The following is a 57124-nucleotide window of genomic DNA, read 5'->3' as shown; positions in this document are numbered from 1 at the left end:
GATGGGTACGGCTATTTTTATGGTGCTGATGGTATGCGGCTACTGGTACACCAGCCGCGACCTCTCCACCCGCTTTAAAATCAAACGCTCCTTCGGCTGGGATGTCTATTTCCTTGTTGCGCTTTACGGCTGCATTTTCGTCTTACAGGGGGTGATCGCGACCGGTATCCTCTGGTTAATCTTGCTCACCTGCTCGGCCATCATGAACGCGCTGCCGGAGTTTGCCCACGCGGGGCATTACAACTGGCAGGTCGATTTTATGACCTGGAGCTTTCTCGGCATTCAGGCCCCGGTAGTGGTGATGCTCGCTTTTGCCGTCGCCTTCTGCATCTATCGCTCCAGCTGGTCTGGCAGCGCCCGGCTGGACAGCAGCGGGCGAAAAAAACTTTACCAGAAACTCTCACGCGCTAACGGCGTCGAAGGCTTGTTATACCAGTGCATGGAGGAAGGCGACCTCGCCTGGATCACGCTCAAATCACGCCGCATCTATATCGGCATGGTGCACACAGCAGCCTATGAAACAACGTCCACCTCTAACCTGGTGCTGATCCCTATGCTGAGCGGCTACCGGGATGGGAAAACGTTTAAACTGAACATTGAGCATAACTACAGCAAGTGGTATTACGATCACGGCATCACGCTCGATTCCGAACCGAAATCGGCGATGGCGTTTCGTAAAGTCATCATGCTCGATCAGATTGAGACGCTCTCGCTGTTTGATGCGGCCAGCGCCAGCGCGATTGAGCTGATGGAAGAGAATGAGATGGAGTGATCCCTGCCCGGCCATTACGCCCCGGCTGACCCTGACGTCGTTACAAAATCAACGACATCAGCCAGAAGCCGGCGAAAGCCATCAGCACAGATCCGATAACGTGGATCAGTACGGAAGCCATGGCCCAGAGGTAGTCACCCGACTGGAGCAGCGACATTATCTCCAGTGAAAAGGTGGAAAAGGTCGTCATACCGCCACACAGGCCGGTCATAATCAGCAGCTTCCAGGCGGGGTCAAGCTGAGGATGGCGCAGAAAAAAGACCATCGCCCCGCCGATAATAAAACCGCCGAGCAGATTGACCACCAGCGTACCGGGCGGCAGGCTGGGGAATACGGCGTTAAGACGCACGCCCAGCAGCCAGCGGATCACACAGCCGACAGCGCCGCCAATCATAATAGCAATCACAGACTTAATCATAAGTTCCTCATGGGAAAAACGGCGGGGCGTGCATGAACGGCGCTCTCCTGACAGCCTGAGTGTACCTTTGCATTACTAAGCGGCAATGTCAGGCGTTATCAACGCGTTACAGCCGGCATGGTTGGATTAGTAAAGCACCGCCCTTTGCTGCGCAAGCCTAATCAGAATGGCCGTTTATTTCAAGCCTGGAGAAGCGGGTCGAAAGGCCGGGGGCAATACGCAGGCAGGGTAGAGTCACCCTGTCTGTCAGTAAGATGCGCTGAAATACACAGTGAAAAAGGGCTGTTTTTTTCGTTCCGGAACGCATGAGTGACCTGCCACGCCGCCTTTCAGCAAAGCATCCTGCACGATCGGATAACTGCGGGCTCACGCAGACGTCATGAAAAATCCAGAATCAGGGAAAACCTCCCAAAAAAAGCCATCATAAATAGCTAAAAGTGGGCGTAAGAATCTTCGGAAGATGGAGAGGCGTTTGCGCAAATCTGGTGTGAATAATGCCAGCGTATGCGGATAAATTAACAAGCATGCCTGAATGAAAATCAGGCTTTCTTAACATTTACTGGCTGAAAAGCGCCGGTAGTGGGGGTGGGCGGCGTGGCCGACAGCGATTAAAGGGAGCAGGCGTTCCCTGTTATGACTTCCCACTTCGCCCTTACCACAACATCACCAGCAGGATCAGCCCCCAGACCAGCGCACAGCCCACTATAATTCCGGTCCAGACTTTACCCCTGGTAGATAACCGATCCTTCATAAGCCGCCCTAACCTGTTTACAGAATTAGGGCTAGTATAAACGCTCGCAACAATCGGTCAACTTTTCAGAATTTCCTGAATGCAAAAACTCATTTTTACTGAACTTAAAGGAAATTTCAGGAATAAATTAGCCATTCAATATCTGAAAACATCAGGAAACGCAGCTTCGCTTGCTGCGCCCTGGCGACCGGTTGGTGAAATCGTCTGCGTAATGATGCCGACATCTCAATGATTTACTCCCGCTTCGGCCTGCTTTCGGCCGCTTCTGTACCGGTTATTTCGGGTTTGGTCAGATCGACAGGCGCTGTACTGGCCGTTTCGGTTTCAGCCAGCTCGTCCGAGGCTGCGCTGTCTGCGTCGGCATCAGCCAGAAAGTCTGACTCCCCGTCGCTCTTTTCAACGTCCACCTGATCGTCGGTATTGATCATCGCGGCCTGAATATCCTCTTCGGTGTTGGTAGGGTTCAGCGCGGCAGCCAGCGGAGAGCTGGCCATCGTATCCGGCATAGGGACATGCGGCACCGGCGGTTCACTGCTCTGCTGATGCGTCGTACTGCGATACCAGCTCATGCCGGCGATAATCAGCCCGCACAGCGAGAAGAAGAGATAGAGCATATTCCCGCCCAGCGGCTGCATAATCGCCCCGATGGCCAGAGGGCCGATACAGGCCCCGACGCCAAATGCCATCAGCAGACAGGCGGTCAGCGATACGCGACGCTCCGGTACCACACTGTCATTTGCCATCGCTACCACCAGCGGGTAGAGCGAAAACTGCATCATGCTGGCAATGAACGCTGCGCCAAACACCCAGGCTGGATTAACCTGGAGCGGCAAGGTCAGCGGCAGCGCCGCCAGCGCGTAGAGCAGCGCGGTGATAAACAGCAGGCGGTGGCGATCCATCCGGTCAGAAAGCCAGCTGAGCGGAAACTGTGAAATCAGCCCGGCGAAAATTGTGATGCCCATAAACAGGCCAGTTTGCTGCGTGCTGAACCCCAGCTGACTGGTATAAACCGGCGCCATACCGTAAAAAGAGCCGACAGCCATACCGATGACCAGCGTCATAAACAGCACTTTGGGGATGGTGGTAAAAAAGTAGCCCAGTTCCATCGGCGCCGGCGACATCGGCTGCACCTTGGTCCGTGTGGTGAGGGCAATCGGCACCAGGCAAAGGGCAAAGCAGAGCGCCACGATCAGTAAGCTGCTGGGGCCCGAGCCAATCTGGGACATCAAAATAATCTGGCCTGCTGACAGCCCGAGGTAGGTCGCCACCATATAGAAGCCGAAGATCAGGCCGCGCTGTCCCGGCTCCGCCTGGTCATTAAGCCAGCTCTCCAGCACCATGTACTGGCACATCATGCAGAGCCCGATAATCATCCGCAGGAAAATCCAGAGCGGCAGGAAATCCGTCAGGCCATGCCCCAGGACCGAAGCGGTGATAATCCCGGCGCAGGCAACGTAAGCACGAATATGCCCGACGCGGGCGATCAGGTTGTGTCCAACCTTACCGCCAATCACCAGGCCAATATAGTTAGCGGCAATGATGGCCCCGATAATCCCACCGCTGACCTGTTCATTAGCAAGCCGTAAGGAGACATAGGTGGTCAGCAGACCAGAACCAAGCAGCATCAGCAGCGTGGTGGTATAGAGCGGTAAAAACGTGCCTAAAACTTTTTTCATGACGGTTCCCTGTCGCGATGGTAGCGGGAAAAACTCACTTTAAGCCTAAACAGTAGCCGTATCCCTGACGATCAGGCAACCCACGCCTGCGCCTTTCTCCGGCAAACGGCGCGGGCAGCAGGCCGGGAAGCGAATAAATGCCGCGCTGCCGTTTTTTCCGGCAAACGCCCTTCAGAAAGTTTCTTAACCCCGGCAGACACTTGCGCTTCCCGCTGGGTTTGCCAGGTTTATAGAGTGACTCTGCAACCTATTAATCCCGAACAGGAGGACAACATGGCACGTTTTACGGAGAAAGTGGTGGTGGTGACAGGCGCAGGTTCAGGTATTGGCGCAGCAACCGCGCAGCGTTTCGCCAGCGAGGGCGCCTCTGTCGTGCTGGTGGGCCGCACCCGGCAGAAGCTTGAAAAAACGCTGGCGACCCTTTCCGCGGGCGATCATTTGATCGCGACCTGCGACGTGGGCGAAGCGGATCAGGTTAAGGCGCTGTCGGAAAAAGTGCTGGAGAAATATGGCCGCGCTGACGTGCTGGTCAATAATGCCGGCGTCATTGTCCAGGGCCGCATCCATGAGATTGAGCTGGATGACTGGCGAAAAATGATGAAGATCGATCTGGACGGCGTATTCCACTGCGTCCATTACTTTATGCCAGCGCTGCTGAAAACGAAGGGGAACGTTGTCAATATCTCCTCCGTTTCCGGCATGGGCGGCGACTGGGGCATGAGCGTCTACAATGCCGCTAAAGGTGCCGTGACCAACTTCACCCGCTCTCTGGCGATGGACTACGGTCAGGATGGCGTTCGCGTCAATGCGATTTGCCCCGGCTTCACCCTGACCGAGCTGACCAAAGATATGGAAGAGAATCAGGCACTGCTGGATAAATTTTATGAGCGGATCCCGCTTAACCGTGCCGGACAACCCGAAGATATCGCTGACGCGATTGCCTTTATCGCCAGCGATGAGGCCCGCTATATTACAGGCGTAAACCTGCCCGTCGACGGCGGTATTACCGCTTCAAACGGCCAGCCCAAACAAGCCTGATCGCACAGGGACTTTAACGGCGGCACCTTGTGCCGCCTTCCGGAGAACGCCATGTCCGCCCGCCTTACTGCCTTTATGCTCACCTGTATGCTGATCGCCACTGCTTCCGCACATACTTTTGTTACCGGCCAGCCCGTGCCGCCAGTTGGCGTTGCGGTCAATGGCGAACTGACTTATCAGCAGGAAGAGTTCAGCTATCAGCCGTGGAACAGCGCACATCTGCCGGGTAAAGTTCGGGTGATATTGCATCTCGCCGGACGCATGGCGGCTAAAGAGCAGAATGAACCGCTGACGCAGGCGCTGGCGGCTTTACGCCTCCCGGCGGATCGCTACCAGACCACGCTGATTGTGAATACTGACGACGCGATTCCCGGCAGCGCCGTGTTTGTGCGCGCCAGTCTCAAATCCAGCAAAAAGGAGTCCCCCTGGTCGCAGTTTATTATCGATGGGCAGGGATCGGCCCGCCAGGCCTGGCAGCTGAAAGCGGAAGGTTCCGCCGTTATCGTGCTGGATAAAGAAGGGAAAGTGCGTTTTGCCCGGGACGGTGCGCTGTCACCCGCAGAAGTTCACCAGGTAGTGACGCTGCTGAAATCTTTACTGACATGATAAGCCGCCTGGCGAAGGTGACGCAGCCCGTTCTTACCAGATAATCCGCCCATCATTTTCTCACCGGGCGTGGGCGCAATTTCTTGATAATCATCTAGTCTTATCCATAGCGGCCTTACGCAACAGGTAACGTGGCTACTAATCGACCTTTAACCGGAAGCCCTCATTCTGGCTGCACACCCGGTTGCTGAACGGCAAGCAGGTCCGGACACTGAGCCGTCTCCGGTTATGAACATTTAAACAGCAACAGCGTAACCAGTAAGAGTGACCATGACCGTCAATGCAGAAAAATCCCTGAATCAGGAAACTGAACTGCTGGCCTTGCGCGAAGCGCTGAACAGCCGCCTGGACCGCCTTCTGCCATCGGGTGATGAGCGTGACCGGGTCAGCGCCGCCATGCGTGAAGGCACGCTGGCTCCCGGCAAGCGTATCCGTCCCCTGCTGCTGCTGCTGGCGGCCCACGACCTGGGCTGTGATAAGCATCATCCCGGCCTGATCGATCTGGCCTGTGCCGTTGAGATGGTCCATTCCGCCTCGCTGATCCTGGATGACATTCCCTGTATGGATAACGCCACGCTGCGCCGTGGCCGGCCAACAATCCACCGCCAGTTTGGTCAGGATGTGGCGATTCTGGCGGCCGTGGCCTTACTCAGCAACGCTTTCGGAATAATCGCTTCTGCGGAGGGGCTGCCCGCCGACTGCCGGGCGCAGGCGGTAACGGCGCTCTCCTCGGCGGTCGGCTTACAGGGGCTTGTCCGGGGACAGTATCAGGATCTGAGCGAAGGTGGCGAGCAGCGCAGCCCGACGGCTATCGCCAGAACCAACGATCTCAAGACCAGCATGCTGTTTGACGCCACGCTGCAGATGGCAGCCCTTGCTGCCAGCGCCTCACCGCTGGTGCGCCAGAAGCTGCGCTGCTTCGCCCAGGACCTGGGACAGGCTTTTCAGCTGCTGGACGACCTGGCCGACAGCCACGATGGCACCGGCAAAGATCCGCATCAGGATGCGGGCAAATCAACGCTGGTCGCCCTGCTGGGCGCAGACGTTGTGCATCAGCGTCTGCGCGATCATCTGCACAGCGCTGACCAACACTTCGCCTACGTTAGCAATCAGGGAGTGGCGACCCGGCATTTTATGCATAGCTGGTTTGAGCAGCAGCTTGCCGCGTTCGGCTGAGGCTTTTTTTATTAAAATGAGTTACCCCGTGGAGAGTCAATGAAGGACGCGGACCTGATTCAGCGAAAAAACGATCATCTTGATATTGTGCTAAACCCTGCGCGGGCAGTCAGTCATATTCGCACGGGTTTTGCAGCGTGGCGCTTTGACCACTGTGCCTTACCCGAGCTGGATTATGACGCTGTTGACCTGAGCACTACCCTGTTTGGCCGCCCGATGAGTGCGCCGCTGTTGATCAGCTCGATGACGGGCGGGGCGCAGCGCGCGGAGGAAATTAACCGCCATCTGGCCGCCGCCGCGCAGGCGCTTGGCCTGGCAATGGGCGTCGGCTCGCAGCGGGTGGCGCTGGAAAGCGACGTGGACTTTGGCCTGAACCGCCAGCTGCGCGATATCGCCCCTGACATTCCGCTGCTGGCGAACCTGGGCGCGGCGCAGATTGCCCAGCCGCACGGGCTGGACTATGCACGCCGTGCCGTCGATATGATCGGCGCCGACGCCCTGATTGTGCATCTTAATCCGCTACAGGAAGTGCTCCAGAGTGGCGGCGACCGCAACTGGCTGGGCATCACCGACGCCCTTAACCGCCTGGTTAACGCGCTGGACGTGCCCGTGGTGGTGAAAGAAGTGGGCGCGGGCCTTTCGCCAGAGGTGGCACAGCGCCTGGCCGACGCCGGCGTCGCCATGCTGGATGTGGCGGGCGCGGGCGGCACCAGCTGGGCGGCGGTGGAAGGTGAACGCGCGGCCACGCCTCACGCCCGCGCCGTGGCAATGGCCTTTGCCGACTGGGGGATCCCCACCTCGGTCGCGCTGCGGGATATCCGCCAGCGCCTGCCGGACATTCCCCTGATCGCTTCCGGCGGCATCGCTGACGGCATCGACGTGGCGAAGGCGATTGCGCTGGGGGCCGATCTGGCCGGACTGGCTGCGGCCATCCTGCCCAGCGCCAGCGTCTCGGGCGAGGCGGTAATGGAGCGTTTTCAGATCGTTATCGATCAGCTGAGAACGGCCTGCTTCTGCACCGGCAGCGCCAGCTTTCGCGCGCTGCGGCAGGCTCCGCTGCGCTATGCCGGAAGTGAACCATGAGCCATTACGCCGCGATCGCGCCTCCGCTATTCAGCCATCAGCGGGCGCTCCAGGCGCTGGCCCAGACGCTGATGGCGCGCGGACACCGCATCACCTTTATTCAGCAGCCCGAGGCCCGGACGCTACTGAACGATCCGCATATCGGTTTTCTGCCCGTTGGCGAGGCGTCGCACCCGCCCGGCACGCTCGCCCGCACGCTGAGCCTGGCGGCCAGCCCGGGCGGCCTTTCGGTACTCAGACTGATAGAGGATATGGCGCGTAATACCGATATGCTCTGTAAGACGCTGCCCGCCGCGCTGGAAAAGCTGGGCGTCGACGGCCTGATTGTCGATCAGATGGAGCCCGCCGGCGCGCTGGTGGCCGATGCGCTCGGACTGCCTTTCGTCTCGGTCGCCTGCGCCCTGCCGGTTAACCGGGAGCCGGGCCTGCCGCTGCCGGTGATGCCTTTTCAGTACGCCACCGACGATCGGGCGCTGAAACGCTACGCCACCAGCCAGCGGATCTATGACTGGATGATGCGCGGGCATAACCGGGTGATCAACCGCCATGCGCGGGCCTTTGGCCTGCCTGCACGACAGGGCCTGCACGAATGTCTTTCACCGCTTGCGCAGATCAGCCAGACTCTGCCCGCGCTGGATTTCCCCCGGCGGGCGTTACCGCCGGGCTATCATGCGGTCGGCCCGCTTCGCCCGGCAGCTTCCGCGCGGGGCGAAACCTGGCCCGTCTCGCCGGATACCCCTTTTGTTTTCGCGTCACTGGGTACCTTGCAGGGCCACCGCTTCCGGTTATTCAGAACCATCGCCCGCGCCTGCCAGACGCTGGGCGTCCAGTTACTTATCGCTCACTGCGGGGGCCTTAGCGCCGCCCAGTGCGAAACGTTAAAGACCAGCGGAGCAACGTGGGTAACGGATTTTGCCGATCAGCCCGCCGTGCTTCAGCAGGCGCAGGCGGTCATTACCCACGGCGGGCTGAATACCGTCGCCGACGCGGTCGCCAGCCTGACCCCCGTGCTGGCAGTACCGATTGCTTTCGATCAGCCCGGCGTGGCGGCCCGCGTTGCCTGGAGCGGCATTGGACGCCGGGTATCGCGCTTTTGCCGGAGCGACACTCTGGCGCGGAATCTCAATGAACTCCTTGAGGATGAAAGTTACCGGCTGCGGCTGGGTGCCGTCCAGGCTCAGCTCAAAAAAGCGGGCGGGACGGCCAGGGCGGCAGATATTGTTGAACAGGCACTAGGATCATCCACGCAGATGCTTGCCGGGAGAACATGGTGAAAAAGTGGGATTTAATTCTGGCAGGGGGCGGACTGGCAAATGGCCTGATCGCCCTTCGCCTATTGCAGCGCCAGCCCGGCCTGAAAATTCTGATGCTGGAGGGCGGTTCGCAGCCCGGCGGCAACCATACCTGGTCATTCCATCAGCACGATTTAACGCCCGAACAGCATGAGTGGATTGCGCCTCTGGTGGCGCATCGCTGGGCGGGGTATGACGTACAGTTTCCGCAGTTTAGCCGCACGCTGGATGGCGGCTACCTGACGGTGACCTCGGAACGGTTTGCCGCGATCGTTAGCGCCCTGCCGGGCCTGCATCTTCAGACGAACGCTGAAATCAGCGCCCTCACGCCGGAGCAGGTGACGCTTGCCGGCGGCGAGGTCCATACTGCGCGGGCGGTGCTGGACGGGCGTGGCTATCAGCCCAGCCCGCATCTTCAGGCCGGCTTTCAGTCTTTTCTCGGCCAGGAGTGGCAGCTGGCGCGCCCTCACGGCCTGACCCGCCCCATACTGATGGATGCCACGGTCGACCAGCTTGAGGGATACCGCTTCGTCTATACGCTTCCGCTTACCGAAGATCGCGTGCTGATTGAAGATACTCACTATATAGACAGTGCGGCGCTGGATCCGGACGCTGCGCGCAGCCGCATCGCCGACTACGCCGCGAGTAAAGGCATGGCGCTGAAAGCATTACTGCGTGAAGAACAGGGTAACTTACCCATTACGCTGGCGGGCGCTCCTCAAGCTTTCTGGCTGGAGAGGAAGGGCCAGCCGTGCAGCGGCATGCGCGCCGGACTTTTTCATCCCACAACCGGGTACTCCCTGCCGCTGGCCGTGGCGCTGGCCGATCGGCTTGCCGCTCAGCCCCTGCCCGACCCTGCGGCGCTCTCCGCCCTTATCCGCCAGTTTGCCCTGCGGCAGTGGCAGCGGCAGCGTTTCTTCCGCCTGCTGAACCGGATGCTGTTTCTGGCTGGCCCGCCCGCCCGGCGCTGGCAGGTTATGCAACGTTTTTACCGTCTGGATGACGGGCTGATCGCCCGGTTTTATGCCGGTCATCCGACGCTGACCGATATGGCACGGATACTCACAGGCAAGCCGCCGGTTCCGGTTGGCGAAGCCCTGCGGGCCGTGCTCAAGCACACTCCCCGGCTGCGAGCCTATTAATGAACAGAACGATTGTAATTGGCGCCGGTTTCGGCGGGCTGGCCTTAGCCATCCGGCTTCAGGCCTCCGGTATTCCCACGCGACTGCTTGAGGGGCGCGACAAGCCCGGCGGCCGCGCTTACGTTTATCAGGACAAGGGCTTCACGTTTGATGCCGGTCCGACAGTCATCACCGACCCGACCGCCATTGAAGAGCTGTTTACCCTGGCGGGAAAACGTCTGGAAGATTACGTGGAACTGATGCCGGTGAAGCCGTTTTACCGGCTCTGCTGGGAATCAGGTAAGGTGCTGGATTATGACAACGATCAGCCGAACCTGGAGGCGCAGATTGCCCGTTTCAATCCGGCTGACGTGGCGGGCTATCAGCGCTTCCTCGACTATTCGCGCGCCGTCTTTAAAGAAGGCTATCTGAAACTCGGCACCGTTCCCTTTCTGTCGTTCCGCGATATGCTGCGTGCCGGCCCTCAGCTGGCACGTCTTCAGGCCTGGCGCAGCGTTTACAGTATGGTGTCATCCTTTATCGAAGAGGAGCATCTCCGCCAGGCGTTTTCCTTCCATTCGCTGCTGGTGGGCGGCAATCCGTTCAGCACCTCCTCCATCTATACGCTGATCCATGCGCTGGAGCGGGAATGGGGCGTCTGGTTTCCGCGCGGCGGAACCGGGGCGCTGGTGCAGGGCATGGTGAAGCTTTTTGAAGACCTGGGCGGCGAAATAGAGCTGAATGCCCACGTCAGCAAGCTGGAAACGCAGGGTGACCGGATTTCAGCGGTACAGCTCGCCGATGGCCGCCGCTTCGATACCCCCGCCGTGGCCTCAAATGCTGACGTGGTGCATACCTACGACAAGCTGCTTGCTGACCATGCGCGTGGCCGTTCCCGTGCGGCCTCGCTGAAGCGTAAGCGCATGAGCAACTCGCTGTTCGTTATCTATTTTGGCCTCAGCCATCACCACAGCCAGCTGGCCCACCACACGGTGTGCTTCGGCCCGCGCTATAAAGAGCTGATCGACGATATTTTCAATCGCGATACGCTAGCAGAAGATTTTTCACTCTACCTTCATGCACCCTGCGTCACCGATCCCTCGCTCGCGCCGGAAGGCTGCGGCAGCTATTACGTGCTCGCCCCGGTTCCCCACCTTGGCACGGCCGATCTCGACTGGGAAAAAGAGGGGCCGCGTCTGCGCGATCGTATTTTCGACTATCTGGAAAAGCACTATATGCCCGGTCTGCGCGAGCAGCTGGTCACCCACCGCATTTTTACGCCGTTCGACTTCCGCGACGAGCTGGGTGCCCATCAGGGTTCGGCCTTTTCCGTCGAGCCCATTCTGACCCAGAGCGCCTGGTTCCGGCCTCACAATCGCGACAGCCAGATTGAGAATCTCTACCTGGTCGGTGCCGGTACGCATCCCGGCGCAGGGGTGCCTGGCGTGATTGGCTCCGCCAAAGCGACCGCCGGTCTGATGCTGGAGGATCTGGCCCGATGAATCAGCCTCTGCTGGAACACGCCACGCAAACCATCGCGGTGGGGTCGAAAAGCTTCGCCACCGCCTCGAAACTGTTCGATGCCAGAACGCGGCGAGGCGCGCTGATGCTCTACGCCTGGTGCCGGCACTGCGACGATGTCATTGACGGTCAGGAGATGGGCTTTACCGCGCCGGTGGCTGAAGGTTCGCCGGAAGCGCGGCTGGAACAGCTACGCAGCCTGACCCACCAGGCTTTCCAGGGCGCGACGATGACGCAGCCCGCCTTTGCCGCGTTTCAGGAAGTAGCCCTCGCCAGCGCCATCCCTGAGCGGCTGGCGTTCGATCATCTTGAAGGTTATGCCATGGACGTCCGGCATGACCGTTACTGCACTTTTGACGACACCCTGCGCTACTGCTATCACGTTGCAGGCGTGGTAGGGCTGATGATGGCGCAGGTTATGGGGGTTCGCGATGAGGCGGTGCTGGATCGCGCCTGCGATCTGGGGCTGGCGTTCCAGCTAACCAATATCGCCCGCGATATCGTTGAGGATGCGCAGGCAGGACGCTGCTATCTGCCTGCCGACTGGCTGGCGGAGGCGGGGCTGACCTTGCAGAATTACGCCCAGCCGGACAACCGCGCCGCGCTGGCGAGGCTGGCCGCCCGGCTGGTGGCCGAAGCGGAGCCTTATTACGCCTCGGCGCGTGCCGGGCTGGCGGGTCTGCCGCTGCGATCGGCCTGGGCGATTGCCACCGCGCGCGGCGTGTACCGTGAAATTGGCGTCAAGGTGGATCGCGCCGGTGAAAAAGCCTGGGACCGCCGTCAGGGCACCAGCAAGGCTGAAAAGCTGGGGCTGCTGATGTCCGGCGCAGGCCTTGCGTTTACTTCCCGTTTCGGGTCGGCGGCGCCGCGTCCTGCCGGGCTGTGGCAGCGTCCCCGCTGACCGGTCTGCCGTGCCGCTGTCGCAGCGTTTTTTGCAGCTTCGTCAGCGGCGGCGCGTAGAGAAAACCGAACGACACGCAGCCCTCCTTCCCTCTGACCGCATGGTGCAGCCGGTGGGCCATATAGAGGCGCTTCAGATAGCCTTTTCGGGGAATATAGCGGAAGGGCCAGCGCTGATGCACCAGGCCATCATGCACGATAAAATAGAGCGCGCCATAGGTCGTCATACCGGCCCCGATCCACTGAAGCGGCCAGTACCCTACCGATCCGAAATAGATCAGGGCAATCGCCAGTCCGGCAAAAACCACCGCATAGAGATCGTTTAACTCAAAGCTCCCCTTATGCGGTTCATGGTGGGAATGGTGCCAGCCCCATCCCCAGCTGTGCATAATATATTTGTGGGCAAGCGCCGCCACAATTTCCATGATAAAAACGGTGAACAGCACGATGAGAGTGTTATACAGCCAGAGCATAGTTCCGCACTTTTCCATGATGATGATTTTTAAGCTTAACGGATAAAAACCGCTTTGGCTGAAGAATATCGAAATAGCCGCTTTGGCGTCGCTGTGCCCGGCGGTAGTCGCCGCTTCGGGCTAATCGACAATAAACAGTTTCGCGCCGGTGGCAGTTGAAGAGCGATGCGCTTCCGCACTGTCAGCCACCTGATAGCTGATGCCGGGCGTGAGGGTAAAAATGCGCCCATCATCCAGCTCGCAGCGCAGCTCACCCTCAAGGCAGAGCAAAATATGGCCCTTATGGCACCAGTGGTCAGCCAGATAGCCTGGAGAATATTCCACCATCCTCACCCGGATATCGTTAAAAACAGCGGTTTTCCATGTGGCAAATCCCTGTTCCCCCGGATGAACTTCTGGCGCGATCTCCTGCCAGTTGGTGGTGCCGAACGGCGTATTGGTGATATGCACTGGCAGATCCTTACTAAAGGTGAAAGAGAAGTCATTTTTTATACCAAATTTTAAGCACTGCGAGTGCGTTTACCGCTATCCGCGTCTTACCCGCCTGCCGTACGGCTGAACGGTACTCAGCCCGTTGTAGCGCGTAAAATGTCCCTGAAGCCCGGCTGTTTTGAAAAGATCGTCATATACTTAGCAAGGAGAACGATCCCGTACAGGCTAAGGAGGAACATTAATGAAAACGCTGACAGTCACCTACAATGGACTCTCATTCGACGCTGAATTCAGTGAAACCTCAACGGCAGACAAGGTAGATAAAACCCTGGTCATTCCCGTTAACGATCAAAGCACGGCGGCGTTTGACGCGCTGCCGGATGGAAAACGCTTCTCGTTTGGGGGAGATAACGCTGTAAGCGGCGACTATATTCTGACGGAGAAAGCCCCGGCGCATTATATCTTCACTAACAGTTAGGTCTGCTCCGGCTTTAGTCCGGTTAACAGGGTCTGAATCCGCGAATAATTTGGATTCGGCCCCTGGTGGTTATGGCCGTTCTTCTGACCTGCACCCGCAACAGTTTGCTTCTCCTCACGTTATGTTCCAGCCACTGGCCCCCTGCCGGGTCATCCTACCAGTAACATCATCTGTACCAACCGCTGTTCTCTTTTAACGCCCCCGAAAATAAACCTGACTTTTTTTGTGGTCTTAAGATCCTGTTAAGATATGCTTGTTATCTTCTGGATTCACAAATGAAACTGACTAACAAGGAACTAAGTCATGAAAAAAACGTTAATTGCCATTGTACTGGGAAGCCTGTCATTAGGCGCTTTCGCTCAGCAGTCTGGATTTGTTTCGCCGGATAATACGGCTAACGCGCAGAGCGGTTTTAAGGGCCCCACGCCAGGCATGTCGTCTGTGGAGCAGGCTAAAACGCTCAGGGACGATGCATGGGTAGTGCTTGAAGGCAATATTGTACGGCAGGTAGGTCATGAGCTTTATGAGTTTCGTGATAACAGCGGGACGATCAATGTCGATATTGATGACAAGCGGTGGCAGGGACAAAGCGCCACGCCCACTGATAAAGTCCGTATCGAGGGCGAGGTCGATAAAGACTGGAACAGCGTTGAAGTTGATGTGAAGCGCGTTCAGGTTCTGAAATAACGGTTCAGGATCTGACAGGGATAAGCCTGAGAGGGCATCAACGCCAGCAGGCTTATCCCGTTCAAACGCCCTCCCCTGCTCTCCCTTTCTCTCCCTTCCACCTCGACTTGCCACGCAGAAAAAATGTACACCTTGCGCCGGGCGTGATATTACATTTCGCCAGGCTGCACATGCGTTGTAAAGCCTGCCGTCATCTTAAGGAAAGACCGACAAAATCACAGAAACTTCTGGTAATGTATATGGCCTGAAAGCGGAGCGCCTGGAAAACGATATGTTGTCAACACTCATCTACCGCAGTCATCTTTATGATGACGTACCGATGAAAGTAGTAAAAGAACTGGTCACAAAAGCAAACAAGGTCAACGAGTTACTTGGCGTTACGGGCATATTGCTTTTTAACGGCACCCATTTTTTCCAGCTGCTTGAAGGCCCGGAAGAGGCCGTCAGTAAAATTTATGGCCGCATCTGCGAAGACGATCGGCACCATAACGTCGTTCAGCTGATGCGCGACTATGCCCCTTCCCGGCGCTTCGGTAACGCCGGTATGGAGCTGTTTGATTTAACGGAATACGATCCGCCCTCCGTGCTTCAGGCCGTACTTGGGAAAGGCACCTCAAAATACCAGCTGACTTACGAAGACAGAGCGCTACAGTTTCTGCGCTCTTTTATCGAGTCGAAAGAGCGTGAAAACTATTTTGAGATCCCGCTTGATGGCTCATGGGATTTTATTCCGGACGCCAGCAGAAGCATTGAAGGTGATGACGCACTTGCCCGGCAGGAGGCGTTCAGTTTCGCCTTTCAGCCGATTATCGATCCTATGGCGTTAGAGATCGTCTCGCTGGAAGCGCTGATACGCACCCCAGACGGCGGGTTGCCCCATGAGTATTTTTCTCAGCTGCCGCCGGAAAAGCTCTACGAAGCCGATCTGAAAGCCAAAAAGCTCGCTTTTGCCATGGCGAAAAATTTAGGGATGGATGGGCTGAAGCTCTCCATTAATCTGTTACCTATGTCGCTGGTGATGGTGCCTGGTGCCGTCGAGTTTTTACTTCACGAGATCCACAAGAACGGTCTTGTCCCTGAACAGATCGTCGTTGAGGTAACGGAAAACGAGGTCATTTCCCGGATAGATGAGTTCGAAACGGCCATCAAGCAGCTAAAATCGGCGGGCATGAGTCTGGCCATTGATGATTTTGGCGCCGGTTCCGCTGGATTGCTGCTGCTGGCCAGGATCCAGCCCGATACGATCAAAATCGATCGAAGCCTGATCACCGACGTGCATAAAAGCGGTCCCAAACAGGCGATCGTGCAGGCGATCCTCAAATGCTGCTCCGCGCTTGAAATTTCCGTGATTGCGGAAGGGGTTGAGAAGCCGGAGGAGTGGATGTGGCTGGAGTCAGCAGGTATTTTCACCTTCCAGGGCTATCTGTTTGCCAGGCCGGAACTCAACGGCATTCCCGCCGTAGCCTGGCCGGAAAAATTAGCCTGATCGGGCGCGAACACCTTACCCGGCGCTTATCCCGCCGGGCATCATGATAATCTCCCTGTACCACCCGTCCTGAATTATTCAGCCCATCGTCCGCTATATGACCCTCTTCACACTTTAGCCTCCTGCCTCTTGATGTAGTCATACTCCATCCCTTACTCTTTTTTGGAGTTAAACTTCAAAAACACAGGTAAGGCGGAGTAAGATGTCACTTTTAGTCGAACTACAACAACACGTACGTGAGAAAGGCGGGCTGATCGTCTCCTGCCAGCCACTGCCTGACAGCCCCATGGATCGTCCTGATATCGTTGCCGCAATGGCGCAGGCCGCCGTTGCCGCGGGGGCTGTCGCCGTCCGGATTGAAGGAACAGAAAACCTGCGAGCGGTGCGATCCCTGATTTCTGTGCCGATTATCGGCATTGTGAAACGCGATCTGGAAAATTCTCAGGTTCGCATCACGCCGTTGTTGCAAGACGTCGATGCTCTTGCCGCAGCCGGTGCCGATATCATCGCCTTTGATGCCACGTTCCGCCCACGCCCGGTTGAGATTGATCGCCTGCTTTCCCGTATCCGCAATCACGGTTTACTGGCTATGGCGGATAGCTCAACGCTGGAAGAAGGGCTGAGCTGCTGGCAAAAAGGAGTGGAGTTTATTGGCACCACCCTGTCCGGTTATACCGGCCCGGTCACGCCTACAGAACCCGATCTGAAGTTGGTAGCCGAGCTGAGCAAAGCGGGATGCTGCGTGATAGCCGAAGGCCGCTATAACTCTCCGGCCCTTGCGGCTCAGGCAGTTGATCGGGGTGCCTGGGCTGTCACCGTAGGTTCTGCCGTCACCCGTATTGAGCATATCTGCCAGTGGTTTAGCCACGCTATTAAGCGCTGATCGGGAGAAGAACATGTACACGCTTGCCATTGATCTTGGCGGTACCAAGCTGTCTGCGGCGCTGATCGGCGAAAAGCATGAAATCACGCAGCGAAGGGAACGCCCAACGCCGGCCAGCGCGTCGCCACAGAGCCTGGAACGCGCTTTAGCCGAACTGACCGGACACTATCAGGGAAAAGCGCATCGCGTTGCGGTGGCCTCAACGGGCATTATCGCAAATGGCGTTCTGACCGCGCTTAACCCGGATAACCTTGGCGGCCTCAATCACTTTCCACTAAGGGACTGCCTTGAAAAACTGACCGGGCTTCCCTGTCTGGTGCTTAACGATGCACAGGCGGCTGCCTGGGCAGAATATTGTCTTCTCTCTGACAGGTTCAGACACGTTACCTTCATTACGGTCTCAACCGGCGTGGGCGGTGGCAGCGTGATTGATGGCAGGCTGTTGACCGGCCCCCACCATTTTGCGGGGCATATCGGCCATATTCAGGCCGATCCGCACGGCCCGGTATGCGGCTGCGGGCGTACCGGATGCGTCGAGGCTATCGCCTCAGGACGTGCCATTGCAGCAGGAGCAAAGCACGATCTCTGGGGAAAAGACGCTCGTGCTATTTTTGCCGGAGCAGAACAGGGGCATCTACAGGCGCGGCAACTCATCGCCCGGTCCGCAAAAGCGATCGCCCAACTGAGCGCCAACCTGAAGGCGCTGCTCGACACCGAATGTATTGTGTTAGGCGGCAGTATCGGCCTTGCTCCAGGCTACAGGGAACAGGTCGAACAGCTACTCGCCCGGTTACCCCCTACTTTTCATCTTCCCGTTTATCCAGCCCGTTGCCGGCATGATGCCGGATTAATGGGCGCAGCACTCTGGTGTGAATATTGCGCCACCTGACTTTTAATCATTCTACGAAGAATTAATAACATCCTCCTCTTACCTACACCTGAAAGCAGGAAAGCACCATGACCACATATTCTTTCGGCATGATGAATTACCTTGTTCTTTTTGGCTATTTGCTGGCCATGATGCTTGTCGGCGTTTATTTTTCGCAGCGGCAAAAAACGGCGGATGATTATTTTCGCGGCGGTGGGCGTATCCCCGGCTGGGCAGCAGGCGTCAGCGTCTTTGCCACCACGCTGAGCTCCATCACGTTTATGTCGATCCCCGCCAAGGCTTTTACCTCAGACTGGACGTTTATCTTCGGTCAGTATCTGGCTATCGCTATTTTACCGCTGGTATTTTATTTCTATATTCCTTTCTTCCGTAAACTCAAGGTGACCTCCGCCTATGAGTATCTTGAGGCTCGCTTCGACGTGCGCAGCCGGCTATTTGCCAGCGTCTCTTTTATGCTGTTTCATATTGGCCGCATCGCCATTATTACGTTTTTAACGGTGCTGGCGCTGCGGCCATTTATTGCCATCGATCCGCTGGTATTGGTGTTGCTGATTAGCGTGATGTGCATCATTTATACCTGGATGGGCGGTATTGAAGGGGTTATCTGGACCGATGTTATTCAGGGGCTTTTACTGTCCGGCAGCGCTGTGCTGATCTTTGTGATTATCTGTTTCAAGGTTCAGGGTGGCATCGGTGAAATTTTCAGCGTGAATCAGCATGCCGATAAATTCTTCCCTGCCGCACAATTTCACTGGAGCTGGACAGAGAGCACCGTCCCTGTCCTGATCATCGGTTTTCTGTTTGCCAATCTGCAGCAATTCACCGCCAGCCAGGATGTGGTTCAGCGCTATATCGTGACGGACTCGCTTGAGGAGACAAAAAAGACGCTCCTGACCAATGCCCGTCTTGTCGCCATTATTCCCCTTTTCTTCTTTGCGATGGGTTCCGCACTGTTCGTTTACTATCAGCAGAATCCTGAGCTGCTGCCTCCGGGCTTTAATACTGGCGGTATCTTGCCGCTCTTTGTGGTGACCGAAATGCCTTCCGGTATTGCCGGTTTGATCATTGCCGCTATTTTCGCCGCGGCGCAATCCAGTATTTCCAGCAGTCTTAACAGTATTTCCAGCTGCTTCAACGCCGATATTTATCAGCGGCTCAGTCATAAAAAGCGAACGCCGGAAAACTGTATGCGGATGGCAAAAAGGGTCATTCTGATCGCGGGCCTGGTGAGCAGCGGCGCCACCGTATGGCTGGTAATGGCGGATGAATCAGAGATCTGGGATGCGTTTAACAGCCTGATCGGCTTAATGGGCGGGCCAATGACCGGCCTGTTTATCCTCGGGATTTTCTTTAAAAAGGCCAATGCGGGCAGCGCCACCCTTGGCATCGTGATCAGCGTGATTGCCGTGCTGCTGGCGCGTTACGCCACGGATTTGAACTTCTTCTTCTATGGCCCGATTGGCTTATCCGGCGTGGTGATCGGCGGCATTGTTTTCGCCCCTTTCTTTGCCTCTGCCCCGCCTCTGACCACGAATGAAACGGAAAACTCAAGGTAACAGCATGATCTCAGGACGACTTTCAGACATTACAGCGGCAAACGGTATCGATCCCCGCCTGGTCGCGATTATCAGGCAGGCGCTGGCGCGGCAGCCCGAAACCTTAAGCCCGGGACGCCATGACATCGACGGCGAGAATATTTTTATGAACGTTATGACGTTTGATACCCAGCCTCCCCACAGCAAATGCTATGAGCAGCATCGCCACTATCTGGATATTCAGATCCTGCTCAGCGGTCAGGAGCGCATTGATTTTGGCCCTACAGGGGCGGCTTCAGAGCCCGATCTTTATCATGACGAGGAGGATTATCAACTTTGTCAGGCCATTATGCCTTGCCAGACAATGCATATGCTGCCGGGAATGTTCGCTATCTTCCTGCCCGGCGAGCCCCATAAGCCAGGCTGTATCAGTGAAGCAGCACAGGCCATCCATAAGATGGTGATAAAAGTGCACCGGCGATGTTTATAGCGCGCGTTTTCCTTCCAAAAGCGCCCTTGTAGCGGTTCTTCAGGCAGTTTCCCGTCATCTCTGCGATGTCTGTATTTCACTATGCTGACATCGCGCTTTTTTTCACGGCCCAGACTTGGTACGCTCTGAAATGTTGATGAGTACAGGCTTTTTACCTTATTAAGCCCTCAGGAGCAGGAAATGTATGGCGTCCCACATCCCACATCTTAAACCCGGAAAGATCCTCGATACGCTTGGGGCCATGCAAAACAGCCTGACACGCACCGCCCAGCGCATTGCGTGTTTTATCCTCTCTTCTCCCCAGCGGGTGACGCAGCTCTCTATCGCGGAGTTATCGCGTGAAATTCAGGCGGGCGAAGCAACCGTTATCCGTTTCTGCCGGACCCTGGGCTATAAGGGCTTCCAGGATTTCAAAATGGACCTGGCCATTGAGCTGGCCACCAGCGAACCGGAGAACAGCGGGTCATTACTGGATGCAGAAATCCGTGATACGGACAGTGCACAGACTATAGGATTGAAGCTGCAAACCACAATCAATAACGTCCTCTCTGAAACGCTCAACCTGCTGGATATGAATCAGGTAAACCAGGTTGTGACGGCGTTGCGGTCCAGTAATGCGATCTATATCTTCGGCGTGGGGTCTTCGGGGATTACCGCCGAAGATATGAAGCATAAGTTGATGCGTATTGGGTTACGCGTCGATGCCGTCACCAATAACCACTTTATGTATATGCAGGCGACCCTGTTAAAAGCGGGGGATGTGGCTATCGCGATCAGCCACTCCGGCGCATCGCCGGAAACCGTCCATGCGCTCAGGCTCGCCCGGGAAGCGGGGGCCACGACCGTCGCGCTCACGCATAACCTTGGCTCCGCCCTGGTTGAGGTTGCCGATTTCAGCCTTATAAACGGGAACCGGCAGGGTATGCTGCAAGGCGACTCGATAGGCACTAAAACCGCGCAGCTTTTCGTTCTGGATTTGCTTTATACGCTGCTCGTTCAGGCCGCACCGGAACAGACCAGGCAAAATAAACTGCGCACGATGGATGCGCTTAGTCTGCCAAAATAGGTCCTGTTAGCGGCACCGATCACACTTCACACTCTTCATGCTTTTCTCCCGGCAAGCTCGCTTGCATCACATCCTCCGTCGCCTTAAAGTGGAGCTATACTTCATTTTAATTATTATTACAGAGTTAAACTTCAACTGAGGCATGCATGAAAAAACTGACAGGACTTATCGCCGCGCCCCATACGCCCTTCAGTGCTGATGGCGCTGTAAATTATGCGGTTATCGACAAAATCGCTGCACATCTGATCGAACAGAGGGTAAATGGCATCTACGTGTGCGGTACTACCGGCGAAGGCATTCACTGCTCCGTCGATGAGCGCAAGAAAATTGCTGAGCGTTGGGTCAGCGCCGGTGAAGGTAAGCTGAGTATCACCCTGCATACGGGCGCGCTCAGCATTGCTGATTCGCTTGAGCTGAGCCGCCATGCGGAAACGTTAGATATCTTTGCCACCTCGGTAATTGGACCCTGTTTCTTTAAGCCCGGGCGCGTGGAAGATTTGGTGGAGTATTGCCGTATTATTGCCGCCGCCGCCCCTTCCAAAGAATTCTACTATTACCACTCCGGCATGTCGGGCCTGAATCTGGATATGGAACAATTCCTGATTGCCGCTGACGGACGTATTCCTAACCTCGCGGGGATAAAATTCAACTCCGGCGATATGTATGAGTATCAGCGCTGCGTCCGCGTCAGTCAGGGTAAGTTCGATATCCCCTTTGGGGTGGATGAGTGTTTACCTGCCGGGCTGGCATGCGGCGCAACAGGCGCTGTCGGCAGCACCTACAATTATGCGGCCCCGCTCTATCATCGTCTGATCGACAGTTTTCATCGCGGTGATCATCAGGACGTGGCGGCCTGCATGGATAAAGTGATCGCCATTATCCGGGTACTGGTGCAATACGGCGGTGTGGCAGCGGGCAAAGTCGCCATGCAGCTCCATGGTATCGACGCTGGCGATCCCCGTCGTCCCCTCGCTCCCATGAACGGGCAGCAAAAGCAGGACGCGCTGCGGGCCTTTCGCGAAGCGGATTTCCTGAACTAAACCCGGAACGGCCTGAAGCGGGCAATGGTTATTGCCCTGCTTCAGCCCATGCCGTTCATTAATGGATAGCGCCATGCCCTGTAACCGCGATAAGGAAAGCGGGTTATCCTGCTGAAGGTGATGACTGAGGCTCTCACCTTAGCCCGCGCCAGCAGCAGGGTAACGCCTTGACCAGTTATAGTTGACCCTGGCCAGCTTAAGCTCTCCAGCCACCTCGCCATACCGGCGTTCCCGACGTTCATGAAAATAATCACGTAACGATGCAGGCAGCATTTGTGCTCTGTAGCGCAGCAGCGTGCTATGCCAGAATGGCGCAGGCAACGGGGTATTTTTATGGCGGTCGAGAAGTTCTTCTCTCCAGGCGGAACCTGCTATCTCTTCACAGAACCGGTGACGTAATTCAACAGCCCATACGTCTGGAATACCGGCAAGCAATAGCTGGCTGGGCAGCGCCACCAGCCGTAATTCCGCGATCGTAACCCGCTTATCCTGATACTCTGACCACAGGCTTAACAAGCTATCTGTTTTTCCCGGCAGGGCTTCATTTTCATCATAGAGCGGTAACGTAATGGGGAGAAAGGTAAAATGAAACGCGTTATCTGGCAGCACATCGGCTAACGGATCCCCTGAAGTTAATTGCCTGATGTCATTTAAAAGCTCCTCTACAGCCGCAGGTAGCCGCGGTTGCAGTCCGCTGGCCAGCGCCAGTTTATGCGGATCGTAGTATTCCCCAATCCTGGCCTTCCCGGCAGCCTGATCTTCCCGCCATAAGGCGGTTGTTTTCTCATTTGTTGCCTGGTAAAGATCGTCCAGTTTAGCCGTCGTCATGAAAGTTCCTCCCGAGCAGAAAAGCGTTACAGGCATCAGATGGCTCCTGCCAGAGCCGTTACCGTTGTCGTTAATCCCTTTTGATGCGCCAGCAACTCTGACACCACCGCTATGGGTCAGACAAGCGCGGTAATCATTTTGCGCGCTTCGACTGACGTTTCGGGATAAATCCGTACGATAACAACGTTATTTTTAACGCTTACTAATATCTTTCTGTCGCGAAAACCCGTACGGTTAGAAAAGGATGAAGCGGCCGCAATACGGCATCATTGACGGGAGCTATCCAGTCAACCCCAACATGCCCGCAATATCTCTCTCTGCTTCATATTACCCCCGCTGTAACCGGCGATCGCCCCTGTCCGCCGGATACAAAAAAGCCACATAAAAACTAACAAAATCAGCGATCAATCACAAACAAAACACTTTTACATTTCTTTTGAAACAGCGGTTCATAAATCCAATGGAGATCACTTAATTAAAATGAGACGTGTGTAACATAGAGGCATAATGTCTTACATGGTGACTGCAAAATGAAAAGCCCGTTGTTGAAAAAAAGCCTGCTTACCTCTGCGCTCGTTGCGACTTTCATTCTCACAGGTTGTAATGATGAAAAAACTGAAAACGGTACGGTAATTCTTAAAACCGCCTTTAACCAGTCTGAAAATAACCCACAGTACAAAGCCCTGGAGGATTTCAGCCAGAAGCTGGAAACGGAAACCCAGGGGAAATACAAGCTCGAAATCCATCCGAATGAGCTGCTGGGCGATCAGCGCGCCTCGCTGGAACTGGTCCAGTCTGGCGCCATTCAGCTGGCCATAGTTGCTAACCCGTTAGTGGAAAACTTCAATAAAAACTTTGCCGTACTGGCCATGCCTTATATCTACGATAATCCGGAGCATCAGCGTAAGACCTTTACCTCCGGTATTCTCGACGACCTGTTCAGCTCGACGTCCTCCAACGGTTTTGAAGTATTAACCGCCTACACCGCCGGGGCGCGAAGCATGTATACCAAAAACGCTGCCGTGCACGCCCCAGCAGAGATGGATGGCAAAAAAATCCGCGTGATGCAGTCTGACACGATGATCAAGATGCTCAACTGCATGGGCGGCACCGGCGTCCCTATGGGCCAGGGCGAAGTTTACTCGGCAATACAACAGGGCGTTCTGGACGGCGCTGAAAATAACGAAATCACCTACAACGATCTGAAGCAATATGAAGTTGCGCCGTTCTTCTCAAATACGCGCCACGTTATGGTCGCGGATCTGCTGGTCGTGAATAACAGTTTCCTGGCTGACATGTCGCCTGAGGATCAGGCCACCTTCCGCCGCCTGGCCAAAGCCAGTACCGAAGTTGAATTTGACATGTGGAACCAGGCGCTGGATGCGGCGAAAAAGAATGCCGCCTCTCACGGCGCAACCTTTACGGACGTCGATATCAAACCGTTCCAGGCCCGCTGTAACAAATTACAGTCTGAGCTGCTCACCACGCCAGAACAGAAAGCGATATTCCAGAAAATTCGCGATCTTTCGGCTTAATCTTTCAGGGTCCTTTTTCGAATACGTCAGGCTGCTTCGCTTTCCGCAGCCTGGCTTTTTCCGGTATGGAGTTCAGTCATGAAAGTCACCTCCTCCTCTTTAATTACCCCCACCGCAAATCCACCGCCGACAAATGATGTCAACGCCCTGAGCGGCATTAAAACGGTGCTGGATAAGGTCGTCTCATGGATGTGCATTGCTATCGTCGCTGCGATGACGCTATTAGTGACTTATCAGGTCGCCTCCCGCTACCTGTTTAACAGCCCCAGCGCCGTCAGCGAAGTGCTGGCGCGCTATCTGTTTATCTGGCTGGTGCTTATCGGCGGCGCTTACGTTTTCGGTCAGCGGGAACATATGGCAATTAGCTTTCTGCGCGACAAAATGCCCCACGCTTTACGCACGGTGCTGGAAATCGCTGGCGAACTCGCCACCACCGCGTTTGCCCTGCTGGTCCTCACGCTGGGCGGCTATATCGGTATGACCCGGCAGATGGGACAGCTGGACTCCGCATTACAGATCCCCATAGGGGTGATCTACGCCGCCATCCCGCTCAGCGGCATACTGATTGTGTTTTACTGCATCAGTAATCAGTTAACGTTATTCCGTCAGTTGTTTTCGAAACAGGGCAAGGTCTGATTATGGATATGGCACTTAACGTCGCGCTGGTCATGTTTTCTGGCGTGTTTTTTATGCTGCTCATCGGTACGCCGATCAGCATCAGCATTGGCCTTGCTTCTTTCGGCGCCATGGCCCTGATACTGCCGTTTGAAGGCGCGGTGCTTACCTCTGCGCAGCGCGTTTTTGTCGGCCTGGACTCCTTTGCCCTGTTAGCTATCCCCTTCTTTATCCTCGCGGGCAACCTGATGAACAATGGTGGCATTGCCATCCGGCTGATCAACTGTGCCAAGATGGTCAGCGGTTTTCTGCCGGGACCTCTGGCGCAGACCAACGTGGTGGCGAACATGCTGTTTGGCTCCATCAGCGGCTCTGGCGTCGCGTCGGCCGCTGCCGTTGGCGGCATCATGTCGCCGATCCAGAAGAAGGAGAATTACGATCCGGCCTTCAGCGCCGCGGTTAACATCGCCTCAGCACCAACGGGCATGCTGATTCCGCCGAGCAATTCCCTGATCGTCTACGCCACCATTGCGGGCAGCGTCTCCATTTCCGCCCTTTTTATGGCAGGCTATATTCCGGGCATTCTCTGGGGGCTCGGCGTGATGCTGGTGGCCGGCATAATTGCGCGCCGCCGGGGCTATATGGTCTCCCGCCTCGTGCGGGTAAAAGGCGCACGCCGCCGTATCCTGCTTGATGCGATCCCCAGCCTGATGATGATTGTCGTGGTTATTGGCGGCATCCTGGCCGGCGTATTTACCGCTACCGAAGCGTCGGCAATCGCGGTCGTTTATTCGCTGGCGCTGGGGGTCATCTACCGGAATATCAGCCTGTCCAGCCTGCCGGCGATTTTCCTCTCCACCGCGAAAATGACCGCCATTGTAATCTTCATGCTGGCCGCATCCTCGGTCATGTCCTGGGTGATGGCGTTCACGAAAATTCCGGCGCTTATCGCCTCCGGCCTGCTCTCCTTTACCGACAGCTTCCTGGTGATTTTGCTGATCATGAATCTGGTACTGCTGGTGGTCGGGACTTTTATGGACCCAACGCCAGCGGTACTGATTTTTACCCCGATCTTCCTGCCTATCTGCATGCAGTTCGGCATGGACCCGGTACACTTTGGCATTATGATCGTCTTTAATCTCTCGCTGGGTACCATTACGCCGCCGGTCGGCCCGATACTCTTCACCGGGTGTAAGGTCGGCAATGTCAGAATTGAAGGCGTGATAAAACCACTGCTGCCGTTCTTTATGGTCATCGCGATGGTGCTGATGATGGTGACCTATCTGCCTGCTATTTCCATGGCGCTGCCGCAGGCGATGGGTCTGGTCAAATGATGCCGTAAGGCGCCGGTAATTAACGGGAAGCCAGCACGGCTGGCTTCCCGGGCGCGAAACGCCTGCACTGCTGACGAGGATAAAGCTCTTTATTTAAAAGGCCACCGGCTCCGTACGCTTTTTAATTTCTACTGAGTCAGATGCTTCCAGAAAATTTCGCTATTTATTACGACCAGATACTTCCGCCTGATACCACACCTCACTTTCTGAAAACATTCTCCATTTACTTATGCTGGTGCTATATCACTGCTTCTCAGATGAAATGGCTCTGAATAACGATAATTGCTTTAAATAGCTGCGCCGAATAGTAGATCACTTTGAGGGAACTCAGTCCGGATTGTGCGATCCGATCGATCGCCAAAAAAACAAACCACCAACCGGACTGAGCGATGCCGGGCATAGCACTAATTTCCCGTGACAAACGACGCAGGATGCAGAAAGAAATCCATTGAAGGAAAACATGAAGTTCAGCGTGATTTATCCGCCAGTTTACTCGCCATGGGTGAATCACGTTGAGCGTCTATGGCAGGCGCTTCACGACACAATGACGCGCAACCATCAGTGCCGTACGATGTGGCAACTGTTGAAATGGTTCACCATTTTATGGAAACCGGCAGCCCATTCCCCGGGGCAAACATGAGCTGGTAAAAGTATAGCGGCATCAGACGCAGCTATTTAACATAAGGGCTTTTTCTACCGTAAAAATATAGCGTGATATCTTTGCAAATTGTCCAAATCTGAACGCGCGCTATTAACGTTTGATTACTGCACAGCAATTACTCTACTATCGCAAATAAAGGAATAGCCTCATCAAAGATCGCACAGCGATGGAACGGAATAATGATAACCCTGCCGAATTTAGTACATGCCTGCGCAGTTGATGACAATCGCCTGCGTGAACAGGCAAACCTGCATATCCGGGACTGGTCACTCTGGCTGACACCGCTTAGCGACAGCCAGCCTACCGGCGACGATCCGGGCTACGACGATGACTTCCAGCGCATCCGTGAAGAGGTCAATAAGCTATCGGGTATTGATACCGCGCTAATCTGCTCTCTGGCGGAAAAGCTGCTGACGGGAGTAAGCAAGGATCTCCGGGTTATTACCTTTTACGTGTGGGCGCGTCTGCATCAGGACGGCGAAGCTGGCCTTGCGGAAGGGCTTGAGCTGCTGGCCGGGATGCTTCAGCGCTTCGGCCCGCGCCTGCATCCGCTGCGTGAGCGCAGCCGTCAGTCAGCGCTGGAATGGCTGGGGAGCAGCCGGATGACCGACAGCCTGACGCTCTACCCGGAAGTGGATATGGCCGTGATGCAACGCATTGTCGGCGCGCTGCTGCTGATTGAACAGGCTTTACAGCCGTCTGATGAGGCGACGCGTCCCCGGCTTTCGGTCTTATGCCAGGCGCTGGAAAATCGACTGGCGCAAAGCGGTGGTGCGCACAGCCTTGTGCCGCAGACCAGCCGTGAAGAGCGCGCAGATACGCAGACATCAGCCTCCCCGCCGCCGGTGATGAACGCCGTCAGCTCCGGCCGGGATCTGCTTGACCAGGCGAAAGTGCTGGCGAAATATCTGCGCGATCAGCCGGGCGGCTGGCTGGCCGGACACCATCTGATAAAAAGCGTGCGCTGGGATACAGTGACCGATCTGCCGCCGCTGGATGCCGCCGGGCGCACGCGCCTGGTGCCGCCTAAACCGGATCACCGCGCCCATCTTAAGCGACTCTCCCTGCAGCAAAGCTGGTCAGAATTGCTTGAGCAAAATGACAGCCTGCTGGCGCAGGCGGTCAATCATCTGTGGCTGGATTTGCAGTGGTACACCTGGCAGGCACTGCTGAAAGTGGACGGGGATACCGTGCGCGCCGATATCATCTGCCGTGACCTGAAAGGCCTGCTGACCCGGCTGCCGGGCCTGGAGGCGCTCGCTTTTAATGACGGCACCCCCTTTGCGGATGACGTGACGCTGAACTGGATCCATGAAAAGGTGCTGGATGACGTTTCCGGCTGGCAGGATGGTCCCGTTACCCCAGCGGTGACCTCCGGTGACGACGTGCTGGCGCTTGAGCCCGAAGTGCTGCAACTGGCCGACAGCGAGGGGATGGAAGCGGCGCTGAACTGGCTCCAGGCTCGTCCGGGCTACACCTCTCCCCGTGACCGGTGGCTGATGCGGCTGCTGATGGCGCGGGTCGCCGAGCAATATGGCAAAAATGAGATGGCGCTGCATCTGCTGGGAGAACTTGACGGCAGTGCGAAGAGGATGACCCTTGAGCAGTGGATACCGGAACTGATGTTCGAGGTGAAAGCGCGCCGGTTAAAACTGCTGCGCGCCAGCGCAGGCCGCAGCGAGGCCGATAAAACCCGGCTACAGCCGGCGATGGAGGCGCTGCTTTCCGGTCTGATTGCGCTGGATCCTGCCCGTGCCGCAGTACTGTGCGGCTGACCGGCCAGCGGAAAAAACGAAAAAGGAACGCGTGATGCTGGAGTTAGCCAGATCGCGCGGATTAAACCGGAGCCAGGGCCCCGTTAAGGATGATAAATGCCGCAATCCCCTGAAAATCCTTCTCTTTACGAAATGCTGACCGGACATTTTACCGGTGGGCTTCCCCTGAACGCGCTCAGCGCGGAAAACCAGCTCATCTTGTCCGTGCTGGATAACATGCAGCGTATTCTCAACTGCCGTGCCGGTACGCTGGCGCATCTCCCCGACTATGGCCTGCCGGATATGACGAATATCCTTCAGGGGATGCCCGGCACTGCCCATCAGTTAATGAGTACGCTTTCGCAAGTGCTGCTGAAATTCGAACCGCGCCTGAAAAAAATTGAGGTTGTGATGCTGACGCAACAGGTGCCGGGCGAGCTGCGCTATGCCATTGACGCGGAGCTGAAAGGGCTCGGGCTGGTGCGCTACGGCACCGAATTTATGCCGGAGGGTAAAGTGCTGCTGCGCCATCTGAAAGAGCAGCAGCTGGCTGCTTATTAATTCTCTCTGTTAATACCGCTGACGGAGCCTCTCCCATGCAAAACTGCAAACAGCTTAAAAACGGTAGCGACCCGCGTGGGCTGCCTGACTACGCCGCCCTGCGCGATGAGATGATGAAGCTGTCTCACCCTGCCCGCCCGGACGTGAACTGGCAATATGCCGAAACGCTCTGCCGGCGATTAGCCGCAAGCCACGGCGTGGATCTCCAGACCGCCGCCTGGTTTACGCTTGCCCGCACGTACGCTTCCGGACTGGCCGGCATGAATGAGGGCCTGGCGCTTATCAGCCAACTGTTCCTGCACCACTGGTCAGCCATGTGGCCCGCCAGCCCGCATGCCCGGACGGAAATCATTGCCGGACTGAATCAGCGGCTGCAGATCGTCTTCCGTACGCTGACGATCGGCGATCGTGATGCGTTACCGTTGCTCTACGCCTGTGACCAAAGCCTGACGGCGCTCGGTGATACGCTGACACGCTATGACCTGAAACAGGCCGCCCCGACGGTTCTCCTGCAACAACAGATCCGACAGGCCATTTCCCGGCTGGAGGATCTGCCGGTGTGTGAACAGCCCGCACCTGTTGAAACTAATAAACCTGTTGAACCAGTTAAGCCCGCTGAACCTGTTAAGTCCGCTGAGCCTGTTAAGTCCGCTGAACCTGTTAAGCCCGCTGAACCTGTTACGCCTGAAATATCCCGGATCGTGAAGCCCGAAACCAGAGAAATGCTGCCGCCTCCGGACAGGCGTGAGGTGATATCCCCCCAGCCGGCCACGAAAAGCGCCAGCCCGCCGACCTCCCGTCGTCGCGCCCTCGTCTGGTCCTTCATCGCTGGCGCAGGGTTCGCGCTGCTTGCTGGCGGCCTGGCGCTGTGGGGATGGAACATGTTTACTGCATCATCGCCCGCGGAACAGCACTTTATTGCGTCCCTGAAGCCGTTGCCCGGCGCGCTGACGGAAGAGCAGCTGACCCAACTCCGGCAGAACCCATTTGCTGCGGCAAAGCAGGATGCGCTGCTGGCGGAGACCGCTGCGCAGCTGAAATGGCTGATGTCGCTACCCCCGGACTGGCCGCAACGGTACGGACAGAGCCTGATAGCGCAGGCTGGCACGCTCTGGCCCGATAATCAGACAGTAGCCCGGATGCGGCAGGCGTGGCAGCGGAAGCTTGACGCCAGTGCGCTGCCCCTGACGGCAATGGACGGCTGGCATGAGGGAATGACGCAGCTTCAGCAACTGAGCGACAGGCTGAACGCGCTGGATGAACAACGCGGTAAATATATGACGGTGAGCGAGCTGAAGTCACAGGTGTTCACTATTACGCAGGCGTTCAGCAGAACAGTCCCCTTTGAAGAGCAGCTCAGAAAGCTGGCCGCCGGGGACTATGGCGCCGTTACCCCGATCACGCTGAAGCAGCAGAGCGAGCAGCATCTGAAGGAATTAATTACCCGTAGTGCGCTGATCGATCAGCCGGTGGAAAAACCCTGAGGCTATCTGCTGCTTCCAGCCGCACTCATACGGTAAAGGGAATAAACACCTGTGGCTTACACCATCGCAACCGGAATAACTCCCAGGATTCAGGCTGTATTAATCCTCCACTCATTAAAAGGATATTTATTGTGACAGAGATTTCAACACACACCCTTTCTGACGGCATTGCTTTAACGCTTCGCCTGCCCACCGGCGCGACAAAAAGCCCGGTGATTATTCTCTGCCATGGCTTCTGTGGCATCCGGGAAATTCTGTTACCCGACTTCGCTGACGCCTTTACCCGGGCCGGTTTTGCCACCCTCACCTTTGACTATCGTGGCTTTGGCGATAGCGAGGGTGAACGGGGCCGGCTGGTCCCCGCCATGCAGATTGACGACATTCTTTCCGTTGTTCACTGGGCAAGGACGCAGCCAGGCCTTGATGCGCAGAGAATTGGCCTGTGGGGAACCTCCTTTGGCGGATGCCACGTCTTTGCCGCTGCGGCAAGAGATCCGGGCATTAAGTGCATCGTCAGCCAGCTCGCTTTTGCCGACGGCGAAGCCATCGTCAGCGGCCATATGGATAAAGCGGAGAAAGCGGCGTTTCTCGCCACCCTTGAGAAGATGGCCGAAAAACAGAGAAGCACCGGAAAAGAGATGTTTGTCGGCATCACCCGCGTATTAAGCGATACGGCGTCAAAAGCCTTTTTTGAAGAAAACAGGGCGTTGTTTCCAAAGATGGACATCAAAATCCCTTTCCTCACCGTCCGGGAAACGCTGCACTACAAACCGGCAATCTATGCCGCTAAGGTAACCTGCCCCACGCTGATCGTTATTGCCGGCGAGGACAGCGTAAACCCACCCGAGCAGGGACGGGCGCTTTTTAACGCCGTTGCCGCTGAGGATAAATGCCTCTACGAAGAGATCGGCGCACAGCACTACGACATCTATACCGGAGCACATTTCAAACAGGTTATCCGCATGCAGACTGAGTGGTTTGCGGCACATTTGTAAGGCGTGTGGAGAGAGAATGACGGGCCGCGGGCCCGTCACGGCGGGCTTTCCTGCTACGCGATCCGTTACGTTATATATCAGAACTAATCAGATGAAAACGTGGGGATTTATTGATAAGTTTCTGATACTGAAAATAACCTCACCGGCGGGCCAGACATGATCGGTTTCAAAACGATGACAGCAGAAGAATTCTCAGCGTTCCTGCAATATCTGATACCCGACTACGCGGAAGATATTTCCTCCAGCTACCGGCTGCCGAAAGAGGATGCGCTGAAGCAGGCGCAAAACGAAATAGCAGCCAGCCTGCCAGAAGGCCCGGGCACCCCAGGTCATGTACTTCTGAGTATTTTCTGTCATGACGCCGTGGCGGAGCATCACGTAGGCTATTTCTGGTATAAACCAGATGAACCTTCGAAATCAGCCTTTATTTATGATTTTTATATTTTCCCGACGCACCAGAATAAAGGACTGGGCGGCGCATCAATGCAGGCGCTGGAGAAAAGGCTGCGTGAACAGGGCCTCACCCAGATGAAACTCAGAGTCGCTGCCGGTAACGATCGCGCTAAGCATGTCTATGAGTCAAATGGCTTTCAGGTGAACGGGTTTAATATGAATAAGGTGCTTTAATCCGGCTGGGCGCCATGCCAAATAGATGATGACAACCCGACCTGCACTGTGCAGGATAGTTTTTTTATTTTCGGGGAATCATTATGAGTGCAAAAGCGGCAACATTAGAGGGCCGGATCCGACAGCAGTGGGACCAGCTCTCCAGCCACGAACAGCGCCTGGCTGACGTACTGCTTGCCGCACCCGGCCAGCTGGCGATGAATACCGCCACCGAACTGGCGCACAGCGCGGGCGTCTCTAAAGCCACTACCACCCGCTTTTTTCGCCACCTTGGTTATGAAAGCTATGATGCCGCTCGTCGTCAGGCGCGCGAAATGCAGAGCAGCGGATCGCCGCTTTATCTTCAGGCCCTCCCCGGCGATTCAACGCTCGCCAGCCTCATGCAGCAACATCTGGAAAAAGAGATCGCCAACCTGGTCAACAGCTATCGCATGCTGGACAGCGGGCAGCTACAGCAGGCCGTCAGCGCCATCGCCCAGGCGCGCCGCATTGTGGTTATGGGCTGGCGACACAGTCAAACCATCGCACAACTGATTTACCGCGACCTGGTGCATATTCACCCGGATGTGCGCCTGCTGCCGCGTCCGGGTGATTCACTGGCGGAACATTTCGCCGCGCTGGACCGGCAGGATGTGGTGATCTGCGTGGGCCTGCGCCGACGTATGCCTGCGCTGGAAGCGGCAATGAGCGTGCTGGCCGGACGTGAAGTGCCAATGCTCTATATTGCCGACGTGCTTTCAGGCAAACCGGCGCGTCACGCGCAGTGGGTAGTACGCTGCCATACTGACAGCAACCTGATATTCGACAGCACCACCGCGCTTTCGGGCGTCTGTAATTTGCTTTGCTCACTGGTAGCCCGTGAAATGGGCAAAACCAGCAACGACTATCTGGCGCAGGTTGAAACGCTGCATCAGCTCCTCGACGAATTTGAATAACGCTCCGTTCTGGCGCATTTTGCGCCAGGCCACTCCCCAAAACAGCGCATCCTGCACCTGCAGTCTGGCTTACTCCTTTCCGCGTCATGAAACTTAAGAAATTAAATAAAAAATAAAGAAACACACGTTTCTTATTGTTTTACCTGAATAAAGCCGTATTCCTCCTCCATTCCCTCCCTGTGAAATGAAAACCCTGGCACAGAATATGCTCAGTAGAAAAAGGCATTTCACCTACACCGGGGAAACATCATGATGAAAAAAACAGCACTGCTGATCGCCGTTCTTCTTTCCACAGCCACCGTTGCTCAGGCTGATACGCTGGCCGACATCAAAAGCAGCGGCAAAATCACCGTCGGCATCGATCCGACTTTTCCTCCTTACGAATATACCGACGATAAAGGTGCGATCACCGGTTACAGCGTGGCGATCATGCAATCCTTTGCCCAGGATCTGGGCGTGAAGCTGGCGTTTCAGAAAACCGCCTTCAGCGGCATTTTGCCGGGCCTGATTTCCGGCTCGTTCGATGCTGAAGGTTCATCGCTCAATATGACCGCCGAACGTGCGAAGAAAGTGCTGTTCACGGTGCCCTACAGCAAAACGGTCAATGGGGTGCTGGTGCGTGAAGAGGCGGCTGAAAATTTCAGTGGCAAAACGCTCAGCCCGGAAAGTCTGTCAGGTTTGCGCGGCGCGGTGAAAACGGCCAGCGTACCGGAGCAGTTGCTGAAGGGGTTTAACGAGCAGCTGAAAAAAGCGGGCAAAGAACCGATCGCTATTGTCAATGTCGACTCCCTGGACCAAACCATCAGCACGCTGATGACCAGACGATCCGATTTCGTCTTTGACGATATCGCCGTGCTGGCGCCGGTCACCAAAAAGTTCGCCGGCAAGGTGGTACAGGTGGGAGAAGTTGGCCCTTCGCAGTGGATGGGCTGGGCAACCCGCAAGGAAGACGCCAGCCTGAACAAGGCCCTTAGTGACCATATTCTGGCGATGCAGAAAGCGGGTGAGCTGACCAAACTGCAGCAGCAGTATCTCGGTACCACCTTCACCGTGCCTGCCAGCAATTTCATTCCACAGGAGTAGCTATGTGCCAGAACAATCTGACGGTGCCCGCCGGCCACGGCAAAACGTTTCGCGTACGCAAAGGGCAGTTTATTACCGTCACGGACACTGAAGGGCAGCAGGCCGCCGATTTCGTGGCGGTGAACGCTGACGATCTGGACGAAAAGCTCTCGCCGGTTCATACCCGCCAGCACCTGCGTTCGCTGTTCTTTAAGCCGGGCGATGCGCTCTGGTCGAGCGAAAACCGCCCGATGCTGCGCATTCTTGCCGACAGTATCGGCATTCATGATGCTAACGTCCCGGCCTGCGATCGCACCCGCTTCAGCGTCGATTTCGGCGTGGAAGGCCATCGTAACTGCGTCGATAACCTGCTGGAGGGCATGAAGGCCTGTGGCGTTACCTACTTCACGCTGCCAGAGCCGTTTAACCTGTTCCAGAACGGCCCGGTCACCGCGGACGGCCGTATGGAAGTCACCGATCCTAACAGCCGCGCGGGCGACAATATTACGTTTGAGGCGCTTTGCGATCTGATCTGCGCCGTTTCATCCTGCCCGCAGGACATCATCCCCGGTAACGGCCTGCACGTAACCCCCATCGGCATCACAATAAGCGACCACTATGATGGAGTTCAATCATGTTGTTAATGCGTGAAACCTCTGAAGAAACCACCGCCCGTACGCTGGCGGAACCTGTCACCGTTCCGGCGGGACAAGCCGGTGCGATCCGCGTGCTGCGTGGCCAGCTATTGCGCATTACCGCCCAGGAAGATGGCGCGGTCGCTTCGCTGTTTGGTTTCAGCCTCACCGATCCGGCCGTATGGCTTTCGGTGCACCATACTCGAGTGTTCAGTAACAGCTACCTCCTCGGTTCCGGCATGCGTCTGGTGAATAATCGCCGTCGTCCGGTGATGGTGCTGGGTAAAGATAGCGTGAAGCGTCACGACCTGCTGCTGCCCGCCTCTACCTCCGCCTTCCTCGCCGGACGCGGTTATCAGGGTCAGGGCTCTCTTGAAGCGGTACGCGGTGAACTCACGCGCCTTGGAATGGCGGTGCCAAAGCTGCCGGACCCCATCAATCTGTTTATGCATGTCAGGCTGACGCGCGCCGGCGATATTCTGCCGGAACCCAATCTGACCCGCGCGGGGGACAGCATCACCTGCCGCGTGGTAATGGATACGCAATTTATCGTCTCGGCCTGCAACACCGGCATCGAGGGCAATGACAGGCCCGCGCCGCTGCTGCTTTCGATCGCGGAAAACCTGCATGACTTTACTGCGGAGTGACGGATGGGGCTGGATCAACAGGTTGTGAACGCGCTGCCGGAGCTTGGACTCGGCCTGCTGTTGACGCTGGAACTGACGGTGCTGGCGTCACTGGTCAGCGTGGCAATGGGCCAGCTTGGCTGCTTTTTGCAGCTGCGCCGGAGCGGGTTATGGCGCTTCACCGGTCGGCTGTACGTCAGCCTGATGCGCGGCACACCCGCCATCGTGCAGCTATTTGTCGTGTTCTTCACCCTGCCACGGCTCGGACTGGGCGGGCAGCCGCTGCTGGCTGCGGTGATCGCCATCGGCCTTAACAGCGGCGCATACGTGGCGGAGATTCTGCGCGTTAACCACAGCCTGGTGACGCGGGGGCAGCGCGAAGCGGCACGCACGCTGGGTCTTAGCCGCTTTCTCACCTGGTGGTACGTCATCAATCCGCAGGTGATCCGCGCCAGCCTGCCGATGCTGGTCAATGAATTTACCATCCTGCTAAAAACCACCCCGCTGGCGTCGGTCGTGGCGCTGACCGAGCTGACCTATGCCGGGCAGATTGTGATTGCCCGTACTTACGAAGCGACGCAGGTGCTGCTGCTGGTGGCCGCCGGATATCTGCTGATCGCCCTGCCGCTGATTGCTGCGGCACGGCGGCTGGAAGCCAGACGGAGAATAGCATGATGGACTGGCAGGCAATTATTACCTCTCTGCCGTCTCTGGGTCATGGCCTGATTGCCACCCTGAAGCTGTGCAGCGTGGCGGCGCTCTGTTCACTGCTATGGGGCTCGGTAATGGCGCTGCTGCTGATGCGTGCATCCCTTTTCTGGCAGCGCCTGCTTAATTTCTACAGCGGAATAACGCTGGCGTTACCGCTGCTGGTGATCATTTACCTTCTTTATTTTGTCCTGCCGGAATATGACATCACCCTGTCGTCGCCGGTGGTGGGCATTCTGGCGCTGACGCTCTATTACGCGCCCTATATTGCCCAAGTGATCCGTGCGGCTATCGATGCGCTGCCGAAAGGCCAGTGGGAGGCGTGTCGCGTGCTGGGGCTGAGCCGCAGCGAGCAGCTGCGGGATGTGGTACTGCCGCAAACCCTGCCACAAATGCTGTCGCCGCTGGTCGGGCTGATCGTTGGATTGATTAAAGATTCCGCGCTGCTGTCGATTGTCTCGGTGCAGGAATTTATGTACGCCGCAAAACAGGCGATTTCGGATACCTATGCGCCGCTGGAGATTTACCTGGCGGTCGCGCTTTGCTACTGGCTACTCAACAGTCTTATCGACTGGCTGGCGCGCAGGCTTGAAACACGCATGACGCGCTATCGTCGCGGCATGCAACATACACCAGGAGAACAACATGTCGGCTGAATTTCAATATCGTGACATCCTTACTATTCCGGCACGCTACGGTAAAGCGGTGCGTTTGAAGAAAGGCGAAGCGGTGCAGGTCATCAACCTGCACGGCACGCAGGTGGTGGATTGCTGGGCTTACAGCGCGGCTGACGTCAGCGAATATATGTGTATGCAGGCAACGCGGGTGTGGAACCAGCGTCTTAATCCAAAGGTGGGTGACAGCTTTATCACCAGCCAACGGCATCCGATCCTGACGCTGGTTGCGGATACCTCGCCAGGCGTACACGATACGTTTATGGCCGCCTGCGACGCGCGACGTTATGAACTGCTGGGCTGCACTGAACCACACCGCAACTGCCACGACAATCTGTTTGAGGGTATGCGCGAGCTGGGCGTCGAACTGCCGCACGGTAATCTGGCCTCGTTTAATATTTTTATGAATATCCAGGTTCAGCCTGACGGCATCACGCTGAAAACGCTGCCGGTGGTCACAAAACCGGGTGACTACGTTGTGCTGCGGGCAGAAATGGATTGCTGCGTGGCGTTTTCAGCCTGCCCGCAGGATATTGTCAGCATCCAGGGCCAGGGTGACAATACGCCGCGTGACGCTGAGTTAAGGATTCTGACCGGCGGAATCCCGCAGATCCCTTTACAGCCGTCATGGGTGCCAGCCAGCAATCATTAATCACGCAAACGGGAGCGGAACCGACTTACTCATTGAGCATGGAACGGAGTGAATCAATTCATCGCTGATTGTGGGCACTGATAACGCTAACCATTCATCCTGAATATGCCGTAAAGAATTTAAGATCGTGCTATATCGATTTTAGCCGGCATTGACTATGATAACACCCGGCCAGCGCAGGAGCGCGCTGGCATCAGGCGCAACGCCAACAGTACAGGGAGTAGTATGATTTCAGTTTTGCTCGTAGACGATCACCCGGCCATCTGTTTTGCGCTGAAGGTGCTGCTGGAAAAGCAGGGCGACATCGTCGTCAGCACCTCTTCCGGGGAGAACCTGCTGGCACAATTGCATCAGCAACGCCCCGAATTACTGATTCTGGATCTTGAGCTGAAACATGCTGATGGCCTCGATTTACTGCCCCGAATTAAACAACATTTCCCGGATCTCAAGATATTAATTTTTACCAGCCAGCCTGCGGGAATATACGCATTGCGAACGCTACAGGCGGGCGCGCAGGGGTTCGTTAATAAAAATATGCCGATGGAAAACATCGATCCGCTCTGCAGGCTTATTATGGCGGGTTACCAGTGCTTTCCGGAAAATACGCTTTTCAGAGCGGCCATCGTGAGTGAAAAGCATGACGCCCCGGGCACGCTGCTTAGCCGTTTTTCCGATCGTGAAATCGCGGTGCTCAATTATCTGAAGCAGGGAAAAAGCAATAAAGAGATTGCCGATCTGCTGATGCTCAGTAATAAAACCATCAGTACATATAAAGCGCGAATGCTGCAAAAATGCGGCTGCGACGACCTCGGCCAGCTGATTGCTCTGGTTTACAATGAGAACGATAATGAGAGTCCTTAACTGGCTGCTGCTCTTTTTTATCAGCGGGATGACGTACGGCGGGGCGACCCAGGAACCGCTTAAACTTCTTGCCCGCAGCCAGGAAGTCATTACCGATCCGGGGCTCAGCGCTGGCGAGTGGCGCTGGGTGCGGGAACATCGCAAGATACGCCTCGCCGTCTGGTTGCCGATGTCCCCGCCTTACGATATTACTACCGGGCTGAATGACTATGGCGGTATCAACGCCGATTTTATCGGTCTGGCCGCGGATAACCTCGGCGTTGAGATTGAGGTTATCCGCTATGAAAACTATGACGCGGCGCTGGCCGCCTTGCGTGCAGGCAAAGCGGATTTTATCGCCCAGGCGAGCGACAACCAGCGTAGCCAGGGCCTGGTATTAAGCGAGCCATACAGTGCTAATATCGCCGTTGAGGTTGTCAATAATGAAGCCAGTCTGGACAACGCGGTCAGGAAAATCGCTATCGCGCCGGCCTACGATCCGCAAAAGGTACAGCAGCGTTATCCGCAGGCTGAGATCGTCTCTTTCTATTCTGCCCGGCATGCGCTGGAAGCACTGGCCTTCCGGAAAACCGATCTTTTCTTTTGCGATGACGTGACCGCTCGCTACCTGGTAAGCCAGTCTAATATCAGCAACCTACTGATCCGCCCTCTCGCTGCACCATTTCCCGTCACAGGCTTTTCCTTTGCGGCCATGCCGCAGATGCAGACCTGGATTAACGTGCTGAATAAGGTGCTGAAGGCCCTGCCGGAAAGTACCAGCGTGGAAATCCACCGCCGCTGGAACGGCGGCATACCGCTTTCCCTCAGCGAGCAGCAACCCGTTTATACCTCGCTGGAACATAAGTGGATCCGCGAACACAAACATATCCGGGTTGCCGTAGCGGAGGATAACCCGCCAGTGGCCTTTTTTGACGAAGGTCACCAGCTGCACGGCATCATTGCCACTATTCTCACCGCGCTACAGCTTCGCACCGGATTTACTTTTGAAATTCAGCGCTATCCCACCCAGCGGGCAGCCCTTGACGCCGTGAAATCGGGTCAGGAGGACCTGGTCGCAGGCGTGACCCAGAAGGATATCTGGCGCGCCGATCTGCTGACCACACGGACCTGGCTTTACAATTCCTGGGTGATGGTAGGACGTAAAGATCACGTGCCGGACGCGCTTAACCCTACCGTCATTAGTCTGGACGGCCAGTCGCCCGAAGAGTGGCTGCGCAAGCGGAGCGGCAGGCTGCCCGAAAAAGTAGATATTTGGCGGCATGGGCTTAACCGGGTGATTCATGGCGAGAGTAAAATGCTGGCAATGCCGCTGATCGTCGCCAATACCCTGCTGGAGGATAAGCAATACGCCTCGCTGCACATTCTGGGCAGTATTGATATCGACCCGATGCGCTTCTCGTTTGGCACATCGCGTCAGGCGTGGCCGCTGATCACCATCCTCAATAAAGCGCTGATTAATATTCCGCCAGAGGATCTCCATGCCATCACCCGTGGCGAAAATGCGCGCAACAGCTTCTCTTCATCCACGCCGACAACGTTCCCGTTGAGCCTGGTGCTCGGCGTCACGGCGGCGGTGCTGCTGCTGCTTGCTGCTGCCACATACGGCTATCGCCGGCACCAGCGCCAGCAGCAGCAGATGCTGGCGCTGGTTGAAACGCTAAAAGAGGCCCGAAACCGCGCCGACAGCGCCAACCGGGCGAAGAGCGCTTTTCTGACCACCATGAGTCATGAAATTCGTACACCGGTGAGCGCGATTATTGGCTTGTTAGAGCTGGTAATGAAGCGTCCCGGCGATACGCCACAAAACCGGCAGTCGGTAAAGGTGGCATGGGATGCCGCCCAGGCGTTGTTACTGCTGATTGGTCAGATTCTGGACGTCTCGCGCATTGAGTCCGGCCGTCTGGTGCTACGCCCCGAACGCGCTTCGCTGCGTAAGCTGATAGAAGAGTCTGCCCTACTGTTCGAAGGGATGGCCGCGCAAAAAAAAGTGTCGTTTGTGCTTGAGCTTGACGCTGACCTTCATGACGACGTACTGGTTGACCGCAGCCGCTTTCGGCAGATTCTGGTCAACCTCGTCGGAAATGCGATTAAGTTTACCGGACAGGGACAGGTCAGGCTGGGCGTACAGCTTGAGGAGCGTGACGGCGGCTATCTGCTGCTGCGTATTGAGGTAGAAGACACCGGTGAAGGCATCGATGAAGCCACCCGCCAGCGGCTGTTCCGCCCTTTTATCCAGGGTGATAACCCTGAGGTCTCCCAGGGCAGCGGGTTGGGCCTTTATATCTGTCAGACGCTGGCGAAGATGATGGAAGGCAGCATCGATTTGCAGAGCGAACCGGGCAACGGCACTCTGGTGACGGTGCGGCTAAAATTGCCGGTCATGCCCGCACTGCCTGACGCTGCTGCTACCGCCACCGCCACACGCAGCGACAGCAGGTCGCTCAGCGTGCTGATTGTGGACGATAATCCGGCAGGCCGGATGCTGCTCGCCCAGCAGCTGGGCTGGCTTGGTCACCGGGTTATCAGCGTGGAAAGTCCAAAAGCGGCGCTGGAAAAACTGGCTGGCATACGGCCCGATGTGATCATTACCGACTGTAATATCCCCGGCATGAGCGGCGTTGAGCTGACACGAATCATCCATACGCACTATCCCAGCGTCATTGTCTTTGGCGCAACGGCGGATGCGCGCGAAGCCGTCCGGGAAGCCGCCAGGGAAGCTGGTATGCGCGACTGCCTGTTTAAGCCGGTGACGCTGAACATGCTGACCGATCTGCTGGCCAGCATAACGGTTACAGATACCGCCCCGGCGCTGCCGCAATGGTCCCCGGCGAAAAACCTGCCCCCGGAACTACTGGAGGTTGACAACCTGTCCCTGTTTCTTTCCCTGCAACTGTCCGTGCTGGACGAATCCCTGACGCATATACGCGCGTGGCATGATGCGCCGGATCTCTCTCTGCGGGAGACATTGCACAAACTGCGCGGCGGCATTCAGTTGCTGGGCGTACCGGCGCTTGAAGCCGCCTGTGAAGCGCAGGAAGCTGCGCCGGACAGCGAAGGGCTACAGCGGCTGGAGGCAGAGCTTGAGCTGCTCCGTACTACGTTGCAGCACTGGCTCGATAGCGTACAGCTTCCCCAGGACATGGACTACAGAAGTTGAGGACGCTTCTGCGTCGTTTTGACTCAGGGCAATGCAGTACTCTTTTGTTCTCAGGAGATCGTCGGGACATCTCGCCCCGGCGGTACATCAACGAAGGAGAAATACGATGAAAAAATTAGTTTCCGTTCTGACAGTAGTCGCTTCCATTGGTCTGTTTGCTTCCGCTTCTACCTATGCGGCTGAAAGCTGCAACGCGAAAAGCGCCGCGCTGGAAAAAGAGATCCGCATCGCCCAGCAATATGGCAACACGTACAAAGTTGCTGGACTGAAAAGCGCGCTGGCTGAAGTTAAAGCGCACTGCACCAGCGCAAGCGTACTTGCTGATGCCCAGAAAGACGTGAAAAAGCTGGAAAGAAAACTGGCTGAAAAACGCGGAGACATTGCTGAAGTTCAGGAAGACCTGAGCGAAGCGAAAGCCAAAGGCAATGCTCAGAAGATCGCAAAATACCAGCGCAAACTGGCTGAAAAACAGGCTGATGTGCGTGAGATTCAGCAGGAGTTAAGTCAGGCTCGAGCCGATCTGGCCTCTCTGAATAAATAAGCCATAGCGGACCTCATCACGGGCGGCCAGGCTGCCCGTGATGCTTGCTGAGTCAAGGATGACGATTCGCGCGACCGTCCTGATGTTACTGCTTTTACTGACGGTAAAGGCAGCGTTTGCCAATGAAAAAACCTGGGTCATTCTCAATAATGCCTATAAAGGCACCGTTTCTCTTGATGTCCGTTCCGGCATACCCTGCCTGACGCATCCGCTTCTGGAAGAATGGGGGGTAAAATCCCTTGTCCTTGACCGTCTCAGCTGGGATGCCAGAGGCTGCCTTACGCCGCAGGCCGCGACACAGTTTTCGCTCCAGTTCTGGTATCGGCCCGATGCCAGCCTGCTGACCCTGCTTTTCCCGGAAGAAGCGTTTAACCCGCAGCAGAACGGCGTTAGCACCAGCCGCTGGGATGACGGGATCAACGCGCTGTTTGTCAATTACCGGCTGGATGTGGATAACAAGCGGGCGCAGTACAGCTGGGACACGCCCGGCACCGATGCGACGCTGGTGCTGGAAAACGGACTGAATCTGGGGCCGTGGCGTCTGCGCTATCAAAATACTTTCTGGCGGGAAGCGGATAAACAACACGGCTCATACAGCAATTCCACCTCCCTGTGGCGCAGCATCACATCGCTGCGCTCACGCCTCAACGTAGGCGACGGCTATACCTCATCCAATCTGTTCGACACTATTTCCTATCGTGGCGTGTCGCTTGCCAGCAATGAGGCGATGTTCCCGGACAGCTGGCGCCCCTATTCACCGCAGATTAACGGTTATGCGCACAGCGAAGCGGAGGTAACCATTCATCAGAATGGCGCGCGCGTTTACCGTATCCACGTTCCGCCGGGCCCCTTCATCATCAGGGATTTTTATCCGCCCGATTCGCAGGGTAATCTGGAACTCACCATTCAGGAAAGCGACGGCACCGAACGTACCCGCTCGCTGCCCTACTCCATCATGCCGAATCTGGCGCAGCATGGCATGTTCAGCTACGAGCTGGCCGCAGGACGCTACAAGCCTGCACGGGGCGTGACAATGGATAAAGATCGCTTCTGGCAAAGCTCCCTCTCCTGGGGCGTCGCGCCCCATACCACCCTCTTTGGCGGCGTACAGCAGGGCGAACACTATCTGAGCCACGTGGTGGGCATTGGCGGCAACCTGGGTAACTGGGGGGCTGTTTCAGCAGATGTGCGCACCGCTCGCTATACCCAAAAAGATGAAACCTCTGGCGGCAGCGTCGGGAGGCTGCGCTATGCAAAAGCTTTTTTTCGCACCGAAACCAGCCTTAATGCTCAGCTACAGTGGTATCCCTCAGGTAGCCAGTACCGTTCATTTGAGGAGCGCCTGGAACGCGGTGCCATGCTGGCCTGGGGATGGGATGACGACACTACCCAGCGCACCCTCGAAAGCCAGATTGAGCTGACGCAGAACTTCAGTGAGGATTCGAACCTGAGCCTCTCCTGGCGCTGGCTGAAATCCCGCAGCCGCGAGGCGGCCAGCAACAGCGTAACGTTGAGCTTCAGCGCCATCTGGAAAGAGGTCGATATCTCCCTCTATGGCGGCTATGACCGCTACGCGGACTATGCGCCGGAATCGACGCTGGGCATCAACATCAGCATTCCTTTTACCCTCGGCAGCCACTTCAGTAACGTCGCTCTGGTCTCTGATTTAGCCAGCCGGGAGCATAACAGCGCCGGATTGAACGTTTACGGATCGGCGCTGGATGACTACAGCCTGCGCTATGACGTCACCGCCCAGCATACCGAACACGGAGATGACGCGCTGAAAACAAGTTTTGGCTATCAGTACAACAGCGGTGAGCTGAACCTGAGCATGAACCGCAGCGGCGCGCAGCGCGACTACCACACCGACCTCAGCGGCAGCATACTGCTACATGAAGAAGGCGTCGTCCTCGGTCAGACGCTGGGCAGTACGGTGGCGCTGGTGCAGGTGCCGGATACGCCCGATATCGGTTTTTATAACCAGTTTGGCTCAACCACTAATGCGAATGGCGATCTGCTGGTCAGCTATCTGACGCCGTGGCGGGTTAACCGCATCACCGTAGACAGTTTAAGCCTGCCCCGGGATAAGGCGATAGAGGTGAACGAGCTGGAAACCGTACCGACCGATGGCGCAATTGTGAATCTGCGTTTTTTAAAACCGCAGAAAACCGTTTTGCCGCCATAAGGGTACTGCGTTTTTTAGACCATCTTAAATGACGCTGAGGTACCTGTTAAACCCGTAACGCTTCATGAGGTTGAGATGCAGTAGCCCGCTGAGCTGAGGGCATATTTTCAGGATAGGCTAGAATTCTACAGGAAAGCGTTAGTGAACTATCCTCGGGGTTATGACCCTGTTTATCAGAAGGAGGAAGGTAAATGAAAATAACGGTGAAATTTGAAGATACTGGCATTGAAGAGGAGCATGATTTTGATTCCGACCCTCGTGCCGGGGAGCTGGTGACGTTAGTACGCGATGGTAAAGGGGCAGATTATATCGTTATCACTGAAGCTGATCCTGACCATACCCATGACAATGGAAGTACCGGCCGCCCAACAAAAGCGACGGTCCGGCCAGCGTAGTGACCCATAAAATTTAACCAACCTCGCGCCGGCGGGGTTTTTTATTGCCTGCATGCGGAGAAATACTATGTATTTCGCTGCACGCCAGATGAATCAGCAGAATGCGGGTAGCATTTACTCGCCAGCACCAAAAGCCTACACTTTCCGCATGGATTTACAAACAACATAAGGATATAGACGAATGGCTATCGGTCACTACTTATTCAGGGGTGATAAGACAGTTTGCGGCGGTCGAATTATTGAAGGATGTACCGATCATCAACACTTTGATAGAGACATGGCATGTGAAGGTCATCAAGTGACCTGTGGTAAACATGCGGGTAGATTCCGCATTGTGGGAGGACTTGAAAACGATGACATACATGGTAAAAGGATTGCCGGAACACTGCACAGCCGTAGCTCCTGCCCTTGCAAATCACGCTTTATCCCTTCTATCTATGACACTTACGAATTTTCTACAGCGCCAGCTAAAACCAACGCCGCTGAATCTCACACGTTTGAATTCCCCTTACTCCCCGGCCCGATTGCAGATGCTGAAACTGATAGTTTTGCTGATACCTGCAAGCCAGAAGATAACCTGCTATTGAACGGCGTTTACATCTGGACTGAAACAACAAATGCAGGCCACGCTTTCGTTTCGGTACATAAGAATAACAGCATCTATCTATACACTTATGGACGCTATGGGCGCACAGACAAAAGTACCTTAACCGGGGATGGAATTTTAGACTTTTTTCAGGATGAAGATGCACGGGAGTATTACCGATACGAACTTTATGAAATGGGTGCTCGTGCCTTTCGCATTGATGATGCTAATCCTGAATTAACCCGCAAATTCTTTGAAAACTTGTGGAATGACGGCGTTACACCAGTTCAGACGCCGAAGATGCAAGACGGCACAAAAAGAAGAGGTCACACGATTGATAAGTATGATGTAACGGGTAGCAACTGTACAACTCACTCAGTCGCAGGGATCAAGTTTGCTGGCTCAAAAGTATTCGCACATGGTTACACATCCATGACAACACAGCTACCGATCGACATAGAAGAAGATTTCACTATCCCAATATCATTGCAAAGTTTCCTTGAATCAAAAAGTTCTGACTATTCTTCAATGCTCGTTATCGAAATGACAAGCGCATTCAAACAGCAGTATCCAAACATCGGGAATAAAATCTCTCATCCAACGGGAAGCAGTGCAAAAATTCAACAAGCTGCCGCTGATTCCGCTGCTGTTGCTGGTTCAATATCACCTTACTCTGGTGGCACCGTAGGCGGTTCATTGGGAAGCACTTACGATGATGAATAAGAGGTTCTGCATCAGGTGGGCAAGTATCGCGCTGATCTGCATAGCGTATTACGTTATCGTGCTTTACTTCGATCTTGTCTTCGCAATTAACTTTTCCGAGACAATGAGCCAGGGAGGAGAATTTACTTCCTCTCAATGCACCAGTTTTGTCATGGAGCTATCGCAAAATCACAATGATTCGGCGTTATCCTCTATCGTTGGTTTCGCTGTCTGCGTCCCTCTGATCCTACTCATCTTCAAGAAAGTGAGATGACCGCCAAAGGCTGAAGAGATCCAGCCTTTTCCCTTATTCCTTATCTTTGGCAATAGCAGCCATAAAGCCCCGTTAGTGGTAAGAAGACAAGCAGAGCGTAGCGGCCATCAGATTATCAGATGGATTACACCTTATCAGGGTGCTCGTGTACCTTTCGGAGTGTGAGCGAAGCGCTGGCAAAGCCTGCTTATCGTGTGCAGGTACGTTTTCTCTATTCACCTGTTTACGTGGCTCAAAGGGCCACACATTGGGCTTAAATGCGTGTGTTCAATCTGTTTCGGAATGGTTTAAAGACGTGGCAACGTCATCAGCGTCGAGTTGATAGCGGTTCGTGGAGACTGTTCACGCTTTGTACCTGTTCGAGCTTTACAACTACAGGCTGCTACGTGCTAGTATCCCTGAATAGCCGCTGTTAACCATAGCGGCAACTGTTGGTCATAGAATCCCTTAAAAAAATATCGTGACTTAAGAACGAGATACTCTATAACTCATAGTTTTTAATGTATTTTGTTGTGATGGTGCCGATAATAGGAGTCGAACCTACGACCTTCGCATTACGAATGCGCTGCTCTACCAACTGAGCTATATCGGCCTGGGATGGGGAACTACGGGGCGATACGTTAAAAAAAAGCGGCGGATGAGTCAAGAGGCGTGGACCTGACTGCCGTTTTTTGCAGCAGTTAAGCCAAATTACGCCTCTGTTTTGCGCCAACCCGAACTGTAGCAATGGTACCTTCCGGCTGCACTCCCGTACCGATGGACATACCGTGCCTGAGTCCACAGCGTATCTATCGTTACGGGCTGTATCACTAACATTCCCCGCCGGGACGTTTGATACTTAGTTCACCGTACCAATACCCCGAACTTACTTCCTGCCTTCCATCGCCATGCGTACAGCCAGCCCGGCCAGCACGGTGCCCATTATCCAGCGCTGCAATTTTTGCCATGTGGGGCGCTGCGCCAGGAAAGTTGCAATGCTGCCGGCAGTGAAGACGATTGCGCCGTTGACCAGCATGCTGATCATAATCTGGGTGAAGCCCAGCGACAGGGACTGCGCCAGCACATGCCCCTGCTCCGGCCGGATAAATTGCGGCAGCAGGGTCAGGTAAAGTACCGCCGCTTTAGGATTCAGCAGATTCGTCAGCAGCCCCATTGTAAAGAGTTTACGGGGACTGTCGGGCGGCAGGTCCCGTATCTGAAACGGCGATTTGCCGCCAGACAGCGCCTGCCAGGCCATATAAAGCAGATAGAGCGCGCCGGCGATGCGCAATGCGTCATACGCCAGCGGGATGGCCATAACCAACGCGGTAATGCCCGCCGCCGCACACAGCATATAGAACATAAAGCCCAGCGCCACGCCCAGCAGCGAGATATAGCCCGCGCGGCGTCCCTGGCAAATAGAGCGGGAGATAAGATAGATCATGTTGGGACCGGGCGTGAGCACCAGTCCGAGCGCAATGGCGGCGAAAGGTAAGATTTGCGAAAGTGTAACCATGGGCCTTTCCTTTTGTCAGGAAGATAAAAAGCACCGTTCCGTGAGCCGCATTGTGCTGCTCGCCGCTGGCTGATACTAATATAACGGCTTCATTATCTGCGGCCATCAATCTTATATTTATTAATCTTAATCAGAAAGCTTTACGCTGCTTTATTCCTCTCCGGGCAGGATATTGCTGTCAGACATGTTATTAGCTAAATGACACGGCTTACAGACCGCTGCCCGCCGTGCCTACCTTAATATCAATTGATCGATCACTTACGCTCTATTTCTATAGGTTATTAATTAAAACTTCTTTAAGAGCAGTCAACTATATCGTCTTTATACCTGTGACGTTGCAAGCTATTGATCCTCTTCTATACTTACGGCGCCTGGTTGAAAGCTTCAGCTATCGTCTGCGCTGCGCCACCTTCGTGTTTTGCCACATTTTGAGCGGATTTCAGACGAGAGCTATAAATCAGTAAATTACGGCAAATTGAAGTAGTTACTTATAACAGGGGATATTCTTACTATGGTCCACTCTCGATCGTCACGCTGGGGCTTCATACTGCTGCTTCTGGCGGCGGTAGCTGGCTTCGCGCTGGCTATATATGCCTGGTCAACACCGCTGACCGGCGTTACCGGCACAATAGGCGCGCTGGGCGTTGCTATTGCTAATATCGTGTTGGCTGTACTGGCCTTCATTCTCCGCGCCTGCTCAGGCCGCGGCTCCCGTATTTTCTGGGCAATTATCATCCTGCTGATGCTGGTCGGGATTGGTTTTGCCGCACTGCTGCTTCATCAGAGTGTGATTACGGCGGCTATGGCTATCGGCCTTGTTGGGCTGATTGCGATGCCCGGTCGCAAAGCCAGTCAAAATAACCCCGCCAGAGCCTGAGGAGCATACCGTGCATAACGATAAACGTAACAAGCTGATGACCGGCAGTCTGATGGCGCTGTCCTTAGTGACGACCCCGATGACGCTGCTGGCACAGGAAAATGCTGCGCAGGCTTCACAAGGCACTCAGACAGAACTCGACGTTGATGCCGCTGACCAGCAGACGCCTGGCACAACAAAAACCACGGAAGAGGCGTCTTCCGACGGCAGTACGTCAAGCCAGAAGGTGGAATCTGCCACGAATACGGCGACGCCGCTGGTGCCTGCAACGGCGACCTGGGACAGTTTCCACGGCCAGTTGAATGCGCAAAAATACAGCCCGCTCAAACAGATCACCGCCGATAACGTCGGGCAGCTGGAGAAAGTCTGGGAGTTCCATACCGGCGACGTTGCGGATGGAAAAGGTGACACCCCCGCCACCGTCTGGTCAGCTACGCCGGTCTTTGCCAATGACACTATTTACATCGGCACGCCCTTCTACCGGCTGATCGCCCTTGATCCAGGCACAGGTAAAGAGAAGTGGAGTTTTGATACCAAAGCGCCGCGTAAAGCGCTGACGCAGCCCGTGTTAAAAAATCGCGGTGTTGCCTACTGGCAGGCTAAAAATCCGGTTCCCGGCAAGGCGTGTCAGAAGATCGTTTACATGGGTACGGTTGACGCCAAACTCTACGCCCTGGATGCTGATTCCGGCAAGCCGTGTGAGAACTTCGCCGATGGCGGCGTGCTGAATGTTGATCAGTGGAATACCGTGAACGCTAAATTCCCGCTGTCGCTGCTGCAGCCGCCGACCATCGTTAACAACCATCTTATCTTCGGCTGGGCGGGTAAAGACTGGGCCTATGCAGAAGCTCCTCCGGGCACCGTCTTCTCCATCAACGCCGAGACGGGTAAGCGCGAATGGAGCTTTGAAGCCATCCCTGCTGACATCCGTCAGCGTACCGGGACGGCTAACGTCTGGACGCAGATGTCCGCCGATATCGAAAATGGTTTGATCTATCTGCCGGTGTCATCGCCTTCGCCTAACTACTGGGGCGGTAACCGCGTTGATAAGATCCCGTACGGCACCTCAACCACGGCGCTGGACGTTAACACCGGCAAAGTCGTCTGGTCGCGCCAGTGGGTACACCACGACGTCTGGGATTACGACATTAACTCCGCGCCGACGCTGATGGATATTACGGTTAAAGGTAAAGAGATCCCGGCGCTGATTCAGGCCACTAAACAGGGCTTCCTGTTCGTGGTTAATCGCCTGACGGGTGAAGATGTCTGGCCAATCGAAGAGCGTCCGGTGCCGCAGGGCGACGGTTCAGTGCAGGGCGAAAAACTTGCGCCAACCCAGCCGTTTCCAACCAAACCCGCTCCGCTGCTGGATCAGTCGAAAAAACCCGAAGTATGGAAACTGGCGGATATCGTGGGTGCCGGACAGTGTTCGCGCCTGTGGGATAAGCTGAGCTACGACGGTATGTACACGCCGCCGACCACCAAAGGTGAAGGCGCGCTGACCTATCCGGATAGCTCCGGTGGCGTACAATGGGGCGGCGTGGCATTCGATCCGGAAAGTCAGACTGCGATTGTTAATACGTCGCATATCGTGCAGTACGTGAAGCTTTATAATCGGGAAGATTATAAAAAAGCGAATACCGGCTCCGGCAACGAGAGCGGCTTCTCCGCGCAGGAAGGCTCGCCTTACGGTATGCGTCTGAAAGTAGCGCGTAACTGGCTTGGCATGCCGTGCTGGCAGCCGCCGTTTGGTGAACTGGTGGCGCTGGATATGCATACCGGTGACGTGAAGTGGCGTCGTCCCGTCGGCGCGTCCCAGCAGTACGGCTTCTTTATGCCGGAAAGCTGGGGTTCACCGACAATAGGCGGCCCGGCGGTCACTGCGGGAGGCGTTATCTTTATTGGTGCCTCTATGGATGCCAAAGTCCGCGCTTACTCACTGGATACCGGTAAAGAGCTGTGGTCCGATCAGGTGGAAGCGCCGGCAGTAGCGAACCCTTCCGTTTACGAATATAAAGGACGCCAGTACGTCGCTTTCGTGGCGGGGGGTAACACCATCCTGAAAGATCAGGTCGGCGACCAGGTCGTGGTCTATGCTCTGCCTGAGGGCAGTCACTGACTTCCCGTTATTCGGGTACAACAGAGCAGGCTCTGGCCCCAGGCCGGCAAGCCTGCCCTGACATGAATGGCTGACAGCGTCAGCCGCTCAGTAAAAATCCGTAATCCTGAAGGATTACGGATTTTTTTATAACAGGCCCGGATCCCCTTCCATCTTTGAAAAATCTCACCTGACGCCGTTGGCTTCCAGCCGAAAAAAAAGCCCGTTACCGGGCTTTTATCATTTTTATCGCCTATGTACGTACCGTATCGTCACCAAATGCCACCCATTTATAGGTGGTCAGGGCCTCCAGCCCCATCGGGCCACGCGCGTGGAGCTTCTGCGTGCTCACCGCTACCTCGGCGCCAAGGCCAAACTGGCCGCCGTCGGTAAAGCGGGTGCTGGCGTTGACATAGACCGCTGAAGAGTCCACTTCGCTGACGAAGCGGTTCGAGTTATGAATACTGCGCGTCAGGATGGCATCCGAGTGCTGGGTGCCATATTCCCGGATATGAGCGATACCTTCATCCAGATCGTCCACCAGCTTGACGTTGAGATCCAGCGAGAGCCACTCATCGCGAAGCTGCGCCCCGGTCACCGCTGTCACCTCCGCCGGCCCCTGTTGCAGCAGCGGCAGCGAACGGGCATCAGCGTGCAGCGCAATCCCCTCCTCGCTCATACGCTGGCTCAGCTGAGGCAGGAAACTCGCGGCAATATCGCTATGTATCAGCAAGGTCTCCACCGAATTACAGGCGCTCGGCCGCTGCTTTTTGGCATTGACGATCACCTTCAACGCCGCTTCAGGTTCGATATCGCGGTCAACAAAGATATGACAAACGCCAATGCCGCCGGTGATCACCGGGATCGTTGACTGCTCGCGGCACAGCTTGTGCAGTCCAGCACCACCGCGAGGGATCAACATATCCACATAACGATCGAGCTTCAGCAGCTGATTGACCAGCTCACGATCCGGGCTTTCAATAGCCTGCACCGCTGCCGCCGGAAGACCATGCTCCTTCAGCGCATCCTGGATCACGCGAACGGTGGCGCCGTTGGTCCGGTAAGTCTCTTTACCGCCGCGCAGGATCGCTGCATTGCCGGTTTTCAGGCAGAGGGAGGCGACGTCCAGCGTCACGTTGGGACGGGCTTCATAAATGACGCCAACCACGCCAAGCGGCACGCGGCGGCGCTCAATGCGCAGTCCGCTGTCGAGCCTGCCGCCATCCATCACTTCGCCGACGGGATCGGCCAGCCGGCAGACCTGCCGCACATCATCGGCGATATCTTTCAGGCGCTGCGGATTGAGCATCAGGCGGTCGAGCAGCGCTTCGCCCATGCCATTCCCGCGCGCGTCGGCCAGATCAAGCTCATTAGCGGCCAGGATCTCAGCGCTCTGCGCCTCCAGCCGGTCGGCCAGCGTCATCAGAACCTGGTTTTTTTGCGCGGTGGAGAGCACCGACAGCTGGTAAGACGCGGCCCTGGCGGCTTTACCCATTTCTTCAAGCATGTCCGCTCCTTAGCTGACGATCATATCGTCCCGGTGGATCGCCACCGGGCCATATTCATACCCTAAAATTTCGCTGATTTGCTGCGAGTGATGCCCGGCAATCATCCGCATGGCATCGCTGTTATAGCGGCAGACGCCATGGGCGACATCGCGCCCCTGCAGGTTACGAATGCGGATCACTTCGCCCCGGGAAAAGTTGCCGGTGATGCCGCGAATGCCTTTAGGCAGCAGCGAACTGCCGCGTTCCAGAATGGCCGACAGCGCACCGTCATCGATGGTCACCTCACCCGCTGGCGGTGCGCCGAAGATCCAGCGCTTACGGTTCTCCAGCGGCGTTTCCAGCGCGTGAAAACGGGTGCCGACGGGCTTGCTGGCAATCACATCGCCGATCACGTCAGGACGGCTGCCAGCCGCAATGATGGTATCAATGCCCGCCCGGCAGGCTACATCGGCAGCCTGGAGTTTAGTCGCCATGCCGCCCGTACCGAGCCCGGAAACGCTGTCGCCCGCCAGGGCGCGCAGGGCATCATCAATGCCGTGCACGTCACGGATCAGTTCCGCCGTCGGATCGTTACGCGGATCGGCGGTAAACAGCCCCGGCTGATCGGTCAGCAGCAGTAGCTTATCCGCACCGGCCAGCATCGCCGCCAGCGCCGAAAGGTTGTCATTATCGCCAACTTTGATCTCCGCCGTCGCCACCGCATCATTCTCATTAATAACCGGCACGATATGATTATCCAGCAGCGCCCGCAGCGTGTCGCGGGCATTCAGAAAGCGTTCGCGATCTTCCAGATCCGCGCGGGTCAGCAGCATCTGGCCGATGTGGATGCCGTAAATGGAGAACAGCTGCTCCCAGAGCTGTATTAACCGGCTCTGTCCCACCGCAGCCAGCAGCTGCTTTGAGGCGATGGTCGGCGGCAGCTCCGGGTGGCCAAGGTGCTCCCGCCCGGCGGCCATCGCGCCAGAGGTCACGATAACAATCCGGTGGCCCGCGGCGTGCTGTTGCGCGCACTGCCGCACCAGCTCAACGATATGTGCCCGGTTCAGCCGGCGCGATCCGCCGGTTAATACGCTGGTCCCCAGTTTCACTACCAGGGTCTGGCTACTGCTCATCATTTCCTGCCGTTACGTAAAAAGTATCGAATAGGACTTTTTAGCAGGTGTGGTGCTGTAAGCCAACAGGCGCGGGTGAAAAAGCCGGACATCCGGCCCCGGTGGACGTTACCCCTTCATATGAAATGCATCTTGCTGAAATAAATCCTTCATCCTTTCAGGGTAAAACGTTCCTGCCTTAAGAAGATTCTTAAGTCCACGGAACATGACTCTTTTGGGATTAATTGCAAAATGAAGAAAAGCGCACTGGCACTATTCACCGCAGCTCTGGCTCTTTCAGCCACCGCTCAGGCCGCAGAAGTTTATAATAAAGATGGCAACAAGCTGGATTTTTACGGCAAAGTTAAAGCCATGCACTACCTCAGCGACGCCGACAGCAATGACGGCGACAAATCTTATGTGCGTATTGGTTTCAAAGGCCAGACGCAGATTAACGAACTGATGACCGGCTACGGTCAGTGGGAATATCATCTGCCGGTCAGCAACGCTGAGAGCCAGGGCTCAACAGGCGCGAAAACCCGTCTGGGTTTTGCCGGTCTTAAGTTCGGTGATTACGGCTCCATCGATTACGGACGTAACTACGGCCTGATTTATGACGTGGAAGCCTTTACCGATATGATGCCGGAATTTGGTGGTACCGGTTACACCAAGGCCGATAACTATATGCTCTCGCGCACCAATGGCGTGGCCACTTACCGCAACTCTGACTTCTTTGGTCTGGTGGATGGGCTGAAGTTCGCGTTGCAGTATCAGGGTAAAAACGAGAACGATGACCGCGCGGACAGCAGCTCTAACGGTGACGGCATGGCCGCCTCACTGGGCTACACCTTGCTGGAAGGTCTGACGCTGAACGGCGCAATCTCTTCCTCTAACCGCACGATCGATCAGCGTGCCAGCGTTTATGGTACCGGGGATAAAGCGGAAGCCTGGGCAACGGGCCTGAAGTATGACAGTAACGGCGTCTACCTCGCGGCCACCTATGCTGAAACGCGCAATATGTCGCCAATCAGCGGCACGGCGCAGGTTGCGGGAACGGACGTGCGGGTCAGCGGCTACGCGAATCGCCTGCAAAATATTGAGCTGGTGGCACAGTATCAGTTTGAGAATGGCTTCCGCCCTTCACTGGCCTACGTCCAGACTAAGGCGAAGGATATTGAAAACGGCGTTGGCGATGCGGATATCGTGAAATTTGCGGACGTGGGCGCGACCTACTACTTCAATAAAAATATGTCAGCCTTCGTTGATTACAAAATCAACCTGCTGAATGACGATAACAAACTTGCCCTGAACAATGACGATATCGTTGCGCTTGGTATGACCTACCAGTTCTGATAATCCCCATCTCCCGCCACAGAGACGTTTGACCAGGTCTCGTTATCATCCTTAAAAAAGGCTGGCAGTCGCCAGCCTTCAAACCGCAGACTAATGTAAAGCGAAGGGAACAGGGACTGGGAGTAAAGCGTCCCGAGCCATGAACGGCGCGGGACGGCCTATCAGGGAGGATGCTTTTTGCGTCTTTACGAGCAGGCCCTTTTCCCTGAGCCAGCACGTTGTGAACAACCTCAAGACTACGTCCTGTCAGGCAGTCAGTTTAACCGGCTCATCGGCAAAATCGGCAGCCGGTTTGAGATCCAGCTCCATCTCCGCCAGCAGCGCTTTCAGCCGGACGTGAAAATTACGCAACGTCTCTTCCAGCCGCTCGTTATTCTCTTTGCCTTTGACGGTCGTCGGCTTCCAGTGACCTTCCTTGTCGAACAGGCCGAAATGGTATTCGTAAGTGAAGTGATCGCTCTGTGCTTCAAGCTCCATCCACCAACCCCAAAACTCACGGCTTTCAGGAGCGGGCTTTACGTTGACGCAGACGGCCAGGCAGTCGAAGAAGAAGCGTTCATCTTGACATTTCGCTTCGCGAATATAGGGGCCAAGAGTACCAAATCGCTTCATTAAGCGGCTTTTAGGATGCCCACTCGGTAACGCCATTGTTTTATCTCCATTAATAAACAAGTCAGGTTATAACGATGCGTGTATGCAGTTTAGCAACTCATCACGTTAACCGCTTCGCTAACCAGTCGACAATATCACGTAATGCTTTATCGAAGTTGCGCATTGCGGGTGAGAGTGCGATCGGCATCAGCTTTCCGTCGGCGGAAGAGTTCACAATCAGCTTCGACTCCTCTTCCGGACTGAAGATATCGCCAGGCCAGCAGGCAGAGAGCAGCGGCGTCGGCGTGCGGCGCCCCAGCAGGCCCTGCGTTTTCAGGGAATAACGGCTCAGCTCGGTTCGCAGCGACATATCCGAGGCGGAGGCCATGCCGAGGCGGCTGGCGAGGACGTCCATATACATTTCAGGGATGCGGTCCTGGATTTTCTCTTCACACAGGAGATTGTGCACCACCGGCCCAAGGCAGGCTACGGCGCGCAGCCGGTGCGACTCAAGATAGGCCAGCCTGACGGCCACGTTTGCGCCGAAGCGAAAACCAAAAGCGCCGACCCGCGTATGATCAACCCAGGGCACATGTTCCAGCTGCTTAAGCACCTGCTGATGTAAAAAGCTTGTCTCCTGCGTCAGCTTCCACTTAGAGGAGAAGCCAACGGAAGGCATATCGATGGTCAGCATCGCAATGCCGCGCGGCGCAAGATAGTCATGGAACAGGCGATAGTGATCGGTCTGTAGCGTATCCAGACTGCCGCAAATCAGTACCGTCGGATAAGGCGCGCTGACCTGGGCGGGCATATGCAGGAAGCCGAAAATCGGGCTGCCGCCCGGAATGGCAAACTCAATTTCCCGCAGTTCTCCCGTCAGGCGTGAGGTGGCCTCTTCATAGGCGCGGTTGGCCAGCAGCTGCGCCTGCTCCGCCAGCTCATCCCCTTTCAGGTGGGGATAGCCCGCCACGCCGTACAGGTTCGCCGCATGCAGCCAGCACTGGCCTGCCGCTTCATCGTCTGTGGCCTCGCTCGCCTTCTGCTGCCAGAGCGCCGCCTGCTTTGACCACTCATAAATCCAGTTGCCGCCGCGATAGCCAATCACCGTATCCAGCAGGCGCTCATCGGTGTGTTCGACCTGGCTGACCGCGATGCGCGCCAGAACTTCGCTGATTTCCACCGGCGACAGCCCCCGCCACGTCCAGAGAACGCGGTTAATCATGCGATACCAGCCCGCGTGGCTCTCGCCTTCCAGCGCAGAATGCACCGGCAGGGGCTTATGGTGATGAAGACGACGGATTAACGATGAGGTTTCAGGGTGCTTGAAGCGAGGTTTAAACAGCTCTTCGCTCAGGTTTTTCGGTGACATTGCGCGACACTCCTCCAGCGTACAGGGCGTCAGGCTAGTCTACCTTAGCCCCGGCGGTGGCGCTAACCGTAAAAACGACAACGCCCGGCAGAACCGGGCGTTGCTTTGACCAGGGTCAATCAGCTTTTAACGATAGGCGGAATATAAACCACGCCCATATCCCACGGCTGTTCGATCCAGGTATTTTGCGGAATATCCACCACATAATCGTCCACCAGCGGGCGTCCAGCCGGTTTGGCAAAAATGGTGACGAAGTGCGCCTTCGGATACATCTCGCGGATCGCCTGCGCGGTGCCGCCGGTATCCACCAGGTCGTCAATGACGATAAAGCCTTCACCGTCGCCTTCTGCGCGCTTGAGGATTTTCATCTCGCGCTGATTGTCGTGGTCATAGCTGGAGATGCAGACGGTATCCACATGACGGATGCCAAGCTCGCGGGCCAGCAGGGAAGCAGGAACCAGACCACCGCGGCTGACCGCGATAATGCCTTGCCACTGCTCAACAGGAAGCAGGCGTTGAGCCAGTTTACGGGCATGAATCTG

At 55.9% G+C, this 57124-nt stretch carries 54 protein-coding genes, 1 tRNA gene and 2 pseudogenes (1 of these 57 only partly in view); 45 read left to right on the top strand and 12 right to left on the bottom strand.

Annotated elements, in window-relative coordinates:
• The first annotated feature begins 1 nt into the window (after window position 1).
• Window positions 2-772 (top strand): hypothetical protein, encoded by a 771-nt coding sequence (locus AAH446_RS08130; protein WP_342906206.1) that lies wholly within the window; start codon window positions 2-4, stop codon window positions 770-772.
• A 40-nt stretch (window positions 773-812) separates the two neighbouring features.
• Here AAH446_RS08130 and crcB read toward each other — a convergent pair whose 3' ends face one another.
• A complete protein-coding gene (crcB, locus tag AAH446_RS08125) occupies window positions 813-1190 on the bottom strand; it encodes a fluoride efflux transporter CrcB (protein WP_342906205.1) in 378 nt (125 codons plus the stop codon).
• Window positions 1191-2020: 830 nt separating this feature from the next.
• Here crcB and AAH446_RS08120 point away from each other — a divergent pair.
• A complete protein-coding gene (locus tag AAH446_RS08120) occupies window positions 2021-2173 on the top strand; it encodes a hypothetical protein (protein ID WP_342906204.1) in 153 nt (50 codons plus the stop codon).
• Between the two features lies 1 nt (window position 2174).
• Here AAH446_RS08120 and AAH446_RS08115 read toward each other — a convergent pair whose 3' ends face one another.
• Entirely contained in the window at window positions 2175-3617 is a 1443-nt protein-coding gene (locus AAH446_RS08115) for an MFS transporter (protein WP_342906203.1), read from the bottom strand.
• Between the two features lie 273 nt (window positions 3618-3890).
• Between AAH446_RS08115 and budC the strand changes: the two genes are divergently transcribed.
• The 8 genes from budC to crtB all read left to right on the top strand — a co-directional run bounded on the left by budC (window position 3891) and on the right by crtB (window position 12355).
• Window positions 3891-4655 (top strand): meso-2,3-butanediol dehydrogenase, encoded by a 765-nt coding sequence (budC, locus tag AAH446_RS08110; RefSeq protein WP_342906202.1) that lies wholly within the window; start codon window positions 3891-3893, stop codon window positions 4653-4655.
• A 51-nt stretch (window positions 4656-4706) separates the two neighbouring features.
• Window positions 4707-5261: a YtfJ family protein gene (locus tag AAH446_RS08105; RefSeq protein ID WP_342906201.1), complete on the top strand. Its 555-nt coding sequence runs from the start codon at window positions 4707-4709 to the stop codon at window positions 5259-5261.
• A 270-nt stretch (window positions 5262-5531) separates the two neighbouring features.
• A complete protein-coding gene (locus tag AAH446_RS08100; protein WP_342906200.1) occupies window positions 5532-6437 on the top strand; it encodes a polyprenyl synthetase family protein in 906 nt (301 codons plus the stop codon).
• A 39-nt stretch (window positions 6438-6476) separates the two neighbouring features.
• Window positions 6477-7520: a type 2 isopentenyl-diphosphate Delta-isomerase gene (fni, locus tag AAH446_RS08095; protein WP_342906199.1), complete on the top strand. Its 1044-nt coding sequence runs from the start codon at window positions 6477-6479 to the stop codon at window positions 7518-7520.
• Window positions 7517-8794, top strand: coding sequence for a glycosyltransferase (locus AAH446_RS08090; RefSeq protein WP_342906198.1), 1278 nt, complete (start codon window positions 7517-7519; stop codon window positions 8792-8794). Before fni ends, AAH446_RS08090 begins: the two co-directional genes overlap by 4 nt.
• On the top strand, window positions 8788-9954 hold the full coding sequence (gene crtY, locus AAH446_RS08085) for a lycopene beta-cyclase CrtY (protein ID WP_342906197.1): 1167 nt from the start codon (window positions 8788-8790) through the stop codon (window positions 9952-9954). Before AAH446_RS08090 ends, crtY begins: the two co-directional genes overlap by 7 nt.
• A complete protein-coding gene (locus AAH446_RS08080; RefSeq protein ID WP_342906196.1) occupies window positions 9954-11435 on the top strand; it encodes a phytoene desaturase in 1482 nt (493 codons plus the stop codon). The genes crtY and AAH446_RS08080 overlap by 1 nt, the downstream gene beginning before the upstream one ends.
• Window positions 11432-12355 (top strand): 15-cis-phytoene synthase CrtB, encoded by a 924-nt coding sequence (gene crtB / locus AAH446_RS08075; RefSeq protein WP_342906195.1) that lies wholly within the window; start codon window positions 11432-11434, stop codon window positions 12353-12355. The genes AAH446_RS08080 and crtB overlap by 4 nt, the downstream gene beginning before the upstream one ends.
• On the opposite strand, the gene AAH446_RS08070 is transcribed toward crtB, so the two are convergent.
• Window positions 12294-12827: a sterol desaturase family protein gene (locus AAH446_RS08070; protein WP_342906194.1), complete on the bottom strand. Its 534-nt coding sequence runs from the start codon at window positions 12825-12827 to the stop codon at window positions 12294-12296. The two genes, crtB and AAH446_RS08070, sit on opposite strands and share 62 nt — an antisense overlap.
• A 120-nt stretch (window positions 12828-12947) precedes the next feature.
• On the bottom strand, window positions 12948-13277 hold the full coding sequence (locus tag AAH446_RS08065) for a DHCW motif cupin fold protein (protein ID WP_342906193.1): 330 nt from the start codon (window positions 13275-13277) through the stop codon (window positions 12948-12950).
• Window positions 13278-13500: 223 nt separating this feature from the next.
• On the opposite strand from AAH446_RS08065, the gene AAH446_RS08060 reads away from it, so the two are divergent.
• The 9 genes from AAH446_RS08060 to AAH446_RS08020 all read left to right on the top strand — a co-directional run bounded on the left by AAH446_RS08060 (window position 13501) and on the right by AAH446_RS08020 (window position 21813).
• A complete protein-coding gene (locus tag AAH446_RS08060; protein ID WP_342906192.1) occupies window positions 13501-13737 on the top strand; it encodes a hypothetical protein in 237 nt (78 codons plus the stop codon).
• Between the two features lie 303 nt (window positions 13738-14040).
• Window positions 14041-14424 carry a YgiW/YdeI family stress tolerance OB fold protein gene (locus AAH446_RS08055; RefSeq protein ID WP_342906191.1) on the top strand — a complete coding sequence of 128 codons (384 nt, stop codon included), beginning with the start codon at window positions 14041-14043 and terminating at the stop codon, window positions 14422-14424.
• Between the two features lie 271 nt (window positions 14425-14695).
• Complete coding sequence (locus AAH446_RS08050; RefSeq protein WP_342906190.1) at window positions 14696-15910, top strand: diguanylate phosphodiesterase; 1215 nt, start codon at window positions 14696-14698, stop codon at window positions 15908-15910.
• 202 nt (window positions 15911-16112) lie between these two features.
• A complete protein-coding gene (locus tag AAH446_RS08045) occupies window positions 16113-16793 on the top strand; it encodes an N-acetylmannosamine-6-phosphate 2-epimerase (protein ID WP_342906189.1) in 681 nt (226 codons plus the stop codon).
• 13 nt (window positions 16794-16806) lie between these two features.
• The gene (gene nanK, locus AAH446_RS08040; RefSeq protein ID WP_342906188.1) at window positions 16807-17682 is read left to right on the top strand and encodes an N-acetylmannosamine kinase; all 876 of its coding nucleotides are present in this window, start codon (window positions 16807-16809) and stop codon (window positions 17680-17682) included.
• 68 nt (window positions 17683-17750) lie between these two features.
• A complete protein-coding gene (locus tag AAH446_RS08035; RefSeq protein WP_342906187.1) occupies window positions 17751-19238 on the top strand; it encodes a sodium:solute symporter family protein in 1488 nt (495 codons plus the stop codon).
• Window positions 19239-19242: 4 nt separating this feature from the next.
• Window positions 19243-19707 (top strand): N-acetylneuraminate anomerase, encoded by a 465-nt coding sequence (gene nanQ, locus AAH446_RS08030; RefSeq protein ID WP_342906186.1) that lies wholly within the window; start codon window positions 19243-19245, stop codon window positions 19705-19707.
• 184 nt (window positions 19708-19891) lie between these two features.
• Complete coding sequence (locus tag AAH446_RS08025; protein ID WP_342906185.1) at window positions 19892-20773, top strand: MurR/RpiR family transcriptional regulator; 882 nt, start codon at window positions 19892-19894, stop codon at window positions 20771-20773.
• Window positions 20774-20919: 146 nt separating this feature from the next.
• Window positions 20920-21813, top strand: coding sequence for a dihydrodipicolinate synthase family protein (locus AAH446_RS08020; RefSeq protein ID WP_342906184.1), 894 nt, complete (start codon window positions 20920-20922; stop codon window positions 21811-21813).
• Between the two features lie 138 nt (window positions 21814-21951).
• On the opposite strand, the gene AAH446_RS08015 is transcribed toward AAH446_RS08020, so the two are convergent.
• Window positions 21952-22641: a hypothetical protein gene (locus AAH446_RS08015; RefSeq protein ID WP_463322794.1), complete on the bottom strand. Its 690-nt coding sequence runs from the start codon at window positions 22639-22641 to the stop codon at window positions 21952-21954.
• 530 nt (window positions 22642-23171) lie between these two features.
• On the opposite strand from AAH446_RS08015, the gene AAH446_RS08010 reads away from it, so the two are divergent.
• The 23 genes and pseudogenes from AAH446_RS08010 to AAH446_RS07900 all read left to right on the top strand — a co-directional run bounded on the left by AAH446_RS08010 (window position 23172) and on the right by AAH446_RS07900 (window position 46200).
• On the top strand, window positions 23172-24176 hold the full coding sequence (locus AAH446_RS08010; RefSeq protein WP_342906182.1) for a TRAP transporter substrate-binding protein: 1005 nt from the start codon (window positions 23172-23174) through the stop codon (window positions 24174-24176).
• Window positions 24177-24254: 78 nt separating this feature from the next.
• The gene (locus tag AAH446_RS08005; protein WP_342906181.1) at window positions 24255-24812 is read left to right on the top strand and encodes a TRAP transporter small permease; all 558 of its coding nucleotides are present in this window, start codon (window positions 24255-24257) and stop codon (window positions 24810-24812) included.
• An 8-nt stretch (window positions 24813-24820) separates the two neighbouring features.
• On the top strand, window positions 24821-26125 hold the full coding sequence (locus AAH446_RS08000) for a TRAP transporter large permease (protein ID WP_463322793.1): 1305 nt from the start codon (window positions 24821-24823) through the stop codon (window positions 26123-26125).
• Window positions 26126-26573: 448 nt separating this feature from the next.
• Window positions 26574-26773, top strand: a pseudogene (locus AAH446_RS07995) (IS630 family transposase); the annotation flags it as partial.
• Between the two features lie 192 nt (window positions 26774-26965).
• Window positions 26966-28561 carry a type VI secretion system protein TssA gene (gene tssA, locus AAH446_RS07990; protein ID WP_342906179.1) on the top strand — a complete coding sequence of 532 codons (1596 nt, stop codon included), beginning with the start codon at window positions 26966-26968 and terminating at the stop codon, window positions 28559-28561.
• Between the two features lie 96 nt (window positions 28562-28657).
• Window positions 28658-29101 carry a type VI secretion system baseplate subunit TssE gene (gene tssE / locus AAH446_RS07985; protein ID WP_342906178.1) on the top strand — a complete coding sequence of 148 codons (444 nt, stop codon included), beginning with the start codon at window positions 28658-28660 and terminating at the stop codon, window positions 29099-29101.
• Between the two features lie 35 nt (window positions 29102-29136).
• Window positions 29137-30585 (top strand): VasL domain-containing protein, encoded by a 1449-nt coding sequence (locus AAH446_RS07980; RefSeq protein ID WP_342906177.1) that lies wholly within the window; start codon window positions 29137-29139, stop codon window positions 30583-30585.
• Window positions 30586-30716: 131 nt separating this feature from the next.
• Window positions 30717-31580, top strand: a complete 864-nt coding sequence (uilS, locus tag AAH446_RS07975; protein WP_342906176.1) for a UilS family quorum-quenching N-acyl-homoserine lactonase — start codon at window positions 30717-30719, stop codon at window positions 31578-31580.
• A gap of 156 nt (window positions 31581-31736) precedes the next feature.
• On the top strand, window positions 31737-32207 hold the full coding sequence (locus AAH446_RS07970) for a GNAT family N-acetyltransferase (protein WP_342906175.1): 471 nt from the start codon (window positions 31737-31739) through the stop codon (window positions 32205-32207).
• A gap of 83 nt (window positions 32208-32290) precedes the next feature.
• On the top strand, window positions 32291-33142 hold the full coding sequence (locus tag AAH446_RS07965) for a MurR/RpiR family transcriptional regulator (protein ID WP_342906174.1): 852 nt from the start codon (window positions 32291-32293) through the stop codon (window positions 33140-33142).
• Between the two features lie 252 nt (window positions 33143-33394).
• Entirely contained in the window at window positions 33395-34225 is an 831-nt protein-coding gene (locus AAH446_RS07960) for a transporter substrate-binding domain-containing protein (RefSeq protein WP_342906376.1), read from the top strand.
• A 2-nt stretch (window positions 34226-34227) separates the two neighbouring features.
• Window positions 34228-34855 (top strand): annotated as a pseudogene (locus AAH446_RS07955) (DUF1989 domain-containing protein).
• Window positions 34839-35486 (top strand): urea carboxylase-associated family protein, encoded by a 648-nt coding sequence (locus AAH446_RS07950; RefSeq protein WP_342906173.1) that lies wholly within the window; start codon window positions 34839-34841, stop codon window positions 35484-35486. Before AAH446_RS07955 ends, AAH446_RS07950 begins: the two are co-directional and overlap by 17 nt.
• 3 nt (window positions 35487-35489) lie before the next feature.
• Window positions 35490-36140, top strand: coding sequence for an amino acid ABC transporter permease (locus AAH446_RS07945; protein ID WP_342906172.1), 651 nt, complete (start codon window positions 35490-35492; stop codon window positions 36138-36140).
• Window positions 36140-36829: an amino acid ABC transporter permease gene (locus AAH446_RS07940; protein WP_342906375.1), complete on the top strand. Its 690-nt coding sequence runs from the start codon at window positions 36140-36142 to the stop codon at window positions 36827-36829. Before AAH446_RS07945 ends, AAH446_RS07940 begins: the two co-directional genes overlap by 1 nt.
• A complete protein-coding gene (locus tag AAH446_RS07935; RefSeq protein ID WP_342906171.1) occupies window positions 36819-37499 on the top strand; it encodes an urea carboxylase-associated family protein in 681 nt (226 codons plus the stop codon). The genes AAH446_RS07940 and AAH446_RS07935 overlap by 11 nt, the downstream gene beginning before the upstream one ends.
• Before the next feature lie 225 nt (window positions 37500-37724).
• Window positions 37725-38360, top strand: coding sequence for a response regulator transcription factor (locus AAH446_RS07930; protein ID WP_342906170.1), 636 nt, complete (start codon window positions 37725-37727; stop codon window positions 38358-38360).
• The gene (locus tag AAH446_RS07925; RefSeq protein ID WP_342906169.1) at window positions 38347-41517 is read left to right on the top strand and encodes an ATP-binding protein; all 3171 of its coding nucleotides are present in this window, start codon (window positions 38347-38349) and stop codon (window positions 41515-41517) included. The genes AAH446_RS07930 and AAH446_RS07925 overlap by 14 nt, the downstream gene beginning before the upstream one ends.
• A gap of 106 nt (window positions 41518-41623) precedes the next feature.
• The gene (locus tag AAH446_RS07920; protein WP_342906168.1) at window positions 41624-42058 is read left to right on the top strand and encodes a DUF1090 domain-containing protein; all 435 of its coding nucleotides are present in this window, start codon (window positions 41624-41626) and stop codon (window positions 42056-42058) included.
• A 58-nt stretch (window positions 42059-42116) separates the two neighbouring features.
• Entirely contained in the window at window positions 42117-44243 is a 2127-nt protein-coding gene (locus AAH446_RS07915; RefSeq protein ID WP_342906167.1) for a fimbria/pilus outer membrane usher protein, read from the top strand.
• A gap of 191 nt (window positions 44244-44434) precedes the next feature.
• The gene (locus AAH446_RS07910; RefSeq protein ID WP_342906166.1) at window positions 44435-44638 is read left to right on the top strand and encodes a hypothetical protein; all 204 of its coding nucleotides are present in this window, start codon (window positions 44435-44437) and stop codon (window positions 44636-44638) included.
• A 181-nt stretch (window positions 44639-44819) separates the two neighbouring features.
• Complete coding sequence (locus AAH446_RS07905) at window positions 44820-45947, top strand: PAAR domain-containing protein (RefSeq protein ID WP_342906165.1); 1128 nt, start codon at window positions 44820-44822, stop codon at window positions 45945-45947.
• Window positions 45937-46200 (top strand): hypothetical protein, encoded by a 264-nt coding sequence (locus AAH446_RS07900; RefSeq protein ID WP_342906164.1) that lies wholly within the window; start codon window positions 45937-45939, stop codon window positions 46198-46200. The genes AAH446_RS07905 and AAH446_RS07900 overlap by 11 nt, the downstream gene beginning before the upstream one ends.
• 516 nt (window positions 46201-46716) lie before the next feature.
• On the opposite strand, the gene AAH446_RS07895 is transcribed toward AAH446_RS07900, so the two are convergent.
• Window positions 46717-46792 (bottom strand) — tRNA-Thr (locus AAH446_RS07895).
• Window positions 46793-47065: 273 nt separating this feature from the next.
• The gene (locus tag AAH446_RS07890; RefSeq protein ID WP_342906163.1) at window positions 47066-47695 is read right to left on the bottom strand and encodes a LysE family translocator; all 630 of its coding nucleotides are present in this window, start codon (window positions 47693-47695) and stop codon (window positions 47066-47068) included.
• Window positions 47696-48206: 511 nt separating this feature from the next.
• Between AAH446_RS07890 and AAH446_RS07885 the strand changes: the two genes are divergently transcribed.
• Together AAH446_RS07885 and AAH446_RS07880 are read left to right on the top strand one after the other, a co-directional pair.
• Window positions 48207-48572: a hypothetical protein gene (locus AAH446_RS07885; protein WP_342906162.1), complete on the top strand. Its 366-nt coding sequence runs from the start codon at window positions 48207-48209 to the stop codon at window positions 48570-48572.
• A 37-nt stretch (window positions 48573-48609) separates the two neighbouring features.
• Window positions 48610-50691 (top strand): pyrroloquinoline quinone-dependent dehydrogenase, encoded by a 2082-nt coding sequence (locus AAH446_RS07880; protein WP_463322792.1) that lies wholly within the window; start codon window positions 48610-48612, stop codon window positions 50689-50691.
• A 232-nt stretch (window positions 50692-50923) separates the two neighbouring features.
• Here the strand turns inward: AAH446_RS07880 and proA are convergent, their stop codons facing one another.
• Together proA and proB are read right to left on the bottom strand one after the other, a co-directional pair.
• Window positions 50924-52177 carry a glutamate-5-semialdehyde dehydrogenase gene (proA, locus tag AAH446_RS07875; protein WP_342906160.1) on the bottom strand — a complete coding sequence of 418 codons (1254 nt, stop codon included), beginning with the start codon at window positions 52175-52177 and terminating at the stop codon, window positions 50924-50926.
• A gap of 9 nt (window positions 52178-52186) precedes the next feature.
• A complete protein-coding gene (gene proB, locus AAH446_RS07870; RefSeq protein WP_342906374.1) occupies window positions 52187-53290 on the bottom strand; it encodes a glutamate 5-kinase in 1104 nt (367 codons plus the stop codon).
• 231 nt (window positions 53291-53521) lie between these two features.
• Between proB and AAH446_RS07865 the strand changes: the two genes are divergently transcribed.
• Entirely contained in the window at window positions 53522-54622 is a 1101-nt protein-coding gene (locus AAH446_RS07865; RefSeq protein WP_342906159.1) for a porin, read from the top strand.
• 246 nt (window positions 54623-54868) lie between these two features.
• Here the strand turns inward: AAH446_RS07865 and crl are convergent, their stop codons facing one another.
• From crl to gpt, 3 genes are all read right to left on the bottom strand, one after another.
• Complete coding sequence (gene crl / locus AAH446_RS07860; protein ID WP_342906158.1) at window positions 54869-55270, bottom strand: sigma factor-binding protein Crl; 402 nt, start codon at window positions 55268-55270, stop codon at window positions 54869-54871.
• 64 nt (window positions 55271-55334) lie between these two features.
• On the bottom strand, window positions 55335-56582 hold the full coding sequence (frsA, locus tag AAH446_RS07855; protein ID WP_342906157.1) for an esterase FrsA: 1248 nt from the start codon (window positions 56580-56582) through the stop codon (window positions 55335-55337).
• A 119-nt stretch (window positions 56583-56701) separates the two neighbouring features.
• Window positions 56702-57124, bottom strand: partial view of a xanthine phosphoribosyltransferase gene (gpt, locus tag AAH446_RS07850; RefSeq protein ID WP_342906156.1) — the 3' portion only. The gene runs 36 nt beyond the window's last position; only the last 423 of its 459 coding nucleotides appear in the window; its start codon lies off the right edge, out of view; the stop codon is at window positions 56702-56704.

The sequence above is a fragment of the Erwinia psychrophila genome (genome assembly GCF_039023475.1).
Taxonomy (GTDB): domain Bacteria; phylum Pseudomonadota; class Gammaproteobacteria; order Enterobacterales; family Enterobacteriaceae; genus Erwinia.
This window is presented reverse-complemented; position numbering and strand designations above follow the sequence as displayed.

Coding starts and splice junctions, on each gene's coding strand:
- AAH446_RS07890 (WP_342906163.1), bottom strand. CDS start 47,695: ATGGTTACACTTTCGCAAATCTTACCTTTCGCCGCCATTGCGCTCGGA.
- AAH446_RS08055 (WP_342906191.1), top strand. CDS start 14,041: ATGAAAAAAACGTTAATTGCCATTGTACTGGGAAGCCTGTCATTAGGC.
- AAH446_RS08020 (WP_342906184.1), top strand. CDS start 20,920: ATGAAAAAACTGACAGGACTTATCGCCGCGCCCCATACGCCCTTCAGT.
- AAH446_RS08060 (WP_342906192.1), top strand. CDS start 13,501: ATGAAAACGCTGACAGTCACCTACAATGGACTCTCATTCGACGCTGAA.
- AAH446_RS07980 (WP_342906177.1), top strand. CDS start 29,137: ATGCAAAACTGCAAACAGCTTAAAAACGGTAGCGACCCGCGTGGGCTG.
- AAH446_RS08010 (WP_342906182.1), top strand. CDS start 23,172: ATGAAAAGCCCGTTGTTGAAAAAAAGCCTGCTTACCTCTGCGCTCGTT.
- frsA (WP_342906157.1), bottom strand. CDS start 56,582: ATGTCACCGAAAAACCTGAGCGAAGAGCTGTTTAAACCTCGCTTCAAG.
- nanK (WP_342906188.1), top strand. CDS start 16,807: ATGTACACGCTTGCCATTGATCTTGGCGGTACCAAGCTGTCTGCGGCG.
- tssA (WP_342906179.1), top strand. CDS start 26,966: ATGATAACCCTGCCGAATTTAGTACATGCCTGCGCAGTTGATGACAAT.
- AAH446_RS08120 (WP_342906204.1), top strand. CDS start 2,021: ATGCAAAAACTCATTTTTACTGAACTTAAAGGAAATTTCAGGAATAAA.
- proB (WP_342906374.1), bottom strand. CDS start 53,290: ATGAGCAGTAGCCAGACCCTGGTAGTGAAACTGGGGACCAGCGTATTA.
- AAH446_RS07970 (WP_342906175.1), top strand. CDS start 31,737: ATGATCGGTTTCAAAACGATGACAGCAGAAGAATTCTCAGCGTTCCTG.
- AAH446_RS08005 (WP_342906181.1), top strand. CDS start 24,255: ATGAAAGTCACCTCCTCCTCTTTAATTACCCCCACCGCAAATCCACCG.
- AAH446_RS08080 (WP_342906196.1), top strand. CDS start 9,954: ATGAACAGAACGATTGTAATTGGCGCCGGTTTCGGCGGGCTGGCCTTA.
- AAH446_RS07920 (WP_342906168.1), top strand. CDS start 41,624: ATGAAAAAATTAGTTTCCGTTCTGACAGTAGTCGCTTCCATTGGTCTG.
- proA (WP_342906160.1), bottom strand. CDS start 52,177: ATGCTTGAAGAAATGGGTAAAGCCGCCAGGGCCGCGTCTTACCAGCTG.
- AAH446_RS07935 (WP_342906171.1), top strand. CDS start 36,819: ATGTCGGCTGAATTTCAATATCGTGACATCCTTACTATTCCGGCACGC.
- AAH446_RS07925 (WP_342906169.1), top strand. CDS start 38,347: ATGAGAGTCCTTAACTGGCTGCTGCTCTTTTTTATCAGCGGGATGACG.
- AAH446_RS07885 (WP_342906162.1), top strand. CDS start 48,207: ATGGTCCACTCTCGATCGTCACGCTGGGGCTTCATACTGCTGCTTCTG.
- AAH446_RS08130 (WP_342906206.1), top strand. CDS start 2: ATGGGTACGGCTATTTTTATGGTGCTGATGGTATGCGGCTACTGGTAC.
- AAH446_RS07910 (WP_342906166.1), top strand. CDS start 44,435: ATGAAAATAACGGTGAAATTTGAAGATACTGGCATTGAAGAGGAGCAT.
- AAH446_RS08000 (WP_463322793.1), top strand. CDS start 24,821: ATGGCACTTAACGTCGCGCTGGTCATGTTTTCTGGCGTGTTTTTTATG.
- crl (WP_342906158.1), bottom strand. CDS start 55,270: ATGGCGTTACCGAGTGGGCATCCTAAAAGCCGCTTAATGAAGCGATTT.
- fni (WP_342906199.1), top strand. CDS start 6,477: ATGAAGGACGCGGACCTGATTCAGCGAAAAAACGATCATCTTGATATT.
- crcB (WP_342906205.1), bottom strand. CDS start 1,190: ATGATTAAGTCTGTGATTGCTATTATGATTGGCGGCGCTGTCGGCTGT.
- AAH446_RS07865 (WP_342906159.1), top strand. CDS start 53,522: ATGAAGAAAAGCGCACTGGCACTATTCACCGCAGCTCTGGCTCTTTCA.
- AAH446_RS08045 (WP_342906189.1), top strand. CDS start 16,113: ATGTCACTTTTAGTCGAACTACAACAACACGTACGTGAGAAAGGCGGG.
- AAH446_RS07965 (WP_342906174.1), top strand. CDS start 32,291: ATGAGTGCAAAAGCGGCAACATTAGAGGGCCGGATCCGACAGCAGTGG.
- AAH446_RS08115 (WP_342906203.1), bottom strand. CDS start 3,617: ATGAAAAAAGTTTTAGGCACGTTTTTACCGCTCTATACCACCACGCTG.
- AAH446_RS08050 (WP_342906190.1), top strand. CDS start 14,696: ATGTTGTCAACACTCATCTACCGCAGTCATCTTTATGATGACGTACCG.
- nanQ (WP_342906186.1), top strand. CDS start 19,243: ATGATCTCAGGACGACTTTCAGACATTACAGCGGCAAACGGTATCGAT.
- AAH446_RS08105 (WP_342906201.1), top strand. CDS start 4,707: ATGTCCGCCCGCCTTACTGCCTTTATGCTCACCTGTATGCTGATCGCC.
- AAH446_RS07880 (WP_463322792.1), top strand. CDS start 48,610: ATGACCGGCAGTCTGATGGCGCTGTCCTTAGTGACGACCCCGATGACG.
- AAH446_RS07950 (WP_342906173.1), top strand. CDS start 34,839: ATGTTGTTAATGCGTGAAACCTCTGAAGAAACCACCGCCCGTACGCTG.
- AAH446_RS08025 (WP_342906185.1), top strand. CDS start 19,892: ATGGCGTCCCACATCCCACATCTTAAACCCGGAAAGATCCTCGATACG.
- AAH446_RS07915 (WP_342906167.1), top strand. CDS start 42,117: ATGACGATTCGCGCGACCGTCCTGATGTTACTGCTTTTACTGACGGTA.
- AAH446_RS07960 (WP_342906376.1), top strand. CDS start 33,395: ATGAAAAAAACAGCACTGCTGATCGCCGTTCTTCTTTCCACAGCCACC.
- AAH446_RS08090 (WP_342906198.1), top strand. CDS start 7,517: ATGAGCCATTACGCCGCGATCGCGCCTCCGCTATTCAGCCATCAGCGG.
- tssE (WP_342906178.1), top strand. CDS start 28,658: ATGCCGCAATCCCCTGAAAATCCTTCTCTTTACGAAATGCTGACCGGA.
- crtY (WP_342906197.1), top strand. CDS start 8,788: ATGGTGAAAAAGTGGGATTTAATTCTGGCAGGGGGCGGACTGGCAAAT.
- AAH446_RS07930 (WP_342906170.1), top strand. CDS start 37,725: ATGATTTCAGTTTTGCTCGTAGACGATCACCCGGCCATCTGTTTTGCG.
- AAH446_RS08015 (WP_463322794.1), bottom strand. CDS start 22,641: ATGACGACGGCTAAACTGGACGATCTTTACCAGGCAACAAATGAGAAA.
- AAH446_RS08100 (WP_342906200.1), top strand. CDS start 5,532: ATGACCGTCAATGCAGAAAAATCCCTGAATCAGGAAACTGAACTGCTG.
- AAH446_RS08070 (WP_342906194.1), bottom strand. CDS start 12,827: ATGCTCTGGCTGTATAACACTCTCATCGTGCTGTTCACCGTTTTTATC.
- crtB (WP_342906195.1), top strand. CDS start 11,432: ATGAATCAGCCTCTGCTGGAACACGCCACGCAAACCATCGCGGTGGGG.
- AAH446_RS07900 (WP_342906164.1), top strand. CDS start 45,937: ATGATGAATAAGAGGTTCTGCATCAGGTGGGCAAGTATCGCGCTGATC.
- AAH446_RS08035 (WP_342906187.1), top strand. CDS start 17,751: ATGACCACATATTCTTTCGGCATGATGAATTACCTTGTTCTTTTTGGC.
- budC (WP_342906202.1), top strand. CDS start 3,891: ATGGCACGTTTTACGGAGAAAGTGGTGGTGGTGACAGGCGCAGGTTCA.
- AAH446_RS07945 (WP_342906172.1), top strand. CDS start 35,490: ATGGGGCTGGATCAACAGGTTGTGAACGCGCTGCCGGAGCTTGGACTC.
- AAH446_RS07940 (WP_342906375.1), top strand. CDS start 36,140: ATGGACTGGCAGGCAATTATTACCTCTCTGCCGTCTCTGGGTCATGGC.
- AAH446_RS07905 (WP_342906165.1), top strand. CDS start 44,820: ATGGCTATCGGTCACTACTTATTCAGGGGTGATAAGACAGTTTGCGGC.